Source organism: Martelella sp. FLE1502 (assembly GCF_053484255.1).
This window is the reverse complement of the sequence record NZ_JBAKFQ010000010.1, coordinates 1-56286: the sequence shown is the minus strand read 5'-3', so window position 1 is coordinate 56286 and position 56286 is coordinate 1. Positions and strand designations below refer to the sequence as shown.

Here is a 56286-nt window from a genome sequence, read left to right as displayed (position 1 = left end):
ACACATGATGGTCAAAGCTTGGTGCTTTGTCAGCAGGGAGGTGGCCGTCGTCACCTGTCTTCAGAGTGAAAGATCGAACAGGCCGCCGCCGAACAGCCGCTCGCGCGAGTGCTCGATATGGGCGCGCATGGCGGCGCGGGCGGCGTCCGGCGCGCGTTCCCTGATGGCGGTGTAGATGGCCTTGTGTTCGGCCAGCACCTCCTCCAGCGCCCAGGCGCCATCGGACATCAGCGTCTCGCCGTGCAGCTTCATGCCGACATAGATGTGGTCGCGCAGCGCCTTCAGCGTTTCGCCGTAATACTGGTTGTTGGTGGCCTGGGCGACCGACTGATGAAAGGCGAAATCGGCATCCTCGCGGTGAAGCTGCTGGCCGGTCGCATCCGACAGGAGATGCAGCGCCCGTTCCATTTCGGCAAGCGCCGCCTCATTGCGCCTGAGCGCGGCAAGGGCGGCGGCATCGGTCTCGACGGTCAGGCGGAACTCGTAGCAGCGCTGGATATCGGCGATGGTTTCGACGGGGGTGTAGCCGAGCGCCGTCTCGCGCTTGATCCGCACGAAATTGCCGGCGCCCTGGCGCGAATAGATCAGCCGCTCGTCGCGCAGCCGCTCCAGCGCCACGCGCAGCACCGGGCGCGATACGCCGAATTTGACCGACAAATCCTTTTCCGCCGGCAGTTTTTCATTGGCGCCGTAATCGCCGCGCATGATCCGCCCGCGCAGCGCCTCATAGACCTTGTCCGACAGCGAGGTGCGCCGTTGCGCGGCGCCGCGATCCGTGTCCTGGTTCAGATTGTCGGTCATCGCATGTCCTCTTCGTCATCGCCGCTCTCCGCCTCGGCAAAAATCTCGGCGAGAAGCGACGGCGTACCAAAACCGCCCGATTTTGTCACGAGTTGTAAATTTCCCCAAGGCGCCACGGCATGGCTGACCGGCAGGCCGGGCCGCAATTCGGCGGCCACTTGTAAACTTCGGATGCCGAGGCGGTCGAGAATGCCGTTGCAGCTTTCGCCGCCCGCGACCAGTAGCGACCGTGGCATGAGTGCGCTGAGCAAGCGGCTCGCGCCATCGCAATAGCGGACGCCGGCCGCGTCACCGGAAAGGCCGCCGCCGCCATCGCTGATCGACAGAACGAGCGGCAGTTCGGCCCCTGCCATCGCCGGAACCGCGCCATCGGGCGCTTCGACCACCGGCGTCAGCGCCCGCAGGTGCTCGACCTGCACCACCGTGATCGGGTCGCGCGAACCGTTGATAATCACCAACGGAGGCGTGAGCCGGAAAGGCTGCGGTTCGGGACGTCCGGCGGCGCGCGCCAGCGCGAAGGCGAGGCCGCGCGCCCCCACCCACAGCACATCGGAACCGGCGTCGGCGACCAGTTCGTCCATGTCACGTTCGTTCGCGGTATCCGGTATCGCGGCAGAGACCCCGATGCGGGGTGCCACGACGATCGGCGCGGCAATGCCGTCGCCAGTCAGCATTCCGCTCGTTACGCGACGGCCCATCGACGGGATCGCCGGGGTCGCGATGATGCGGCGCGCGCCGAGCGCTGCCTGCAGCACGGGCAATTCAGCAGCGATATTGCCCTTGAGCCGCGAGTCGACCTTCTTCATGACGATCGGAATATCGGCCACCGGCAGGCGGGCGAGCGCCGTCGCCATGCGCTGCGCCGCTTCCTCCGCGTCGCATTCCCGGCTTGCCGTATTGACCGCGAGCACATCCGGCGATTGGCTTAGAATCTCGGGAATAGCATCCGGATTGCGCGCCACCAGCACGGATCGCCCCGGTCCCGCAAAGGCGACGCTCGAATCAAGCGCGCCCGTCAGGTCATCGGCTATGATCAGAACGTCCGGCGGCACTATCATCTCCCGAGGTTGTCATTATTGTTACCTTCCGATCTTGCGATAAAAAGCGGATAAATTTCAAGGTGAAATGACGTTTCACATTAATTTATGCGCCGGTTATTGAAACCTGTTTACCTATAAGTTAAAAGCTGAGCGACGCGTCGTTCTCGGGAGGCCTTCATGAAACAGTCAATCGTCATCACCATGGGGGATCCGTCCGGGGTGGGCGCGGAGGTGACCGTGAAGGCGCTGGCCGCGCGTGATACCGCCCTGCGTCGTCAGGTTCGCGTCATCGGGGACCGGTCCACGGTCGCCCGCGCCGCAGCGGTGTGCGGCATCGATCTGCCGGTTGTCGCGCCGGATGAGGCCGGCGACGGTATTCGGGTCGACCATGTCGCCGTCGATGGATTGCCGCAGAAATTCGGCGTTTTGAGTCCGGCCTGCGGAGAGGCCTCCTACCGCTATATCGCCCGCGCGGTGGATCTGGCCATGGGCGGCGAGGCCGCCAGCATCGTCACCGCGCCGATCAACAAGGAAGCGCTGAATGCGGCGGGGCATCACTATGATGGCCATACCGGCATGCTGGCGCATCTGACGGGATCGACGTCGTCATGGATGCTGCTCGCCTCCGAGCGGCTCAACGTCGTGCATGTCTCGACCCATGTATCGCTCAGGGATGCGATCGGGCGGGCCACGATGGAGCGTGTGCTCGAAACCATCCGTACCGGCCACAAACACATGAAGCGCATGGGGCTCGAAGCGCCACGCATCGCGGTGGCGGGCATCAATCCGCATTGCGGCGAGAACGGGCTTTTCGGCCGTGAGGATGACGAGGCGATCGCGCCCGCCGTGGCGGCGGCGAAGGCCGAGGGCATCAATGTGGAAGGGCCGATCTCGGCCGATACCGTCTATCATCGCGCCTATAACGGCGCCTTCGACCTGGTCGTCGCCCAGTATCACGATCAGGGCCATATCCCGATCAAGCTCGTCGCCTTCGATACCGCCGTCAACGTCTCGCTCGGCCTGTCGATCGATCGCTGCTCGGTCGATCACGGCACGGCCTTCGATATCGCCGGCACGGGCAAGGCCAATCACGTCAATATGCTCGCGGCACTCGATTATGCCGCGAAAATGGCCGCCGCCGCGCGCGGCTGAGGGGGAAGAATGACCGACAAGAAGGAAGCATTCGTCGCGCTGGTGACCTGTTTCGACGACGACGAAACCATCAATTACGCGGCGACGCGCGCGCAGGTGCGCCGCCAGGTCTCGGCCGGCAACAACATCATGTGCGCCGGCACCAATGGCGATTTCTCGGCGCTGACCTTCGAGGAGAAGGTGCGGCTTTGCGGCGAGGTGGTCGATGAGGTCGCCGGTCGCGCCCGCGTCATCGTCAATGCCGGTATGCCCGCGACCTTCGAGACGGTGAAGCTGGCGCGCGAATTCGACCGCATCGGCGTCGATGGTATTGCCGTGATCACGCCGTTCTTCATCGCCTGCACCCAGGATGGTCTTGAGCGCCATTTCACCACGGTCGCCGATGCCGTCGAAACGCCGATCTATCTCTACGACATTCCGGCGCGCACCCAGAACCATATCGAGCCCGAAACCGCCCGCAGGCTGGCCGCCCACGGCAATATTGCCGGCATCAAGGATTCCGGCGGCGCGCAGGACACGCTGGAAGCCTATATGGAGGTCGGCCGTTCGGTCGCGGGTTTCGATGTCTATTCCGGCCCCGACCAGTTGGTTCACTGGGCGCTGACCAACGGCGCCAAGGGCTGCATCTCCGGCCTCGGCAACGTCATGCCCGACGTGCTGGCCAGGATCGTTTCATGCGTCAACGCAGGCGACGAGGAGGGCGCGGCGAAGGCGCAGGAAACCTACGCCGCCTTCCGCACCGATCTCTACAAGCTCGGCTACCCGCCGGCCCTGGTGAAGCGGGCGCTCTACCTGCGCGACCCCTCCGTCGGCCTCTCCCGCCAGCCGGCCCTTCTGCCGGATCCGGAACAGGACCGGGAGATCGAGGCGATACTTGAGCGCTACGGCCTGTAGCACGACGCCGCGGCCTTCCGGCCATCAGTCCGGTGTCTTTGATTTTCAACCGCCAGTGAAAAGAGGCGGGCCGTAGCGTGAAATCACAATCGAAACCTGCCCGGTTGATTAAATCAGCTCTCAAAGCCTGCCTGTGATAAAACCGGAATGAGATACCCTACGAATCACCGGGTCAGGAGCGAGGCTGCTGACAGAGTCCCTCTTCCGCTTCCTCCGTCATGCCGGCCGTGAGCCGGCATCCAGGCCGCTTGCGGTGAAGGCTACAAAAGTCCTTGCACGCAAGGATTTGGCTTGCTGGATCACGCCTCCAGACCGGGATGACGGCTGAGAGTGAGACGGGCGCCTGATTGCGTACGAGGTTTGTCAACACGTTGCCCTCTGAACCAATATGTCAGGGGCTGTTCTTTCCGCGCATAAAGGGGCAGTCGTATATTCTTCCGTATGCTCATTCGGTGCAAACCCGGCAGGCTTGGGGCTCGCAACGCCCGTTGCGGTCTTGGCAGCCGCTGCGTCGCGCAAGAGACGATCTATTCCTCTCGCAATTGCCCCCGCCTGTCTTCGCACGGACCGTGCTGCCCTGATCAATAGCAGGAATCCCGGCGCCGCAGGCCGGGTGCAAGTGCGCTCAGCCCATTGCGCTGATCGTGCCGTTTCTCGGACCATCTTTGTCAGCGGAAGAATTGCAGCAAGTCAATGCGGCGGCTTCTGCGTTAGCGCGTTGACAGAGGCAAAATTGTAATACAAGTTTATAATATGAATATATGATGATTTTCGAGAAGCCTGCCGCGAAAGCCAACAGTCGCGAATACGGGACCCTTTCACGCGCATCTTTCATGGTTGAACTCTGAAGGAGTTTTGTTTTGTCCCAGTCAGCATTCTACGTGTCTTGCCCCCGGGCCGGGGAATGGTCTCATGGCTGATGTCGGCTTATCCGGATCCCGCCGGGAGTGGCAGATTGGGAAGGCGGGAAAGGGGCTGGTCGGGGCGCTGGCGCTCGTGGCCTTCTGGGAAATGCTCCGGCTGAGCGGGGTGGTCGACCCGCGCGATCTGCCGTCGGTTGTCGCCATTCTGCGCTCCTTCGTCGTGCAGGTTGCCAACGGCACGCTCATTCTCGCGGCGCTTCAGACCCTGTTGTCGTGGGCGATCGGCATGGCCGTCGCCCTGGTGCTCGGGACCGCGCTCGGCATTCTTCTAGCGCTCGTTCCCTGGCTGGAACGGGCGAGCCGGCCGACGCTGGAGTTCCTGCGCCCGATCCCTTCCGTCGCGCTCATCCCGGTGGCCCTGATGGCGCTCGGGATTGGTGTCGCGATGCAGGTCTCGCTGATTACCTTTGCCAGTATCTGGCCGATCCTGTTCGCCGCGCGCCAGGGCGTGGAGGCGATCGATCCGCGCTATTTCGATGTCGGCCGGGTCTGGGGCCTCGGGCAGGCGGGCCGGATCGCGCGCATCGTGCTTCCCGCGGCATTGCCGTCGATTGCGACCGGCACCCGGATCGCCGCCTCCGTGGCGCTGGCGCTGTCGATCACCGTGGAGCTTTTGACCGGGCGGCCGGGGCTGGGCGCGGTGCTGCAGGCCGCGCGGCTGTCGGGGCAGACCGCTGAAATGTGGGCGGTGGTGTTTTGCGCCGGGATCATGGGGCAGGGGATCAACATGGTCTTCCTGCGCATCGAACGCGCCTTGTTTCCCTGGAGTGGAGAGCACCTTGCCTGATCGCCAAAAACTGACGATCCTGTTCGTCCAGGGGCTGTTCATCGCGCTCCTCGTGACTGTTTGGCAATGGGCCGCGATCGCCCATCCCGCGCCCTATCTGCCGCGAATCGGCCCGATCATCGAGGCATGGCTTTCCTATTTCCAGACGCCTCTTTTACACCAGGCGACCTGGCCCAGCCTTTACCGCCTGCTTGCCGGCTTCGGGATCGGCGCGGGGCTCGGCGTGGCGTTCGGGCTGGCGCTGGGACAGGCGCGCGGCCTCATCGACTGGACACGGCCGACGCTTGAATTCCTGCGCTTCATTCCCGCGGTCGCCATTCTTCCGGGCGCGCTCGTGATCCTCGGGCCGACCGACGGCATGCGGATTTTCATCATCGCCTTCGGGTCGTTCTTTCCCGTGCTGCTTGCCACGCTTGATGGCACAAGGCGGATCGAGCCGCTTCTGCTCGATGTGGCGAAGATCGAGGGGTTGAAGCCGGTGACGGTTTCGTGCCGCGTGATCCTGCCCGCGACCCTGCCGGCGATCTTCGCCGGCCTGCGCATCGCGCTCGGAATGGCGCTGATCATGATGATCATCTCCGAACTCATGGCCGCGACCAACGGGATCGGCGTGGCGATGCTGCGCGCACAACGCCTGTTCCAGAGCGCGAAAGTCTATGGCGGCGTTCTGGCCATCGGCACGATCAGCATCGTTCTCACACTGGCGCTTCTGGCTGTGGAACGCCGGGTGCTGCGCTGGCACGTCGGATGGAGGGAGGGCGCGAAATGACACCTGCAACACGCATTGAGGCGGAAACGATGATGGGCACTGAACTCCTGAAAGCCGAGAACCTGACCAAGGCCTATGCGAACAACCCGGTCCCGGTGCTGGGCGGGGTCGACTTTGCCCAGACCGAGGGCGAGTTCCTTTCGGTCGTTGGCCCCTCGGGCTGCGGCAAAACCACGCTTCTGCGGTGTCTTTCCGGCTTGATGCGGCCCGATTCAGGCGGCGTTTCGCATCGCGGCGAGGCGTTCACCCGACCGCCGGAATGGCTGTCGATCGTGTTCCAGGACTATAATCGCAGCCTGTTTCCCTGGCTCACCGTGCGCGGCAATGTCGGCTTCGGCCTTTCCGAACGCGACCGGGCGAAGAAGGCGGCGATGGTGGACGACGCGATTGAAGCCGTCGGCCTTTCCCATGCCGCCGATCTTCACCCCTGGCAGATTTCGGGCGGGATGCAGCAACGCTGCGCGTTGGCGCGTTCGCTGGTGTCCTCGCCGGGGCTGCTGCTGCTCGACGAGCCCTTTGCCTCGGTGGATGCCCAGACCCGGATCGACCTTCAGGACCTGTTGATGAGGCTGGTTGCCGAACGCGGCATCTCGGCGCTTCTGGTGACCCATGACATCGACGAGGCCGTGTTCATGGGCGATCGCGTCGTGGTTCTGTCAACCCGGCCTGCCCGCGTGGTGGAGGAGGTGATTGTCGATCTTCCCAAACCGCGTGATCAGCTCGAAACCAAGGAGAGCCCCCGTTTCCTCGAACTGCGTCACCATGTCTACACATCGGTGCGCCGGCAAGCCGGGGCGGCCGTCTGAGCCGCCCCCAACAACAAAAAGAAGATCAGCAAAACTTCACCAGAGAGAGAACAAATCGATGTACAAAACCCTGAAAGCACTGATCGTTTCGGCCGCGATGGCCGTGACCACGATGTCGGCCCTGCCACAGCCTGCCGTAGCGCAGGACCTGACCAAGGTCCGCGTCGGCTATATTCCCGTCGGCGTCTATGCCTATCTATGGCGGGCCCGCGATGCCGGCTATTTCGCCGATGCCGGTCTTGAGGTCGAACTCGTGACCATGGCAGGCGGCGGCGAGATCATTCCGGCGCTGCAATCCGGCAGCCTGCAATTTGGCATCTCGGATGCGCTCGGCGTGCTCAACGCCCGCAATGCCGGCATCCCGGCGACCTATGTGTCGTTCAATTTCGCACAAACCGAGGATAGTCCGGTCCACGCGGCGCTGACCTTCGATCCCGAAATCAAGGGTCCCGCCGATCTTGCGGGCAAGTCGGTGGCGACCAATCTCAGCTACAATACCGACTGGACCATGATGCGGGCGTGGCTGCGCGATGCGGGAGTCGATCTCGACACCGTCCAGTTCCAGGAAATTCCCTTTCCCGAAATGGTCGCCTCCGCCCGCTCCGGTTCGGTGACGGTGGTGGGGGCCGTGGAGCCCTTCGTGACGCTTGCCAAAGCGGAGGGCGCCACGGTTCTCGGACATTTCTTCACCGAGGTGAAGTCGCCCGCAGTCCTGTCCGGCGTGGTGGCGATGACGCCGTGGATCGAGGAAAACGAGGAACTCACCGTGGCCTTCGTCGAGGCGATCGACAAGGCGATCGACGATTTCAACAGCGATCCGCAGATCGCGCGTGACACCATCGCCGCCAATACCAAGATCCCGCCGGCAGTGGTGGAGACCATGGAACTCGGCGCGTGGGATACCGATGTCGATCCGAGCGAGATGCAGTTCTGGGTCGACGCCGCCTCTGCCGAGGGCATGCTGGGCGCGGAAACGAACCTGGAAGATCTGGTCTGGACGCCGGCCAATTGATGAATGCTGCGAGGCGGGCGCGCTGCCCGCCTCCCAAAAACTAAAAAGGCACTACGATCTGTGTCGCAATGGCCGGGCGGTGAAAACCCCCGGCCCTTTTTATATGAACCTCTCCCGCCGTGACCGCCAATGGCAGGGCGGTGGCAAGTAACGCCTGATCGTGCAAACCCGAAACAAAAGCCCCGAGCACGGCTTGCATGCTCGGGGCAGGGAACGGTCGGTTCCTTGAGTCAGGCGTTTTACTCGGCCTTTGAGGCCTCGACCAGGGCGTGGAGCCGCTCATATTCTGCCTTCACTTCCGGCTGGCCTTCCAGCAGTTCGGATGCAAGCGCGGCAAAGCCCTCTTCCATCTCGGCCTGTTCTTCTGGCGGAAGCTGGGTGATCACGCCGCCATTTTCGGTCCAGGTGGCATAGGAGCGGTCGACGTTTTCGACGCCCCAGGGGTAGACCGCTTCTTCGGCGGCGCGGCCGGCGGCGATGATGGCGGCCTTGGTGTCTTCGCTCTGCATCTGGAACCAGTCCTCGTTGACGACAGTCACGGAGACCACTTCGGCGAAGTGCAGGTCGAGGATGTATTTGCCGACGTCATAATATTTGAACGCGGTGAGGATCGGCACGCCGACCAGCATGCCGTCGAGGCCGCCGGACTGGAGCTGCGGGATCACCTCGGACAGCGCCAGCGGCAGCGGGATCGCACCGAGCTGCTCCATCGGCTTGATCTGCAGCGGCGAGGCGAAGGTGCGGATCTTCAGGCCCTTGACGTCTTCAAGCGTCTTGGCGTCTTCCATGGTGAAGAGCACGGTCGGCGAGTTGTAGATCGCGCCGATCACCCGCAGCCCCTTGTCCAGGAACATGGTTTCTAGATGATCGCGATATTCCGGGTCGTGAAGCGCTGCATGCACATCTTCCGGCGAGGTGAAAAGGCCCGGCACGTCGAAGGCCTGGAAGCGCGGATCGACGTTCGACATGAAGGATGTCGGCGTGGTGAAGGCTTCGATCGTGCCGAGAAGCACGCCCTCCGACATGCGCGGGATCGCGCCGAGCTGCGAGGCCGGGTAGATCTCGGTCGTCACCGCACCGGGCGCGCGCTCGGCCAGTTCGTCGGCGAAGACCTTGATCCATTCATGCTGTACGTCGTTGATGGTCGCGGTCGCGAGCTTCATCGTGCTCTGTGCCTGGGCGGTGAGGAATGTGCTCACCGTGAGAGCGGTGGCGAAGGCCGCGGTCTTGAGGAGGTTGGAGATCATGGCAAGTGTCCTTTTCAGTGAGGTTGGGCAAGCGACAGGGATAGAGCGGGAACATAGGTGATCGCGATGAGGGCGATGACGAGCACCACGACGAAGGGGGCGACGCCCCGGTAGAGCGTGTGCGCGGGCAGGCCGGTCACCTGCTGGGCAACGAAGATGTTCAGGCCGAAGGGCGGCGTGAACATGCCGATCGCGAGATTGACGGTCATGATGATGCCGAAATGGATCGGGTCGATGCCCAGCGATATCGCGATCGGCACCAGAAGCGGCGCGAAGACGAGGATCGCGGAGGTCGGATCGAGGAAGGCGCCGATCGCCAGAAGCAAGAGGTTGACCGCCAGCAGGAAGGCGAAGGCGGAAAGCTCCATCGCATTGATCCAGGCGATGATGGCCTGCGGCACGCCCTGTGTCGTCACGATCCAGGTGATGACGCTTGCCGCGGCGACGAGGATCAGGATCTGGCCGGAAAGCATCGCGGCGCTGCCGGCCGCGTTGACGATATCGCGCAGCGTCATGGAGCGGTAGACGAAGAGCCCGATCACGATGGCATAGAAGCAGGCAAAGCCACCCGCCTCCGAAGGCGAAAACACGCCGAGATAGATGCCGCCGAGCACAAAAACCGGCATCAGGATCGCCCAAAAGGCATCCTTCGTGGCTTTGGCGGCGGCCTTGAAGGAGAACGCGTGATCTGAAGGGATGCCGCGGCGCATCGCATCAACAACCACGAACAGCGACAGAAGCGCCGCCATGAGGATGGCCGGCAGGATGCCAGCGATGAACAGCCGGGGAATCGATTGTTCGGCTGCCATGCCATAGAGAATCATGGCAATACTGGGCGGGATCACGATGTCGATCGCGCCGGACGACGCCAGCAGGCCGCCCGCGCGGCGCTGGCCGTAGCCCGCAGCAATAAGCTTCGGGTAAAGCGTCTGGCCGAGCGCTGCGACGGCGGCGACCGACGACCCGGAGATCGCGCCGAGAGCGGTGGAGGCCGCGACGGTGGAAACGCCTAGGCTGCCCGGAACCCGTCCCACCATGGCCATGGCCCAGGCGATCAACCGGTTGGCGATGCCGCTGGAGCTCATGAGCTGTCCCGCGAAAACGAAGAATGGAATGGCCAGAAGGGCGAAATTGTCCAGCCCGCCGAACATCACCTGCTGCAGCGCCACGGGTGGTATGTTCAGGAAGAACAGCATGGCGACGGCGACCACCGTGAGGAAGACGAGGAAGATCGGCGTGCCGATGGCGACCAGCAGAATGGGCAGGACGATATAGGCGAAGATCATGGGCGGGTCTCCGAGGCTTCGGCCTTTTGCAGCAGCGCCTTGATGTCGAAGACGAGCTTGACGGCGCCCGCCACGGTCAACCCCGCGAAACCGAAGAGGAGGGCTGCATGCGGTATCGTCATGGGAATGCCGAGCCCCATGCTGTTCACGCCGATGCGATTGATCTTCACAATGAAAAGCCAGGACGCATGGGTCGCGAAGGCGCAAGCGAAGATGGCGATGAGATCGTGAAGGATATACCAGAAATACCGGGCGCGTTTCGTAGTATAGAGCGGCAGAAGGTCCACGCTGATATGGCTGCGGGCGAAGAACGACAGCACTGCGGCAATCATCGTGATCCAGATGATCAGGTAGATCATCGTCTCGTCGGCGCCGACAGGGGAGATGCCGAAGAGATAGCGACTGCCGGCGTTGAGCACATTGATGGCGACCACGACCAGCAGCGCGATGCCGAGGCCGGTGTGGAGCGCGCGGGTGACGATGTTGCCCGCACTTTTCGGTTTTTCGGGGGCCTTGCCTTCCTCGCTCATGAGCGCTCCTCCAGTATGCGGCGGATCGCGACCAGTTTCTGGGCGCGGCTCTTCTGCAGTTCGGCGATCTCCTCGGGCGTATAATCATAGATGCCGCTGCCCGATTTCAGGCCCAGCGTACCGGCCGCAATCTTCGCCTTGACCAGTTCTGGCACGTCCTTGCGGTCGGCCAGATCGGCGTTGAGGAAGCTCGATACCGAGTTGTAGATGTCGAGCCCGGCCATATCCAGCAGCGCCATGGGGCCGATCACGGCGAGCTTGTAGCCGATCCCCCAGGATACGCAGGTGTCGATATCCTCCGGGTCGACCACGCCCTGTTCGACGAGGTCGATCACTTCGCGCAGAAGCGCGTAAAGCACGCGGTTTTCGACAAAGCCCGGCACATCCTTCTTGACCGTCACCGGCAGGAGACCGAGCGAACGGATCAGCGTCTTGATCGCCTCGCTCGTCTCCGGCGCGGTCTGCGCCCCGGCGATCACCTCGATCATCGGAATGATATGCGGCGGGTTCGACCAGTGCATGCCGACCATGCGGGCGGGGTTGGAGATGTGCTCCTGAAGGCTGGTGATCGGAATGCCGGAGGTATCGGAAGCGACGATCACGTCGGGGCCGATCAGGGCATCAATCTGGCGATAGACGCCGGCCTTGATCTCGGCCTTTTCCGGAACGTTCTCGATCACCAGATCGGCGCCGGCGACCGCTTCGGCAAGGTCGCTCGTCAGCTTGACCGGGTTATCGCCCATGGCCGCAATGCCGAGCGTATCGAGCACCTTCTCGGCGGTCGCGATCATGGTGGAGGCGCGTTCCAGCGCTGCCGGCGCGATGTCGTAAGCGGTGACGTCCAGACCGCCGCGCGCAAGCCGCGCCGCCATGCCCGGTCCCATGGTTCCCAACCCGATGATTGCAATTTTCTTCATGGTTTTTCTCTTTCCTGGTTGAGTGTTCAGGGCCGGATCGACCGGTCCTGTTGTCTGGGGGTGGACCCAAACCGATGAGGCGGGAGCCTTGCGGGCCCGGCGGCAGACGCAATGGCGGCAGGGACGCCACGCGGGGGCCAGGACATCAGGCAGATCATGGCATCAGGGTACAAGCAGCCCGGCATCGGCGGCGTCAGCATCGACGTCACGCCAAAGCGGAGGATGGATGAATGCTTGGATTGCGGGCAAGAGCGGCAGCGCATGCCGCAAGCAGCACGCCGGCTGCGAAAGTTCTGAATTTCATTTTGTTCACCTCTGTGTTTTGCGACCGGACCGGCGTTTTCGCTTCTTGTCCCATGGTCGTTGGTTCTAGCGGGTCATGTCTGGCTGGCCTTGATGAGGTCTGCCGCCTTTTCGGCGATCATGATGACGGCGGCGTTGATGTTGCCGCAGGGAAGATCCGGCATCACCGATGCGTCGATGACGCGAAGACCGGTGACGCCGCGAACCTTCAGTTCCGGGTCGACGACGGACGCCTCATCCGCGCCCATGCGGCAGGTGCCGGCGGGGTGATGCACTGTGATCGAGGTCTTGCGGATATGCTCGTCGATCTCCTCGTCGCTCTGGCATTTGGCGCCGGGGAAGAACTCGGTTTCGATATAGTCGGCCATCGCCGGCTGGGCGGCGAGCGTGCGTCCGACGCGGAAGCCCGCGCGCAGCGACTTCCAGTCATTCTCGGCGGCCAGGAAGTTCTGGTGGATGAGCGGGGCGGCGAGGGGATCGGCGGAGGCGAGCCTGACCGATCCCCGGCTTTCGGGCTGCACCGCGACGATGCGGGTGGCAAAGCCATCACGAAACGGCTGCTTGAACGGCTTGAACCACGGCCAAGCCGCCAGCGGTGCCGCGGTGAACAGAAGCTGGATATCGGGGAGCGGCCGACTTTCATCGCTCTTCAGGAAAGCCACCACGCCGCCGGGCACGTCGCCGGAAAATCCCTTGCCCGTCAGATAGGTTTTTGCGAAATCGACCATGATCCTGTCGGCGCGCATCTTGTGCAGGAAGGGGCCGGGCGTCTTGCGGTGATGCATGATCAGCACCGAGACATGATCCTGAAGGTTCTTGCCGACGGCGGGACTATTGACCCTGGTCTCGATCCCCAGCGCCTGCAGTTCGTCGCCCGCGCCGATGCCCGAAAGCATCATCAGTTGCGGTGTGTTGATGACGCCGCCGGAAAGCAGCACTTCGCGGTTGGCCGTCACGCGGCGTTCGCTGCCATTGTGGTCGAAGACGAGGCCGGTGGCGCGGTTGCCGTCGAAGGTGATGGTTTTGGCCATGGCGTGGGTCAGAACGGTGAGGTTCTTCCGCTTCATCGCCGGCCTGAGATAGGCGCTGGCGGTGGAGGCGCGACGGCCATTGCCGATGGTCATCTGCAGGCGGCTGAAGCCTTCCTGGGTCTCGCCATTGTAATCATCGGTCTGGGCGTAGCCGGCCTGTCGGCTGGCTTCGGCCACGGCATCCGTCAGCGGGTCTTGGTAGCGGCAGCGCTGGGTCGAGACCGGGCCGGATCCGCCGCGAAACGCCGTTTCGCCACCCTCCCAGTGTTCGGTCTTCTTGAAATAGGGCAGGGTCCTTTCATAGGACCATTCGGTCAGCCCCGATGCCGCCCAGCGGTCGTAATCGCCTCGATTGCCGCGGACATAGGCCATGGCATTGGTGGAGGAGGAGCCGCCGATCACCTTGCCGCGGGCGCATTCCACGGCGCGGCCGCCGACATTGTCTTCCGGCTCGCAAAAATACATCCAGTCATGGCGCCGTTCGGTGAGGATCTTGCCCCAGCCGAGCGGGATATGGATCATCGGATCGCGATCCCAGCCGCCGGCTTCGAGCAGCAGGACGGTCACGGAGGGGTCTTCGGTCAGGCGATTGGCCAGCACGCAGCCCGCGGAGCCGGCTCCGACGATGACGTAGTCATAGGTTTCAGCGTGCGACATGGCGTTTTCCTTGCGATCGGCGCGATCCGTCTAGCGTATGTTGAGGAGTGGAAGGCGCAGGGGCTCAAAGCCCGCGCCTTCCACCGGTGTTTCTCAGTCGAGGTCTTCGGCAAGGCCCTTGTGGCGGACGGCTGCCGACCAGTGGTCCCAGCCGCGATTGATCTGCGCGCCGACGAGGTTGCCCGCAGCCTCGAGCTCGCCATCGGTCATGAACTTGATCTTCCCGATCTGAAGGCCGAGCGTATAGGCCTTGGCTTCCTGTTCGAGATAGAAGGCGCGGAAGGTCGTCTGCCGGATCGAGTTGCCGACGTTCACCACGCCATGGCGGGCCATGATCACGGCGGCCGATTGGCCGAGGCTTTCGGCGATTTCGGCGCAGACTTCGGGGCTGCCGCCGAACAGGTCGGTGTTTTCGCCCTGCTTGTCGCGGATTTCGTACACCGGCACGGATTCGCCGAGGAAGGCGCCCATATGGGTGACCGGACGCAGCGGCGTATCGATGAAGCTGAAGGGCAGAACGGCTGGCGAATGCGTGTGAAGAACGCACATCACATCCGGCCGGGCCTTGTAGATCTCGCTGTGGATATAGCGCTCCAGATAGGAGGGACGGTTATCCGTCGTCTCGCCATCGAGCGTCAGGGTCTGGATGTCGGAGGTCGTGATCGTGTTGGGCGCAAGCTTTTGCGGCAGCAGGAACTGGTTCGGGTTTTCCGGATCGCGGGCGCTGATATGACCGAAGACATCCATGATGCCCTCGTTCACCAGAATGCGGGTGGCCATCACCAGTTCCTGGATCGCGGTTTCGCGTGCTGTTCTCGTATCAGACATTGTTCAGGTTTCCTCTGGAGGGGCGGTCCCGGTGTGAGCCTGAAGGGAATCACGCCGGGAGAACATCGGTTAGTTGGAGTAGAGACCGACGATCCGGTTCTGCTCAATGATATTGTCCGCATATTTGTCGAGAAACTCTTCGCGCGTGGGCGTGCCCTCGACGTTTGTATCCAGGGCATAGACCCAGAAGTAATAGTGATGGTCGCCGTGGCCGGCAGGCGGCTGCGGACCATAATACTGCATGTGACCGGCGCCATTGGGGCCAACGCGATACTTCTCCTGCGCATCCGAAAGGTCGGTGGCCTTGGGGTCGATGGCATAGACCGTCCAGTGGGTGAAGCCATGCGCCAGCGGTGCGTCCGGATCATGGCAGATCACGGCCAGTTCCTTGGTGCCTTCCGGCACGCCGCTGACCGTCAGTTTCGGCAGCACATTGCCCTTGTCGCCGGCATGGTGGTCGGCGAGGCGCGAAAGCGGCGCGAAGTCGGAGGAGGTGATTTTCAGGTCTTTGATGTTCAGAGGCATGTCGTCTCTCCTTGGTGTTCGTTTGTTTCAGGCCGTTGCCTTGAGGTCGGCAACGCTCTTTCCGCCCACGCGCTGATGCACGCGACCGCCGGTGGCCACCGCAACACATATCAGGATTTCGTCAGGACGCGGGCCGTCCGGCACAACGAAGGTGAAGGCGTCGTAATGGGAGCGGATATAGAGCTCGTCCTTGTGGGCAAGCGGGATATCGATGGCGGTGCCGGCCGAGGCCACCTTGCTGGCGGAAGAGATCCATGCGTCTCCGCCGCCGATCGCTTCACGCAGCGGATCGCCGAAGGTGGTGGTGACGCAGGCCACCACATGCTCCTGCTCGCCGGCGACGCCTGCAATGCCGCCCTTGCCGTAGCTTTCGACCGGGCGGCCGCCAAGCAGGGCAACCGCGCGTTCGCCCAGCGCATAGCCGATGGCGGCCGATGGACCGGTGAGCGCCGAAAGGTCTGCCACGAACTTGCCGGCAAAGGGGTTCTTGATGATGACGCCGGCCGCGGCCTTGATCAGAGGGGCTGTTGCGTCGCCGCCATCGTGCAGCACTTCCTGCGTCGCACCGTACCAGCCGCGGACCTGATAGTCCTTTTCGACCTGGCTAGAGTAATTCATGAATGTCTCCTGTAGAGATGAAAGGGAATAGTGCTTATTGCGGCCACGAATAGACGCGGTTGATCGGGTCGAAGCGGGCGGCGGTCAGCGCTTCCGGGGTGAAGCCGTTGCCATAGGACATGGTGCGGTTGGCGGCGTGGTCGGCGGAGAGCTTCTGGGTGAGGTCGGTGATCGGACGCACCGATTTTTCCCAGTCGGCGAGCGCGTCTTCGAGCGATGCGCCCTTCTCGACGTCCTGCGCCAGCGTGAAGGCGTTCACCATGCCGCAGCCGGCACCCTGCGCCAGCGCCGGGCACATGGCGTGGGCCGCATCGCCGACAAGCGCGACCTTGCCGCGCGACCAGGTGTTGAGCTTGGTGGTCTGATAGGTGTCGTAACGCGCGTCCTCGATCTTGGCGGCATCGACCAGGCAGGGTTCGAGGAAGGGGAACATTTCCATCCAGACTTCGAGGTCGAGCGGCACCTTGGAACCGCGCGGATCGGCGGATGGCGCCATCAGGCCGAGATAGAGTTCCCTGTCATTGCAGGGTGAATAGAGAATGCGCTGCACCCGCGGCCAGTGGTTCCACATGTCGATGGTGTTGTCCCATTCGCCATAGCCGAGCTTGTCCTTATGGCGCGGGACGATGAGGCGAATGATGCCGTCGGTCGCGCCCCAGCGCTCCTGCTCGAAGCCGAGCGAATCGCGCACCTTGGAGCCGACGCCATCCGCGCCGACGATCAGATCGCCTTCAACAACCTCGCCGGAGGCCAGTTTCAACGTGCCGGAGGCCTCCGCGCCGACGGCTTCGGAATTCGTGCGGATTTCAACGCCGACTTCACGGGCGCGGTTGGCGAGCGCGTCGTGCAGATGAGCGCGGGTCATGATGCGCCAGGGAAGGCCGTTGAACGTCTCCTTCGACACGGTCTTGTTGTGCATCCAGGTCTCATAGGCCGGCGGCGTGAAGGAATCCTCGAGCACTTCGTTCAGGCAGCCGATGCCTTCGAGCACCCGGAGGCCATTGTGCCAGAGATAGATGCCGGCGCCGAAAGCGCGCAACTCGGGGCTCTTTTCGTGGAGGACGACGTCCCAGCCGTTCTGGCGGAGCGCGATAGCGGCCGTAAGGCCGGAAAACCCGCCGCCCGCAACCTGTGCAACCCGTGTCTTGTCCGAGGTTTTATTGATGCTGACCATTTCTCTGTTCCTGTTGGTTTTTATTGGGGACGCCGGCCGCTCAGCCGTCGATGAAATTGCGGATCGCGCCGATCGTGACGTCGGGATTGGTCTCGTTCACGTAGTGATCGGCGCCCGGCACGACGACGATCGGCAGATCCGGACGCAGATCGTGGGTCTTTTCAAGCGCTGCGGCGGAGACCAGCTTGCTGTCGGCGCCGCGCATGATCAGAACCGGGCGGGTCACCGCACGGTAGGCGGGGGCCAGATCGGCGCGCAGGCCTTCGGCCGTCTGGGCCATGGCGGAAGGCGAGGCGAGGGGGCGCAGGCCGTCCGTAGCCGGGGCGTAGCCGCTTTCCGCGCGGATGCGGATCGCGGGAGCCGGAATATTCGGATAGCGATTGGCGAGATAGGCGATAACGGCCTCGGTATCGGCGAAGGCCTGGTCGCCCGCATTCACTCTGGCGGAGAGCGAAGCGAAGACCTCATCCTCGATATAGGGGGTGAAGTCGATGGCGACGACCGAGCGGACAAGTTCGGGATGACGGGCTGCGGCGGTGACGGAATTGCGCGATCCGAGCGAATGCCCGACCAGGATGGCGGGCCCCATATCGAGCGTCTTGATGAGCGCCGCGATGTCGTCTGCAAAGTCTGCGGCTTCGTAGCCGGTTTCGGGCTTGTCGGAGCGACCGTGGCCGCGCTGGTCCACCGCCACCGTTGTGAACCGGTCGGAAAAGGCGTCCATGAGCGGGCCGAAAACGGCGGAGTTCGCGGTGATCCCGTGGTAGAACAGCATGAGCGGGCCATTGCCCCCGATGCGCACGTTCAAAGTGATGCGGCCGGTATCGATCCTTCGTTCCTCATACCGGTCGTGGTTGGGGCTGTCCGCCATGTCGAGGTTCCCTTGACGTTTTTACTTTTTTCTATGTCGGCAGGGAACCACGACCGTTATTAGCTGTCAATAAGATTGTAAGACATTCTTGCGTTAATTATTGCAGACAGCATGCGGCCTCATGCTATCCTCCGCGCGCCCGTTCGTGTAGAAAAGCCATGAATATATAATTGGAAGAGCCTTAAGGAAACGCCATGAACCCTGGTCTGGACCTCCGGATCACGCCGAGAACCGTGCAGCAGCAGACAATTGAAAAGCTGAGGCTTGCCATCATCGCCGGGGTGTTCCCGCCGGGCAGCCGTCTGGTCGAGAGCCAGCTCTGCGCCCAGCTCGGCGTCAGCCGCCCGTCGCTCCGCGAGGCGTTGCGCAGCCTGCAGGCCGAGCGGCTGATCGAGATCATCCCGAACCGGGGTCCTTTCGTTCCCAAGCTTTCCTGGGAGGAGGCGACCGAAATCTACGACGTACGCGAACTCCTGGAGGTCGCTGCGGTGGGGCGTTGCGCCGCACGGATCACGCCCGAACAGGTCAAGGAGCTTGAAAGGGCGCTGAAGGCTTTCGAACGCGCCCAGAAAAGCGCGGACAGCCTGGAACTGGTGACCACGGCGGCTGAGTTCTACGCGATCATACTGGCCAATTGCGGCAACGCCATTCTCGAGGAAGTCCATCGCGGGCTCGTGGCCCGGATCAGCTTTTTCCGCGGCCGGTCCATGTCGCTTGAAGGGCGCGCCGAGGACAGCCTTCAGGAGATGCGCGACATCTACGATGCGATTGCTGCGGGCGATGAGGAACGCGCGCGCAAGGCGGCGCAGCGCCATCTCGATCAGGCCAAGGCGGCGGCCAAGCACGCGATGGAAAACGAGGTCTGATTGCGTCAGCCCGCCCGGGGCGTGGTGCGAAAACGCGCGATTTGCCCGGTTTGCAGGCACAGGCCGCTCAAAGTCACGCCTTCGGCTTACTGTTCCTCCAGAACCTTGCGCGCGGAGCGGAAGCATTCAAGCGCCTGCGGCACGCCGCAATAGATCGCGACGACGTGGATGATGGCGCGGATTTCCTCCTTGGATACGCCATTGTTGATCGCGCCCTGACAATGCAGTTCCCATTCGTGCATCTTGCCGAGCGCCCCGATCATGGCGAGGTTCATCATCGAGCGCGTCTTTGGCGGGATGACGTCGTCACCCCAGCCAAATCCCCAGCACCACGCCGTCATCGCCTCCTGAAACGGCCGGGTGAAATCATCGGCCGCCGCAAGGTTTTGCTCGACATAATCCGCGCCGAGCGTTCTCTTGCGCTGTTCGAGGCCCTTCAGAAACAAATCTTCGTCGAAAACGCTCATGTCATGTCCTTCTCTTTGTCAGTCGCCGGCGATCATCGTGCGGGCAAAGCTCTCGGCAATGGCCAGAACGGCGGCGTGAATCGGGCCCGCCGTCAGGCTGGGCATGACGGAAGCGTCCACCACATGGAGATTGTCGAGCGATTTGAACCTGAGGTCCGGATCGACAACCGCATCGTCGTCCTTGCCCATCCTTAAGGTGCCAGAGGGGTGGTGATGGGTGATCGCTGCCTTGGCGATGAAGTCGTCGATCTCCGCCTTGCTGCCGAGAGGACCGGGGGCGAGCTCGCGATCGCGCCATTCGGCAAGCCCGTCCGCATGTCCGATCGTGCGGGCGGCCTCCAGCGCGTTTCGGAACATGGCGCGGTCATGCTCGGTCTCAAGGTAGGCCGGGTCGATGATCAGCCGGTCATCAAGGTCTGGCCCGCTGATGCGCAGGCTGCCGCGGCTCGTCGGGTTGGTGACGCCGAACAGGAGTGAATAGGCCGTGCCCGGTTCGGGCGGGTCAAAGCAATCGGAGACGATCGGCGCCACGCCGCAGCCGACCACGATCTCGGGCCGCCCGGTGGCGGTGAAGTCGCCGGCGCGCATGTAGGCCATCGATTCGGAGTGCTGAAGGCGCGATGGCGGCAGATGTTTGCGGGTCGCATAGAGATTGCCGGCGCCCAGCAGATGGTCTTGCAGATTGCGGCCGATCCCCGGCATGTCGATCAGGCAGTCGACGGATGCCGCCTTAAGCACGTCGCGTGGTCCGATGCCCGAGCGCATCAGAAGGGTCGGGCTTTCCAGCGCGCCTGCGCATAGCACAACCTGATCAGCAAGAATTTCGACCGGGCCCTGTGGACCAACGCTCTCGATCCGGTTCACCCGGTTGCCATCCATGGCCAGCCTTTGCACCCTTGTGCCGGTGACAATCCGGAGGTTTTCACGCGCGCGAACCTCCGGCGTCAGCCAGGCCTCGGCCACCGTCACGCGGCGACCGTCGCGGATGTTGAGCGCATTGGGCGTGACGCCGACCATCCGGCCGTCATTGTGGTCCGAAAGGCGCGGCAGGCCGAGCGATACGCCGGTCTCGATGAAGGCGCGGGTGAGGGGGCTGACCTCTTCATCGGGCATGTAGACGGGCATCGGGCCGCCGCCTTTGCCGTCCGGGCGGCCCTCGATCGCGTCGAAGACGGGCAGAAGCGCTTCCCAGCTCCAGCGGGTATCGCCGGTGGCATCGACCCAGGCCTGATAGTCCTCGGGGTGGCCGCGCATGTAGCCCATGGCATGCAGGCAGCTCGATCCGCCCATCAGCCGGCCCCGCGCCCAATGGTGAACCCGGCCATGGGTTCCCGCCTGCGGCTCCGTCAGGTAATCCCAGTCGTAAGCGCGGCCCTGAAGCGCCGGCCATGCGGCGGGCGTCCAGATATCGGGGTCGGAAGGCTCCTCGCCGGCTTCGATCAGCAGGACTCTGCGCGCCGGGTCTTCGCTCAGCCGCGCGGCGAGCAGGCTGCCGGCCGAACCGCCGCCGACAATGACCACGTCGGCAGTCGCCTGTTGCGCGGCGCCGGTCACTGGCAGATCTCCATGGCGGATGAGGGCGTGAGATTACGGCCCCCACGCTGTGTAAATCGAAATGTCATGAGGTTCCCCTTTTTTTGGCCGGAGCAATGGCCCTTGCGGCGGGTATATTTCCGGCGGAAGCCGGATCATGCTCCTGCTGATTGTTGTTCTTGCATCCGGGCTGAAGGCCGGAATTCATTTTTTCCGAAAGCAGGCGTCAGCTTCCGCAGTCGATGGATCTTTTCGTCGCCGCCATCGCCTCTAGAATGTGCTTTCGGGAGGCTTTCCGGGCGGCTTTCTCGTCGCCTGCGGCGATCGCCTCATAAATTTCCGTCATCTCCGCCAGACTGCTCGCGGCGCGCCCTTCCAGCGACATCGAGCGCGAGCGAAAAAGGCTGATCCGGGCGACCAGACCCCGGTGGATTTCCTCCAGGATCGGATTTCCGCAATTGGCGAGGATGACTGAGTAAAACTCCGCGGCTGTGGTGACCCGCGCCAGACTGTCCTTGCTTGAGGCGGCCTTTCCGAAGGCATGAAGCGTGTTCTCAAGCGCTTGCAGTTGCTCAGCGGAGATCATCTGCGAACAGCGCCCGGCGGCCTCAACTTCCAGCAGTTCGCGCACCTCGTAGATGGCGGTGACCTCTTCCCATGTAAGGGTAGGGATCGAAGGACCGCGGTTCGGCACGATGTCGATGAGCCGTTCGGCCGCCAGGCTGCGCAATGCCTCGCGGAGCGACGGGCGGCTGATGCCAAGCTGCACGCAGAGCTGACTCTCGATCAGGCGGCTTCCCGGTTCGAAAACGCCGGAGAAAATCGCAAGCCGCAGCTTCTCGACCGTTTCCTGCTGCACCGTGCGCGGAAGTACCCGTAAGTTCAGGTCTGGCGGCATTGTTCTAAACCTCGTGAGCCCGGCGGCAGCCAGAAGCGATAAGGGGAATTGCAAGCAAATTTGATCGCGTGAATGCCTTCTTGTCAACTCATAAGAATGAAAGAATGACAGACAATCTGCTTGACGTGGATTTGGTTTGTGTCATCCTTCCCTCCAAAGAAAGACACCAAGGCAGAGGGCTTGGGACCAATGGCGGCAAACGCCTCTATCGCAGAATTGAATATGCGCCGTGTCGCGACGGCACGCGTCGTCGCGTCCGCCGGCGGTTGCGCGGCGGCTACCCGCGCCCGGGGCAATCCGGGGCGCGAAGCGCTTCTTCGGAAACTATCGGGACTAGTGGCTCGCGGTAACGCAGCTCAGCCCGCCCCCGTCCTTGCAGGAAAAATGCAGGCTGGCTGCTGGCTTGCCCGCCGTCATCGGCAGATCGAGGCGCGCGCGGGCGGTATCGCTGGCGCACCAGATCGCCTCGACAGGCATACGGTCATCGGTGGCGTTCATCAGGTTGAGAACGCCGGTCTCGTCATCGTGCCACAACGTCAGCGTCAGCTGCTCGTCGGGCTCGATGCGACCCAGTTCATCGGAATACCAGTGGGCCAGCGCCGCGTGGCAATCAAGCGGGGTGTCGGTCTCATTGGAAACTGAGATTTCCACGGCATTGGCGCCTTTGGTGCCATGGATAATGCCCGAATAGGGCACATAAGCTTCACTTTCGGCCTTGGCCGGAGATGAGAAAACCCAAGCAGACAGGGCAAGAACAATAACAAGTCTGCCAATCGCTTCCGTCTTGTGACGGGAAACTGACAACCAATTAGGGAACAGCATGATGAAAAACCTACTTGCTTCTGTTGCGCTCAGCGTGGTGCTGGGGACCCCGGCGGCCTTCGCCGCGGAGGTTGATACCATAGCCATCCTCACTCCGGAACAAGGGAGTGACTATGGCTGGAACCAGCAGGGCGTCGACGCGGCCAAGGCCGCTGCCGAGGCAACCGGCGTCGAAATCATTGTCGCCGAGGGCCTGGGTTATGGCGATGTCCGCGCGCCGATGCGGGAACTCGCGGCCGACGGCGCCGACCTGATGATCGCCCATGCCAGCGGCTACAACACCGCCGGTCCGGAAATCGCCGAGGAAACCGGCGTGCCGGTTGCCATCGTCGACACCCCCAACGGTTTGGTCGAAGGCCTTGTCGCCGACTACACGCTTTCCGGTCATGAAGGCGCCTATCTTGCCGGTCGTCTGGCTGCCAAGATGACCTCCACCGGCACTGTCGGCATCGTCGTTTCCGGCGAGCCGCCCTCATGGAACTCGCAGTCGGCAGGCTTTGCCGAAGGCGTTCATGCCGAAAACCCGGACGTCAAGATCCTCTACTCGGTCATCGGTCCTGCAGCCTATTCCGATGCCGCGGGCGGCAACCGCGTGACCACCTCGGTCATCGCCGCCGGCGCCGACATCATCTTCGGTCAGGGCAATGGCTCGAGCTTCGGCATGATCCAGGCCGTCGAATCCAACAAGGCTGTCGATGGTTCCGACGTGCTCTTCATCGACGTGATCGGCGACAAGTCCGAGCTCGACAAGGGTCATCTGCTGACTTCGGTTCTGTGGGACATGACCCCCGTCTACACCGCCATGATCGAAGACCTGAAGGCCGACCAGTTCGGCACCCACGGTTACGCGATCAGCCTGGCGGACGATTCCGTCAAGCTCGTCAAGACGCCGCAGGTCGACGAGGCCGCCTGGACCGAGGTGATGGCGTTGCGCGACCAGATCATCGCGGGCGACATCACGGTCGAGCCGAAGTTCGATGCGGAAGATGTCCGCGCTCTGGTCACCGTTACCGAGTGAGCGTATCTGTGGCAAATGCAGCGGCAACCCCGACAAACCTGTCCCCGGAAACGGGGGCAGGCGTCATTGGCGTACACGGCGTAACCAAGCGCTTTCCCGGCGTGATCGCGGTCAACAACGTGTCGCTCACATTTCATCCCGGCGAGGTTCATGTCCTTCTGGGCGAGAACGGCGCCGGCAAATCGACGCTGGTCGGCATTCTCTCCGGGCTGCAGTTGCCGGATGAGGGTTACCTCTCGCTCAATGGCGAGAAAGCCCGGTTGGCGAGCCCCTCGGCCAGCCTCGATGCCGGCATCAGCACGGTCTTCCAGCATTCGATGCTGGTGCCGACGCTGACGGTTCTGGAGAACCTGACGCTCGGCGCGCCCTGGTATCAGCGTCCGCCCCGGGCCCGAATCGCGGCGCGCATGGAGGAACTGAAGCGGCAATTCGCGCTTTCCCTCCCGCTCGACGCCATCACCGGCGAGCTTTCGCTCGGCCAGCAGCAGCAGATCGAGATCGCCCGCGCGCTTTTGCGCGACAGCAAGGTGCTGATCCTCGATGAAGCGACATCCATGCTGACGCCGCAAGGCGCGCAGGAGCTTGGCGAGCGGATGCAGCAGTTGGTCAAGAGCGGGCTGGCGGTGATCTTCATCACCCACAAGCTTGCCGAGGCCTATCGCTACGGCAACCGTATTTCCGTGCTGAAACAGGGCGCGCTTGCCGGCGAGATGGGGCCGGAACAGCTCAAATCCATGTCCGAGGACGAGGCGGTGGACGAGATTGTCCGTCTGATGTTCGGCCGCGAGGCCGGGGCCACGTCCACCGAGCACCGCAAGAGCACGGCCCGCGACACTATCGCTCTCAGGGTCGAGAAGCTTTCGACCGAGGGCGATGCCGATGTCATGGCGCTTCAGGACATTTCGCTGAGCCTCAGAGCCGGCGAGATCGTCGGTGTGGCCGGGATCGACGGAAACGGCCAGAAGCAGTTAGCCGAGGCCATGGCGGGCCAGCGGCCGCTCAAATCCGGGCGCGTCGAACTCGACGGCGAGGACATTACCCGCGCCTCCATTGCCCAGCGCCGCCGCAAGGGGCTGCGTTACCTGACGGATGACCGTCTGTCCGAAGGCTCGGTTGCCGCCTTTCCGATTTCGGAGAACACCGTCCTCAAGGATATCGGCCAACCGCCCTTCTGGGTGAATGGCGTGGAGCGCCCCCACCGCATCGCGGAGCACGCGCGCGACCTCATAGCACGGTTTTCGGTGAGCACGCCGAGCGAGGTCACGCCGATCGGGCGGCTTTCGGGCGGCAATATCCAGAAGGTGTTGCTGGGGCGCGAACTCTCCGGAGAAGCCCGCGTCGTGGTGTTCAACAAACCCACCTACGGGCTGGACCTCCAGAACATCGATACATCGCGCCAGCGCATCGCCGACATCGCCGAACGTGGGCTTGGCGTGCTGTTGATCTCGACCGACCTCGACGAGCTGATGGCGCTGTCGGACCGGATCGCGGTGATGGAAGGCGGCCGCATCCGCGGCATCGTCGAAAATGACGGCAGCGGCGAGGCCCTGCGCCTGCGCATTGGCCGGATGATGGCCGGCGAGGAAGAAGTGAAACAGGCGACGGCATGACCATGCAAGACCAAATCAACACGGCGGATACGCCAACCGATACCGCGGGAGCCACGCGACCGGCCAATGAGCGCAATGCGTTCCAGCGCATTCTGACGCTCACCGTCGGCCCGATCATCGCGGCCTTCCTGCTGTCGGCGATCATTCTGGTGCTGGTGGGCGTCAACCCGCTGACCTATTACGGCTACATCCTCGAGCGCTCGCTGTTTTCCTCATTGGGCCTGCAGCAGACGGCGACCCGCATGGCGCCGCTGCTGTTTCTTGCCGCCGGGCTGATCGTCGCGTTCCGCGCGGGGATCTGGAACCTCGGCACGGACGGGCAGTTCCTGCTCGGCGCTGTTGCCGCTGCCGCGACCGCGCCGCTTCTGGTCGGCATCCTGCCCGGTTGGGCGGTGTTGCTGGTCGGTTTCCTGCTGGCCGCCCTCGTCGGCGCGCTGTGGTCGGTCATACCGGCGCTGCTCAAGGCCTATCAGGGCGTGAACGAGATCATCACCACCTTGATGATGTCGTTTCTCGGCGTGCTGCTGGCCGCGACGCTGGTCAAGCTCATCTTCAGGGATCCGGCAACCACGGTGCCGCAGACCCGCACCCTGCCGGTGGACGACCGCCTGCCGCGGCTGTTTGACACCTCGATTTCCAGCGGGCTGATCTGGGGGCTGATCGCCGTTCTGGCCGTCCATCTGATGATGACCCGCACATCCTTCGGCTTGCGGCTGCGGATGGTGGGGGCCAACCCCGTCGCCGCGACCCATGCGGGCCTCTCGGTGCCGCTCCTGACTATGGCGACGTTCGGGCTTTCGGCCGGGCTTGCCGGGCTCGCCGGCGCTTCCGAAATCCTCGGCGTTGCCGGCAATGTGCCGGCCAACTGGAACCCCGCCTATGGGTTGATGGTCATTCCGCTGGTGTTTCTCGCCCGCTTCAACGGCTTCGGCGCGATCGTGCTGGTCTTCTTCTATTCGGCGCTGATGATCGGCAGCGAAAGTGCCGCGCGTCGTCTCGGCGTGCCACAGAACTTCACCCTCGTGCTGGTCGCAAGCCTCCTGATCTGCCTCGGGCTCGGCGAATATATCGATCAGCACAAACGCAAGAAGGAGCGTTGAGATGGGCGGATTGCTAACCGAGGCGTTCCTGTCGTCTCTTCTCACCGGTGCGATCGTCGCCGCGATCCCGATGCTTCTGGCCGGTCTTGGTGAGCAGATGTCGGAAAAGGCGGGCGTGCTCAATATCGGCATCGAAGGCATGATGCTGATGGGGGCCTATATGGGCTTTCTCGTGGCCTTCAAGACCGAGTCCCTGTGGCTGGGCTTTCTGGGTGGCATCCTTGGCGGCGTTCTGGTCGCCATCGTCATGGCCGTGCTCTGCGTGCGTCTGGGCCTGAACCAGATCGTGATCGGCATCGGCCTGACGCTTGGTGTGGAGGGGCTGACCGCACTGCTCCATCATTTCCAGTTCTCGCGCACCTATCCGCGCCTGCCGGCGCCGGAGCGGCTCAACATTCCGGGGCTGACGGACTTGCCGGTGATCGGGCCATCGCTCTTTGGCCGTCATCTGATCGTCTACTTCGCGCTTGTCGCGGTCGCGGTGCTGGCGTTTCTCTATCGGCGCACCAATCTCGGCATGACGCTCCGCGCCGCCGGCGAGCGGCCGGCGGCACTCGACGTGGCAGGCGGCAATGTGCTCGGCATCCGCGTCTTCGCGGTGCTGTTTACCGGCGCCATGGCGGGGCTCGGCGGCGCCTATCTCGCCAATATCGGCGCGGGACTGTTCCTGCCCTTCATGACCGGCGGTGCGGGCTTCATCGGCATCGTGCTTGCCATGCTGGCGCGGGGGCGGCCGCTCTGGGTGCTGATCGGCTCGCTCATCTTCGGCGCGGCGCTTTCGCTGACCACGGCCCTGCAGGTCGCGGGCTCGACCATTCCCACCGACGTCATCCAGATGCTGCCTTTCGCAGCGGTGATGCTGGTCCTCGTGCTTTTCGGCCGCCGGGCGAAACTGCCTGCAGCACTCGGCGCTGCTTACGAACGCGGCGCCCGCTGAAGGGCGTCATCCACCCATTGCGGGTCCGGGAGAGACCCTGAAAACCTATAGGAGAAGTGACATGGCTGACACCAAGGTATTCCTGCTCGATGGCGGTTCGCTGGTGCTCGACGGTTTCCATATCTGGTGGAACAAGGGGCCGGGCGGCGAGGTTCGCTTTCCCGTCTATTCCGTGCTCGTCGATCACCCCAAGGGCAAGTTCCTGATCGATACCGGCTATGATTTCGACCACGTGCAGAAGGTATTGCCGTTCGAAAAGCCGCAGCAGACCAAGGATCAGACCATTCCAGGCGCGCTCAAGCTTCTGGGACTGGAGCCGAAGGACATCGACGTCCTGTTCAACTCGCATTTCCACTTCGACCATGTCGGCGGAAACAAGTTCTTCCCCGATGCCAAGAAGATCTGCCACAAGGACGAACTCCCCCAGGCCGCCAAATGCCAGCCGTTCGAGGTGCTGGGCTATTCCGACCTCGCCTTCTCCACCGATGTGGCGGAAGCGCGCGGGATGAGCGATCAGCTCGGCGCCGGGCAGACGGCGGCCAACACCAAGTTCGAGCTGATCGAGGGCGATGTCGAGCTCGCGCCGGGCGTGACGCTGATCTACACGCCGGGCCACACGATCGGGCACTATTCGCTGCTGGTGGAATTCGACACCCGCCGTCCGCTGCTGCTCACGCTTGACGCCGCCTATACCCGCAAGAACTACGACAATGACATCAATGCGGGCTTCCACATTGATCCCGTGGCCGGCGTCAATTCCATGCGCCGCCTGAAGGAGATCGAGAAAGCGAAGAACGCCGAGGTTCTGTTCAGCCACGACCCGGAGAGCTTCAAGGACTACAAGACCGGCGTCAATTTCTACGGCTGAGGAGGAGCAGATGAAATATCCTGAAACCAAACCGCCGGTCTTCACCCTGACGGCCGGCCCCGTGGACGCCTACCCGGAAGTGCTGCGCGCGCTCGGCACCACGGTGCTCTACGATTACGACCCGGCCTTCCAGGCCTTTTTTGAGGATCTCACCTTGAAGGCGCAGAAGGCGCTTAGCTGCGACCTGCCGCCGCTGATCCTGCAGGGCGAGCCGGTGCTGGCGCTGGAAGGCGCGGCCGCCTCGCTGATCGCGAAGGATGACGTGGTCCTGAACCTCGCCTCCGGCGTCTATGGCAAGGGCTTCGGCTACTGGGCCGCGCGCTATGCCAAGAAGGTCGAGGAAATCGAGGTGCCCTACAATACCGCGATCGACCCCGAACAGGTCCGCGCCTTCCTCAAGGCGCATCCCGAGGTCAAGATCGTCTGCGTCTGCAACCACGATACGCCGTCGGGCACGCTGAACGATATCGATGCGATCGGGGCGGTTGTCGCCGAGGCCGGCGCGCTTCTGTTGGTCGACGCGGTTTCCTCCTGGGCCGGCATGCCCACGAGCCCGACGTCGAGCCAGGCAGCGATTTACGTCACCGGCCCGAACAAGTGCCTGGGCTGCCCGCCCTCGCTCTCGCTGGTCGCCGTATCCGAAGCGGCATGGGCCAAGATCGAGGCCAATCCCGACGCGCCGTTTGCCTCGATGCTGAGCTTTACCGACTGGAAGAACGCCTGGAAGAAGACCGAACCCTTCCCCTTCACGCCGTCGGTGGCCGAACTCAACGGTCTGAGCGCAGCGCTCGACCGCTATCTCGAAGAGGGGCCGGAAGCCGTGTGGAAGCGCCACGCGGTGACGGCGAGGGTCTGCCGGGAAGGCATCAAGGCCATGGGTGTCGACCTCTGGCCGGTCTCAGAGGAGATCGCCTCGCCAACCGCCACGGCAGTGAAGATGCCCGATGGCATCGATGCCGGGCCGGTGCTGGCGGAGGCGCGGGCGCGATACGGCATCTCCATGTCAGCCGGCCGGGCGGAAACGCTCGGCAAGCTGATCCGCATCGGCCATATGGGCCCGACGGCTCAGCCGGCCTACGCGCTTCTGGCCGTCGCAGCCATGGGCGGGGCGCTGAAGGCATTGGGCGCCAAGGTGGATGTGGCGGCGGGACTTGCCGCGGCACAGGCCACCTGGGACGCAGCAATCGACGCATAAAGCCGGGAACGGCGATAATGAAAGGAAAGAGGGAATGAGTACCAGTCTTGAAGGCCGCAAGGCCGTTGTCACCGGAGCCGCGCAGGGCATTGGCAAGGCCATCGCCAGGGCGCTCGCCGAAGCCGGCGCGAAGGTCGTGATCTCCGATATCAACGGCGAGGGCGCAAAGGCCGCCGCCGCAGAGATCGGCCACGGCGCGGTTGGCGTCGCCTGCGATTCCACCAAGGTGGACGAGGTCAATAAAATGCTGGAAGACGCCGCCGAAAACGGCGCCATCGACATCCTCGTCAACAACGCCTCCATCGTCCCCTATATTGCCTGGGACGATGTGGATCTGGCCCACTGGCAGAAGATCATCGACACCAACCTGACCAGCGTGTTCATCGCCAGCCGCAAGGCGACCGACATGATGCGCGCCGCCGGCCGCAAGGGCACGGTGCTCAACATCGCCTCGAACGCGTTCTATGCCGGTACGCCGAACATGTCGGCCTATGTGGCGGCCAAGGGCGGCGTGGTCGGCTTCACCCGGGCGCTGGCGACGGAAGTCGGCAAATACGGCATCCGCGTCAACGCGGTCACGCCGGGCCTGATCGAGTCCGACGGCGTGAAGGGTAGCCCGCATGCCGAAAGCTTCGGCTTCGTGGAGATGCTGCAGGCCATGCCCGGCAAGGGCCAGCCGTCGGACATCGCCAAGATCGTGGCCTTCCTGGTCTCCGACGACGCCGGCTGGATGACCGGCCAGTGCGTCAACGTCGACGCCGGCATGATCCGGCTGTAGAGCGTTTGGCGATCTGAGGGATTACTCGGAACCAGTCGCCCATCGTGCTATCGCCATGATCCAAGCCATGCATGTCGTGGCCGGCATCTTGTGCGGCGATGCTTCTCACGGCGAAGGGCACGGTCACGGTGCCGGCCTTTTCGAAGGTCAGTTCGGCGGCGGCAGCACGAGCCAGAACGTGACCGGACGACTGAACGTGCGGTTCTGAAAACGCAATACCCCCGGCGCTGGCAACGACCGGGTTGTATGTCCGGTCATGTTGTGATCCGGCCCGTTGTGGAGCGCCGATCTGATCCATTCAGATCGGCGCTCTATCCATTTGTATTAGCCGAATAATCTTGTCGCTTATCGCCTCGATCGGATTATGCTCCAGATTCCTTTTGTCGTGTTAGCGGCAAGCCGAATTCCACTTTTTCGCCCGACGCGTTACCGGCGAGCTTGCACGATCAGCGTCACCGGCATAGGCAGGCCGCTTCGAGAAACGCGCTCTTTTGCTGAATGAAACTATTGAAGAAGTCCCGAATTAATTTCTCTCCGGTCGCCCGAAAATAAGTAATAAATAAATAAAATTACTATATTAGAATACTAGTAAATTAATTGTTATATTTTTACAATAGTAAGAAAAATACGAACACGTATAAAAATTTATGTATTTAAATATAAACTTAAAGGTGTACCCATACATTTGGTATCTAATGCATAAGAATTTAGTGATTCTAGATGTGTGGCGACATGTTCTTATGGAGGGTGAAATGTTGTTGAATTGCGGATGGGCTGAAGGTGCGAAGACGCTCATTTCCTTGAAGGATGCCCGCAGCTGCGTTCATCTGGCACAGCACAGGAGCCTCCTCTCCGGCACTGCAGTGGCCGGCCTTCTGGCGCTTGGGTTGTGCGCAGCCGGGGCTGATCCCGCCGGGGCCCAAACCTATGTCTGGAACCCGGATGGCGCGAGTGTTCCGGCCGGCGGCACGACCCTGGCCGATTCGGGAACATGGTCCACTTCCGTTGCGGCATGGACGCTGCAGTCATCCGGAGGCCCCGCGACGGTCGCCTGGCCATCGAGCACACACGGGCTCATCGCGCTCATCGGTGACTACACGGGCATTTTCGGGCCGGTTGCGCCAGACGTCTTTATGGTCACCGTCGATGGCACGATCATGTTTGACACGCTGACCCATGCGGAACCGAGTTTCGGGCAGCAAGGTCCCACCATTCTCTTCTCCGGCGGCAAGTTGGAGTTCGCGCCCGGCGGAGCCACGGATCATGCCACCTTCGGCGGCGGCGTTGGGTCTAGCGGCGGCACGCCGATTTACGCCTTCGACAGCGTCCTTGCGGACGGAACGAACGGAAACGGCGACCCCGTGACGGATCTCGTGATAACCTCCGGTGCCGTGTTTCTGAAGAACCCGACCTATTCGGGCAAAACCACGCTTGAGGAGGAAGCCTTCCTGCAGCTCGGCGCGAATTCGGGAGGCAATAATTACAACAATATTCCTGCCGATACGTCGGTCAATGGCGAAATTATCCTCAAGAATAACGCAATTCTTTCCTATGCCGCGGCAACCGCAACGGATTATGCCATCGGCGCAATCTCTTCCGCCAGTGCAGGGGATACCGGCGCAATCGTCCTCATCACCGGCGCCATGACCGGCGTAAGCTATCGCTACAATCAGGACAATTCCGGTTTCATCGGGACGACGATCCTGCGCAGAACGCTCAACGCGAGCACCGGCAAGGTCGGCGGAGTGTTCTCGATCGAAGCCAACGGCATCTACAATGGCGAGCAGGGGACGACATTCACGACCAATTCGCTTTCGTTCCAGAGTTATTCGCCGGGCGGAACCATCAACGCGTACTTCACTTCGAATACCGGCGGTGCGGCATTGCTCCAGACCGGCACTCTCGACACCACATACGGTGTGCTGAACGTCAATCTCGACGCCACGATCTCCGACCTCGCCGGCGTCTACAACATCATCGCGTTCAGCGGCGCCGCGACCATGGTGCCGAACACGCTGTTTTCGTCCGCGCCCGGCTTCACGGGCCAGACGCCTGGAATCTATTATTTCGAGACGACAGCGACAAGCGACGGCATCCTCCGCCTGATCGTGCTCGACGCGCAAGATGAGCTGGCGCAATACTGGAACGGCGGCGGCAGTACCGGAACCTTCACCGGCGGCAGCGGCACCTGGAACGCCGCCAATGCCAACTGGGCCTCGGATCCCTCCGCCACAGGCCAGTCCGCGTGGGCCAAATCCGTCGGCGTCTTCCAGGGGACCGGTGATACGGTCACCGTCAGCGGGGCGCTTTCCTTCGATCGCCTCGATTTCGAGGCCGACGGCTACAGCCTCACAGGCGGCCCCTCGGATTCCCTGGCCCTGTCGCCCTATTCCGCCTCCAACAGCGCGATCACAGTTGGCGCAGGCTTCAACGCCACCATCGACGTCGATATCTTGGACGGGAGCAAAATCAATGGCGGCGGCACCGTCAACACGCTCAATAAGCTCGGCGACGGCAATCTCGTCTTCACCGGCACCAAGAGCTATACGGGTCTCACGACCGTAGAGGAAGGAACCCTCACGCTCGGCGACGGCGTAAGCGTCGGGAGGCTGACGGGAGGCGTCACGGTGAAGGCCGGTGCCTATTTCGGCGGCGCAGGCTCGGCGGCGAAAGATGTGACCATGGAGCTCGGCTCGACCCTTACTGGATATCAGGGAGGGACGCTCAATATTCTGGGAGAACTTGACCTCGCGACCGACACGTACATAAACGTCGCTCTGAGCGCGCCCTCAAGCACGGCGATGTTTATTGCACAAAATTTGAGCACGGCCGGCGCGGGCGCAACATCCGTCGATGTGACCGGAGTTGGCTTGGCGCCCGGTCGCTACGCCTTGCTCAACTATTTCGCAGCCGCTGCAGGAGATCCTTCGCTTGACATCGTGATCGGATCCGGGGCGCCGTCGGGCAGCTATATCGAGAATTCGCCGGTCGGCAATGTCTATGTGGTTATAGGCGGCGGATCGGTGGTCAGTTTCAGATACTGGGATGGCCCGACGACAAGCGGCGCCGGCGCGATCGGCGGCGGCACGGGCATTTGGAACACGGCGGGCACAAACTGGGGCGACGCCGATCCTGCCACGGCGCACGGCGCCTGGAACCAGGGCGATATCGCGATCTTCGAGGCGGGCGCGGGAACGGTGACAGTCGACACCGCGGGTGGCGCCAATCCAATCGAAGCCTCCGGTCTGCATTTTGCCTCTGACAATTATTCGATCGTCGGAGACGAACTGACGCTGACCGCGTCAAACCCCGACAACCTCGCGGAAATCGCCGTTGGGCCAGACGCATCCTATGTCGCAACCATCGACGCCAAACTGGGCGGCACGGCCGGGATCAACAAGACCGCGGGCGGCACGGTCGTTCTGACCGCCGACAACACCTATACCGGCGGCACGCAGATTTCCATCGGCACTGTCTCTGTTTCGAAAGACTCGAATCTTGGCGATAGCGCCGGTGATCTGACCCTTGCCGGCGGCACGCTTCTGGCGACCTCGGGGTTCACCTCGGGGCGCGATGTCGCGATAGACCAGCACGGCGGAACGATCAATGTTGCCGATGTCACCGCGCCCCTGACACTGTCCGGCACGGTTGCCGATGCTGGCGGCCATGCCGGCATGCTTACCAAAACGGGAGCGGGAACGCTCGTGCTCTCGGGCAACAACAGCTATTCCGGCGGCACTGCGGTATTGGCGGGCGCGGTTTCCGTCGGAGCGGATGCCAATCTGGGCGCGGCGTCGGGCGGTGTCATGCTCAACGGCGGTACGCTCATGGCAACCGCCGGATTTTCCACCGGCCGCAGCGTCACGCTTGGCAATAGCGGCGGCACGATCGACGTGCAGGGAGGCGGCGCAACGCTTACGGCCGCGGGCACATTCGTCAACGCGGCCAGCCAGGTCGGCAGTCTCACCAAGACGGGGGCCGGTACGCTGGTCATGGTTGCCGACAATACCTATTCGGGGCCAACCACGATTTCGGAGGGTATACGCTTCAGGTCGGCAACAGCGGGAATACCGGGTCTCTTAAGGGAGACGTCGCGGTCGCCGGAGGCGCCAATTTCAACGTAATGCGCAATGCCGACTGGACGTTCGGCGGCACCCTTTCCGGTGACGGCAACTTCAATCAGACAGGAACCGGCACAACGACGCTGACCGCCGACAGTTCCGGTTTCAAGGGCGCAAGCGCAGTCACTGCCGGCGGTCTTTCCGTCACGGGCAAGCTCGGCGGCGTTCTTTCCGTAAGCGGCAATGGCACCCTGACCGGCACGGGCGTTCTCGGCAATGTTTCGGTGCGATCCGGCGGTACGATATCGCCGGGATCGACCGCAAGCATCGGATCGCTTTCCACTGGCGACCTCGATTTCGCTCCGGGTTCGACCTATGTCGTCAACCTTGACGGTTCCGGCAATCATGACGAGCTGCTCGTGGACGGAACGGCGACGATATCGGGCGGGACAGTGAACCTTTCATCCGGAAACGCCACAGTAACCGACGGCGAAACGGTGACAATCATTTCGGCGACAACCTCTGTGGTGACAACGGACGGCGATGGTGACGGCACCAGCGGCTTCAATCCGAAGCTCAATCACTCGGCCTATGTCGACGCCGATATAGGCTATACGCCGACGACCGTCTTCCTGACGCTGAAGGATCTGACCAATGGCGGCACAACGCTTTGCCTGCCCGGCATGACCGCCAACCAGTGCAGCACGGCCGGCGGCATCAACAGTCTCGGGCCGAACAGCTCATTGCCGGGCATTATCCGCGGCCTTCCTGCCGACAAGTTGGGACCGGCTCTGGATCAACTCTCGGGCTCGTCGCTGGCATCCTTGTACAGCGCCATGGCCCAAAACAGCCGGTTCGTCCGTGAAGCGACGGACAGACATTTGCGCCAGACCTTTAACGGCGTAGCCACCGGGGCGCCGATAGCCACGGCCAGCAATTATGCCGAGGAGACGCCGACTGATTCCGTGTTCTCGGGCTTTGTGGAAGACAATTCCGGCATCGATCTATGGGCCACGGGCTATGGGGACTGGAGCCGCACGAAGGGCGACAACCTCGGTGAACTGAAGGGATCTGTCGGAGGCCTCTTCGTGGGCGCCGACATTCCGGCCTTCGACACAATGCGCTTCGGCGCTATGGCCGGCTACGGGGCGACAAGCTACAAGAATGACTCGCCGGCTTCTTCGGCCACAAGCCAGGATTTCACCCTTGGTCTTTATGGCGGCGGCGTCTGGGATGCGGTCAGTGCCACCTTCGGCACGGCCTATACCTGGCAGGATATCACCTCCAAGCGGGACATCAGCATACCGGGCCTGCAAGAGCAGGAGCGCAGCGAATTCGAGGCGGGTACCTATCAGATCTATGGTGACCTGAGTTATACGTACGAAGCCGGAGAGAACCTGCAGGTATCGCCCTTCCTCAGCGCCGCCTACGTCAATACGAGTTCGGGTTCGTTTGGCGAATCCGGCGGTTCGGCTGCGCTGCAGGCCGGCTCGAGCAGTTTCAATACTGCCTTTACGACGCTCGGCGTGCGCATGGCTCAACCCTTCATGATCGGCGAGTCCCAGCACGAAATTTCGGGCTCGGTCGGCTGGCGCCACGCCTATGGCGATGTCGATCCCTCGATCTCCGTCAACTTTGTCGGCGGCACGCCCTTCGGCGTCACCGGCATACCGCTCAGCGAGGATCAGGCCGTCGTAACAGTCGGCTGGCAAACCAGTCTAAAGGACAATCTCGACTTCGGACTGGACTATACCGGTCTTTTCGGGGACGGCTATACAAGTCAAAACGTCACCGGGCGCGTGAATATAAGGTTCTAGATGTGATCTTTCAGGAGGTTGTCCATTCGGAGCAGTCCGAGGAGACTGGAGTTACCACGCTTCAGCACTCACCGGAGGCCCCGAATGAACATTCACAAGAATGCCCGACTGACACCGCTGCGTCGAGAGGAGATGGCTGTTGCCGTGCTCGACGGTACACTCACGAAGGCGCAAGCTGCTAGAGCGCCGGATTGAAAATAGGAATCGATGGATTCCCATTTTCATTGAATGATGATTCACTTGGTCAGAAGGTGCTTCATGGCCAAGACTTATTCTTCCGACCTTCGTTCGCGGGTTGTCGCCTATGTCGAGGCTGGTCATTCGCGTCGTGCCGCTGCCCGTCACTTTGGGATCAGCGAAAGCTTTGCGGTAAAGCTTTTGCAGCGTGTTGCCAATATGGCTCGCCTGCCTCAAGTCGTCGTGGGCGACCATGCGGCGACCGGCTTGTTTTCTTCGAACGGTTCCTGATCAACGCGGTCGAGACGCAGCCCGACATCACCATGCCGGAATTGGCGAAGCAGCTGTTTGAAACCCATCAGATGAAAGCTGATCCGGCCGAACTCTCCCGGTTTCTGTGCCGTTGCGGCTTCTCCTATAAAAAAACGCTGCTGGCATCGGAATGCGCACGCGCTGACATCGCCGAAGCCCGGCGAATATGGCGGCAGTCGCGTCAGCCGCTGATGCGCGAACAACCGGGCCGTCTTGTTTTCATCGATGGTGAGAGAGACGAGTGGCTCTCGAACGCCGTCACCACCAAAATGACGCGCCTACGTGGGCGAAGTCGAAAGGGCGAGCGTCTCAAGACGCATGCGCCGTTTGGCCATTGGGGGACGCAGACCTTCATCGCCGCACTGCGCTGCGACGGCTTGAGCGCGCCCTGGATCATCGACAAGGCCATGAACCGCGCCGCCTTCGATACCTATATCGAGACCCAGCTCGCGCCGACGCTGTCCAGAGGCGACATCTTCATTCTCGACAATCTGGCTGTTCACAAGAGCGCAAAGGCGGCCGAATGCCTTCGCCAGAAAGGGGCGTGGTTTCTCTTCCTGCCGCCCTACAGCTCCGATCTCAACCCGATCGAAATGGCTTTTGCAAAGCTCAAGGCCCATTTGAGAACCGCAGCCGCAAGAACCTTCGAGGACCTGTGGAGGGCGATCGGCAATATCTGCGATCTCTTCAGCAAAGACGAATGCTGGAACTTCCTCAAAGAGGCTGGGTATGCGTACAATTAAATATCCGGCGTTCTAGCTTTCGGTTTCAGGTCGGCGGGGAGCATGGCCTGCGCGCAGGTATTCGACGGGCGTCACCGGCTTGCGGCCAAGGAGTTTATCCAGGTCGCCGCTCTCGCCGTCCCATTCGCCGGCGTTGACGCCCTGCACCCATCTCAACATGAAACCGGCAGCCGGTTCGGGCAGCCCCAGTGACACGAGTTGGGCGATGTAATCACGGTCCGACATGGCGTTGAACGGCACGGCCTTGCCGCTGATCTCGGAGAGAATCTGCGCAATGTCGGCGAACGACACAGCCGGACCGCCATAGAGCGCGTAGTCCTTGAATTCATGCCCGGCTTCGCTCAGCACCACGGCATGCGCTTCTGCCAGATCTTCACGGCTGGCGTAAGCCGCCTTGCCGGTCCCGGCCGGCGCCAGCACGCCTTTCTCCAGCGGATGTCCGCCTGCATAGTTTTCAATATTCTCGAGAAATGGCGGATGGCGCACCAGCGTGTAGACCAACCCGGACGCCTTCAGGCGCTCCTCGACGAAGCGATCTTCGTCGGTGACCTGCGGCATGTGGAAGTCGGAACCCGCCTTTCGGATGATCGGCATGAAGACGATATGCCCGACGCCGGCCTGCTTTGCCGCGTTGATGACGTTGTCATGCTGGGTATTGCGATCGGTAAAGGCTGTGGCGGACACGAGCATGACCTTGCCGATGCCCGCGAAGGCGCCCACCAGCCCCTCGTGATCGAAGTAGTCGCCCTGGCGAATCTCGATCCCCTTGGCGGCAAGATCCGCCGCCTTGGACGGGTCGCGGGCAAGGCCGACCAGATCGCTGGCGGGCACGCGTTTCAGAAGATGTTGCAGGGTCATGCGGCCGATATTACCGGTCGCGCCGGTGACGAGGATCCTGGTCATGGATTTTCCTTTCGGTTTATGCGGTCGGTGCGGCGCGGAGCGTCGACATCGTCGTCCAACCCAGTTAAGACGAGGCAGACTTTCGTTCCAGTACCCACTATTTTGTAAGTATCGAATTTAGGAGATCACAATGAGCGAGACGCATTTCCAATGTGGCCTGGAAGCGGTGCTGGCCATCCTCGGCGGAAAGTGGAAGCCGCTTATTGTCTATCATCTCGCTTTCGGCCCGAAGCGCACCGGGCAACTGCGCCGGCTGGTCAACAATGTGAGCGAAAAGATGCTGATCCAGCATCTGAAGGAGCTGACCGATGACGGCGTCGTTCACCGCATCGATTTCCAAAAAGTGCCGCCGCATGTCGAGTATGAATTGACCGACTTTGGCCGAAGCCTAGCCCAGCTTCTCGCGCCGCTCTGCGAATGGGGAACGCACCACAACGCGGAAATCGCAAGGATCGTAGAAAACCGCGATCAAGGAGCGAAGGTGGTTTAGCTGCCTCAGGCCGCCCGCACTCAGAAAAAGCGGTGCCGCGCGAACTGGCGCGACGCCGTCTTGGGTTCCGGGCGCTATTCCCCATGAACGCGCAGGCGATCGCAATCGCGTTCACCTGCGCGTCGGTTTCGGGCGAATGTCGCATCAGTCGTAATCGGCCGACCGGGCGATTTCCTGCTGCAACTGATCGATCTTTGCGCCGGCCCACTGCCGGGCGTCTTCGCCGAACACGAACCGCGCCGGCGGCTCGTCCTGTAAAGCAAGCACCACGATCCGCGCTGCGAGCAGCTTCGGATCGCCCGGCTGGTTGCCGTTCGCGCCATCGACGAACGCGCGATATTGCGCAATCGCCTCGGCATAATCCGGAATGTCGATGCTGCCGAAACGTGCAGACTTGCCGTCCATGAAGTCGGTGCGCAGCATGCCCGGCTCGATCAGCAGCGAGCGAACACCGAGCGGCGCCAGTTCCTGCGCAAAACCTTCCATCCACCCCTCGACCGCGAATTTCGACGCCGAATAGACCGCGCCACCGCCATTGGAGACCAGCCCGCTGACCGAGGAAATAGTGATGATGAGGCCGGCGCGACGCCGACGCATGTAAGGGGCGATCGCGCGCGCCACGTTCATCGTGCCGAACAGGTTGACCTCGAGCTGCCGCCGCACCGCTTCATCGGTAAAGGTCTCGAAGAAACCCAGCTCGGCATAGCCGGCATTGTTGACCAGCACGTCGATCGCGCCGAACCGCTCGGCGGTCTCGGCGGCCGCCGCATTGGCGGCCTCGGCATCGGTGATATCGAGCGCAAGCGCGTGCAGGCGATCGTGGTCCCCTAAGGCCGTGCGCACCGCTTCGGCGGAGCGCGCCGTCGCCACCACCGTTTCGCCCGCTTCGAGCGCCGCGCGCGCGATCTCGCGTCCAAGTCCCCGGCTTGCGCCGGTCACCAACCAAATCTTTGACATCGTCGTCTCCTTGCTCTTGTGCAGTTGCCGACTATGTAGCTAGGCTAATGGATGAGTATAACCGCCTAATGAGTAATAGGCCCCAGTAGCAGGAGTCATCAATGCGTCCGGATCAGTTCGGCGACCTCGCCATCTTCGCGGCAATTGCCTCCGAGCGCAGCTTCACCCGTGCCGCGCAGCGGCTCGGCGTCACCCAGTCTGCATTGAGCCAGACCATGAAGCGACTGGAGGACCAGCTTGGCTTTCGCCTGCTCACCCGCACGACGCGCAGCGTCGCTCCCACCGCTGCCGGCGAGCGTCTGCTTGCCACCCTCGCGCCGGCACTGGCGGGGCTGGATGACGAACTCGAGGCGCTCTCCCATGCCCGCGGGGCCGCGATCGGCACGGTTCGGATCACGGCGGGCAAACACGCGGCGGACACGGTGCTGTGGCCGATGCTCCCAGCCTTCATGCGCCGCCACCCGGGCATCGAGGTGGCGGTGAGCGTGGAGGACGATATGACCGATGTCGTGGCGGGCCGCTATGATGCGGGCATCCGGCTCGGGGAGCGGCTGGAGAAGGACATGATCGCGCTTACGGTCGGGCCGCCGCTGCGCGTCGCGGTGGTGGCCGCACCCGGCTATCTGCGCGAGCATTCCACGCCGGTGGAGCCGGCCGATCTCACCGCCCATCGCTGCATCGCCTATGCCGACGCGCAAGGCAGGCTGTCGCCCTGGTCATTCGAGCGCGACGGCCGCGCGGTGACGGTCAAGCCAGGCCGGGGACCGGTCTTCAACGACGGCGATCTCCTGGTCGCCGCCGCCCTGGAAGGTTTCGGCATCCTCTACATCCTGGAGGACCTAGTGGCGGCGCCGATAGCCGATGGCCGCCTCACCCGCCTGCTGGAGCCCTGGTGCGAGCCGTTTTCCGGCTACCACCTCTATTACCCCGATCGGCACGGCACGACCGCTTTCGAACTGTTCAAGGAAGCGCTTCGCGCAGAAAAGGCAGCGCGCTTCGTGTTTCAGGAGTGAGTTGGTCGTGTCGCGATGTGTGCAGCCCGAAGACATAGGTAACAGAATGTACCTACGACATGGGTGACAACCCGGTGCAGAACGGGTTGTCGATGGTCTGCATTGTTCTCTGTTCCAATCGATATATCCGAGATCGTAGCGCACGAAGCTGATCAGCCAAATGCTGTCGACGATCTCCTTGATGCTGAGTTTCTGACCGGCAAGCACGGTCGAGGCATTGTTTTTTTGCGCCATGCAGGTTCGACCGCATGCCGTGACGATGATATCGCGGTCGTGGAAGGGTAGCCGTCGAGTTTAGCAGGGTCGTGCAGCGCAAGGGTCCTGTTCTCACGGCGTGCGATCGACTTTGCCTGTCTGACGGCAGCATCCACATCGGCAGCGGTCATGACGATCGCAGCACGCGCCAGGTCATCGATATCGCCCGCTGGCCATGGGCGTCTGTGTCGTAGCGGCTGCCGGCGACGTCGACCTCATCGAAGAACAGGATTGATGACTTCTTTGCAATCGCCCCGGCGAACAACCTGCGCATAGCCGCCAGCATGTCACCGAGATGACCGGTGGATTGCCACTCGGCAAAGCTTGCTTGCACGCAGTCGACACCAGCGCTTGCCGCCATGGGGCGGGCAAGCCATGTTGATTTCCACTGAGAGCTGTTCCAGCTTGTCTACGAGAGTTGGCTCTGACTCACATTTGCTGCTGTTGGACGGCAAGCTTTTGCTGATTCAGTGGAGGATCAGCATATGCGCCATCGAATTCCGCGCGCGGGCCTGGCGCCCCGAGGCAACTGGACGGAGAGGCCCGCCATGAAGGTCGGGCGCGCGAGCGTGATGCCTGTGCTGACGCAAAGCCCGCACCACGACAATCAGATCACGTTCGCTGAGTGCTCGCTGATGGGTTTGCAATCGCCTCACGGGACTGCTGGGCCGCCAAGAAGAGGCGCTACGGCATTGAAAATGCGCATGGCGGGCAAGGAGCAAGCAATGCCCTGCGGATTGGAGGGCAGAACCTCGGCGTCGCCGCAATCGCCCGAAGGAATGTCGCTGTTGGTTTGTATGGCCACGGTCGTATCGGTTTGTGTATTGTAATAGACGACGGTGGTGTATCCCGGCAGTTCACCGGTATGTCCGACCCAGCCGTCGGTGCAACGCAACGCCAAGCCATAGTCTGCGGGCCCCTGGAAAGAGCGCAGCCGCTGTTCCTGCGATTTTGCGTCAAGAAGGCCGTGACCGGTTGCCAGAGCCCTGCCATAGGTGAGCAGGTCATCGACATCTGAAATGATTTCGCCAGCGGTCCAGAGCGATGCCGGATTCCAGTTGGTGGCGTCCAGCGGGGCTTCGGGGGTCGCGTCATAACCTTGCAGCGAGATACCGCGCGCGTAAGGTGCGGGGATTGCGGTCTGCCTGCCTGGCCAGATCGTGTTCTCCAGACCGAGCGGTTCGAAGATCATTGTGTTGAGTGCCGTCTCGACCGGTTGGCCGGTGACCTTCTCTATCACCATTCCAAGCAGGATCGTGTTGGTGTTGGAATAGTCATATTCAGAACCGGGTTCGAACAGGGGAGAGTTCTCGACAGCGTAGGCGACCAGATCCTCCGGTGAGAAAAACATGTTCGGGTCTTCAAGGTACAAGCTCACAAACCGCTCCGAGGCGGTGTAGCTGGCAATACCGCTCGTCATGTTTGCCAGCTGTCGCAGCGTGATTTCATCGCCGTTCGGAATGCCCGAGACATAGGCGCCAATCGTGTCATCCAGCGAAAGAAGGCCGTCTTCGGCCAGTTGCAGAATAACGGTTCCCGTGAAGGTCTTCGTGACCGAACCGATGCGTGTATGCATGCCCGGCGCCATCTGCGCGCCAGTGCGGGGATCGGCAATGCCAAAACCCTCAACCCATGAGCCTTCGGGCATGCGCACGCCGACAATCGCGCCGGGCGCTGCAGTCTGGTGCAGCGCCTTTGTCACGGCAGCGTCGAGCCTTGACGCAAGCGCTTCGGAGAGGCGCTTGGTACTTGCCGCCTGAGCAGCCGACATCGACAGGACGCGGTCGACATCCTGCACGCACGCATCTGCAGCGACGGCGGTTTCGATACCGCCAGAGGTTAGCAGAAGCAGTGCCAGGAGCGGCAGCCTTCTTCGTTTCAGAAGGTCGCATGAGACGGATGCTGGCATTTCAAGAATCCCTTTGATGATGTTGCGAGCGATTGTGCATGTCCGGCCCATGCTGCCTTACCGATCTAGAAGCGAAGGTCGAAACGCATGCTGAAATTGTGATCCTGCACCCCTTCGGCAAGCTGCCCGTCATAGCCAAGCGAAAGGCTGGCTTCGTTGCCGAGGTCGAAGGACAGGCCGACCCCGAGCAGGGCTGCGTCCCGGGCCGTCGGAACACCGGATATCCCGAAATCGCTGCCGCCGTTGAACGCCATCATCGAGGTTCCATTCAGATCGCCATATGCATGCTGCCAGCCGGCGTGTCCGGAAAGGCGCGCCGCCGTTTCGCCGAGCATGATGTCGCGGCTGGCGCGAAGACCAAGCGTCGTGGTCCAAAGATCCTGGGTTTGCGATGCCGCGTGGAGCGCCGCCATGCCACCGGTCTCGGAAAACCCGTCGGTCTTCAGGTTGACATAGGATGCCGCCGCGAAAGGCTGCAGATATCCGGCCTCGTCGCCGAACCGCCAGCCCGTTTCGGCAAAGGCCTGCAGCGTCCGGGCATCATAGTCGGCGTTCAGCTGTTCGCTCAGCCCGACAAAGGACACGGTCCGCCTGGTGGAGATTGCGTGGTGGCCGTAGGAGCCGCCGAAGCTGAGGCTGAACGGACCTGTCTGCATGCTGCCATACCCACCGACATAGTAGCTGTCGGTATCCGCTGAGGCCGTGAACCCCTTCTCGTCAATCGAGGCATTCGTGTAGCCTGCGGCAAGGCCGAACAGCCAGTCCTGACCGACACGGGCATCGCCGCCGAACAGGGCTCCGCCGCCGGAGGTGTCTACAGTATGGGCATTGCCATCGCCCTGATAGCGCCCGCGCCCGCCCAGAGCATCGAACCAGACCGATACCGGGTCGGTTGCCAGGGTTTCGCCGTTTGGCGCAGCGCCCTCAGCCCCGTCCGTGGCAAAGGCGGCATGGATGCGCGAGAGAATTGCCCTTTCGACCTGCCTCGGCTCGCCACGCAAAACGGTATTGGCAGAGGCATGGATTTCGCCGGACAGCGCATCGAATATTTCCGGCGCCTCATTTTCATAAAGCCCGAGGATCGTCCGATAGAGCGCCGTGTCGGGCGACAGGCTGTCCAAGCCTGCAGCCGTTGCCTTCTGGTTTGGCGTTCTTGCTTCGTCAACGAAATCGACATCGTTTCGCTGAAGCGTCAGATAGACGTTTCTGGCGTCATAGCCGAGATAGGAGTCGAGAAAGGCAAAATTGTCGCTCACGCTGCCGAAACCACCCGTGACGCCGCCTTCGGCCGTCACCACGGTATAGACATTGATTGGATCATAGCCGGCGCCGGTATCGCCGGACCCCGCCAGGACGACGAGATCGGCGCCCTTGTCTATCGTTGCCGCGCCCGCGACCTTGATCAGGTCGTTGTTGGTTCCCGCTTCTGTGCCCGCGTCATTGACCTCGACCTGGTAGACCGCGCCGGCGCCAAGGCCAAGATCGCCGGCGACATGCATTGTCCCGATGGAATTGCCCGGCGCGACCATGCCGGAAACCACCGTATCCCCGACCGTTCCGGAGCCGGCAAGCATGGCGGCGGAGGCGACATTGACCGCGCCGATAACGCCATTGACCACGAGCTTGCCGCCGAACACGTCCGTGCCTCCGGTATAGCTGCTGTTGCCGGTGAGAATGGTTGTGCCGGAATAGACTTCGACGCCCCCTGCGCCTGTGATAGCAGGCGCAAAGGTGTAGTCCGGGTTGGTATGGTTGAAGACGATCTTGCCGCTGCGCGTGCCGAAGTCGATCAGCGTGGTGTCGACAACGCCCGCCGAGACAGCCGTCTCGCCTGCCGCGGCACCAATGTTCAGCCTTCCCTGTGTCCCGATGGTGAACGCGTCCGTGGCGCGAACCGTGCCGCCATCGGCTACCGTCAGAACCCCGGTGGCGCCTGCATTTCCGACTTTCATCGTGCCTGTCGTCCAGAGCGAGCCGGTTCCGCTGACCGTCGCCATGCCTCTCGTCCATGCGGACTGCCCGAGCGTGGCCGTTCCGCTGGTAACGGCGCCGCCATTTTCGACCGCAAGCCTGCTGCCGGCAATCGACCCGATGGCCAGCGATCGGCCAGCGCCGGTGGAGAGCCGCGATCCGCTTCCGATCACCAGGACCTCGCCGGTGGGCAATGACAGCGATGCGGTGCCGACAGCAATCTTGCCCGAGGCGTTGACGCCGCCGCCGTCGCTGATCACCAGCGCGCCGGCCCCAAGGCGACCGACATTAAGATCGCCGCTCAGCGTCCACAAAGCCGCCGCGCCGTTGACTTCGACGCGGCCATCCTCGCCGGCGACGGTTCCGATGAAGCCGGAACCGCTTGCAAGCACATTGTTTATCTCAAGCGTGCCGGAGCCAACGCGCACCTCGCCGCTATAGGCGCTGGTCGCCCCTGTCAGCCGAAGCCGTGCGGGTCCGAAGAACGCCAGCGTGCCGGAGCCGGCGAAGCTGCCGCCAAACACCGTATCGGCATTCTGGCTGACCGACAGCCTGGCTGTTCCGAGGTCGACTGTGCCACCAGTTCCCGAAAGCCCATGCATCATCAGATCATTGTCGTTGAGGTCGAGCACGCCGCCATTGACCGTGTAGACCCCGCCTTGTGCGAAGGCGAGCAGCGAGCCAGCCCGCAGAACGCCGCCCTCGACCGTGGTTTCGCCGGTATAGATGTTATTGCCGAACAGCGTGGTCGTGCCGGAATAGGCTTCGATGCCGCCTGCGCCCTTGAGATCGGGGAAAAACGTGTAATCCGTGTCGGTGTGATTGAAGACGATGCTGCCGTCACCCGCGCCGAAGACGATTGCACCGGTCTGAAGCGCGCCGGCAGCCGTGGCTGTCTCTCCCGCCGCGGCCCCGATATTGAGGGCGCCGCTAGAACCGCCTGCCGCAGCGATCTCAACGCGATCGTTTGCGATGACGGTTGCGCTATCAGCCAATGTCAGAACGCCGCTTCCGCGATCGCCGACGACCAGCACGCCGCCGGCGCTTGTCCACGTCGTGCCCGCACCGGAAACAATGGCCGAGCCCGAACCGCCTGCAACAGCCCCGATGACGCCGCTTGCCGCCTCTGCCATTCCGCCGCCCGACAGGATCAGCATACCGGTGCCCTTGCTACCCACGGTCAATGCACCGGTGAGCGCCAGTCTGGAGCCGGAACCGGACAAATTTACTGTCCCCTGCGCAATATCGTTTGCGCCGAGAACCATGTCCTTTCCGCTCATCGCACCGCTGTCCGTGATGGCCAGCACGCCTTCGGCGTTCCAGCCCACGCGCGAAATAACGAAGTCATGCCAGAGCGATCCGGCGCCGGTAATCGTTGCCGTGCCGTATTCATTGGTGCCGATATTGGCGATGGGAGCGGTTACGGTGCCCCCTCTGGAAATCGTCAGCGAGGCTGGGGCCTTCACCCCCACCGAAACAAAGTCAGGCTCTGAAATAGCTGTCCCGTACTCCCCGCCATCGATACCATCGACGGTAACATCTTTATCGATCCAGAGGCCGGCGAGCGCCGGTCCCGAAAGTGCGAGAAAAGCGGTGGAAGCCAGCAATGCCAATTTGGGAGCTGCTTGGAACGCACGTGTGGCCGCTTTCATTGGGCGCTTGTGGAGACGCACTGATGTGCAAACTGTCGTCGTCTTTTGGCCTTGCCGCATGGTTGTTCCCCTAAAATCATCTTCTGGAACCATGCTCTCGAAGCGGCTTCGACAATCGGGAAACCGTGCCGACCTGCTTACGAAGTAAAGCTCCGTCGGCGCTTATTGGTCAGCAACCCAATGATTGGAATCCCCTGATCAGGGGTTTTGACGCGAAGGTCCGCAGGCCATAGACGGTTTCGCATCGGGCATTTGACGCCACAGCTTTATCGCTGCGTTGACGACCGCGAGATATCGCACGCATCGGGGACAAAAGGCTCGGGCTATATCAATCCGGCAGGTTACTGCTGCTGCGCTTCAAACGAATGAGTATGAACATGGGTGTTTCATGATGACCTCAACCACAGTCGGCTCCTGTTTGTGTGGTGACGTCAGGTTTGAAATCTCAGGCGAGCTTGAGAATTTCTTTCTGTGTCACTGCAAGCGCTGTCGAAAGGACACAGGGTCGGCCCATTCGGCCAATCTGTTTTCGTCGACAGCGAAACTATCATGGATTTCCGGCCTTGAGAACGTCCAGACCTACAAGGTGCCTGGGACCCGGCACGAAAAAAGCTTCTGCAACAAATGCGGATCAGCACTTCCAAGCGTCCAGTTGGAGGGGACTTTGGTCGTCGTCCCAGCCGGGAGCCTTGATAACGCGATTGAGATCCGGCCGAGTGCTCATATCTGCTTTGCAAGCCGAGCGGAGTGGGAGGCGCGTTTGGAAGACATCCAGAAATTCAACGGTCTCCCAGGCTAGGTTCAGTACCGAAAGACGGTCTCCGGACAGTCCGGAAGGCGCACCCAATCCTGTCGTTCATGGCGCGATCTGTCGGTCTCGGAAGCCGACATACCGCCGACTTGATGCCTTGCCGCGGCCGATCAGGTCAGATCGACAACCGGTTTGTAGCCGGATATGCCGGCCCGCTGGGCGTCGACGGCGGGCTGGAACGCCTCAAGGCCCCGGCCAACCACTTTGGGGGCGGGGGCTGCGATGTATTTCTCCTCAGCCAGTGCGGCGGGCAGGAAATCCTGATAGATCATCGGTCCGACCGCGTCCTCGCGCAGGCTCGTGCCGGCGATGGCGGCGGCTTCGATCGTTTCGGGTGGCGCGGACTCAAGCGGAAGGGTCACGGTCACAAGCCGGCGGCCTTCGCTGCGACGCATTACGGCATAGGTGTCTGCAAGGTTGCCGGTGGCATGGAACGCGCCGACCAGCTTCTTGCCCTCCAGCGCGGCTACGAGCTTTTCAACCACGTTGTCATCGCCGTGATCGAACACCTCCGCGGCGCCGAGCTTTCGAACCAGGTCGTGGTTGCGGGGCGAAGCCGTGGCAATCACCGCGTAGCCCGAGGCGATCGCAAGCTGCACCGCATTGCAGCCGACGCTCGACGATGCGCCCCAGACAAGCAGCGTCTCGCGGCTAGGTGTCGGGTCGAGCGAAGGAGGACGCAGCCCAAGATTTTGCGGTTGGTAGAGCCCGCAGGCCGCCGTGCCGATGCCGAGCGGCAGGACCGCGGCGGTCGTCGCCGCCATCGTGTCCGGAATGGGCGCGGCCATGTGGGCGAGCATCACGGTATGCTCCTGGAAAGCGCCTTGCGACGGGCGGTTGACGGTCGTGCCGACGGCCTGACCGAGCACGCGATCGCCAACGAAAAAGCGCGCCACGCCTTCGCCCACGGCAACCACCGTGCCGGCGACGTCGCTTCCGGCGATCACCGGATAGTCGAGCCAGGGCAGCACCGCCGCGTCCTGGAGAAGATAGTCCAGCGGATTGATCGCGACCGCCTCGTTTCGCACGAGTATCTCGCCCGGCGCGAGCGCCGGCACCTCTGCCGTCTCGATGCGAAGCGGTTCGCCCGGTTGACGCTGCCAAGCTGCCAGATTGTCCATGATTCTCTGCCTTTCCTAAGCCTGTATCCAGTTCGGCTCGTTCGCCGATGTGTCGCCTGAAGATACGGAGCGATCGGTTGTTCACAAGATGGAACAATGGCAATGTGCTGTTGCAGCAGGAGCAATAATGTGAACGGCAAAGAATATCAGGAACTGATGGTTTTCATGGCGATTGCGCGCGAACTGAGCTTTCGCGGCGCGGCCCGCCGCCTTGGCATGACACCCTCGGCGGTGAGCCGGGCGACGGCGCAGCTTGAGGCCCGGCTTGGCGTACGCCTTCTCAACCGCACGACCCGAAGCGTCGCCCTGACGCCTGCGGGAGAGGCGCTGTCCGCCCGGCTGCCGGCGCTCGTTACCGCGATGGACACCGCCGTGGAGAACGTGGTGGCGCTTAGCGAGACGCCGAGCGGCGTGGTGCGGCTCAACCTGCCGCGGGTGGCGGCGGAACTACTGCTCGCGCCGCTTATCGCCCCCTTTGCCGAGGCCTTTCCCGCCATCAAGCTGGATCTCTCGATCGATGACAGGCTGAGCGATATCGTCGCCAAGTGCAATGACGCCGGAATCCGGAGCGGCGGGCGTCTCGCGCTGGATATGGCGGCCGTCCGCCTGACCCCGGACTTTCCGCTGCAGTCGTCGGATCGCCCGACTATTTCAGCGCCCGTGCGCGTCCCGAACATCCGCGCGACCTGTTGCAGCATGCCCGCCTGAACTATCGCTGGCAGCAGACGCAAGACGTCTATCGATGGCGTTTCGAGGAGGATGGGCGCGCCCTCGATGTCGCGGTCGAGGCCGGACTGACGGTCGACGACACCGGCATTCTGCGCGAGGCGGTGCTTTGCGGCATGGGTCTCGCCTGCCTGCCCGACAGGCTCGTCGCGCCGCTGGTGGAGGCGGGCCGCCTCGTGCGGGTGCTTGAGGAATTCTGCCCCGCCCAACCCGGCTTTTTTCTGTACTACCCTCTGAACGGGCACCCATCGGCCGCACTCAAGGCCTTTATCGGCTTCGTCAGAGCCGCCGGCGTGCGCCAATAACGCGGGCTGTGGCCGAACCCGGTGCTAGTTTTCTGTAACAACGGGTGACCGTCGCTAGACGTTTTCGACATAGCGCGCGAGCTCTTCGGGCGCGCCTTCCGGAAAAGCCGCTCGCAGATGATCGAGAAAGGCGGAGACGCGGGCGCTCAGAAGCCGGCGGCTGGGATAGAGCGCGACCGCCCAAACTCGCTACAATAGCCGAAGGGGTGTCCGGATCGATCATTGCCAACGTCCCTTTAAGCGCGTGGCAAATCTTTGACCGATCAGCAGGTGAGCCTTTGCCTCCGGATGCAATTGATCCGGCAGGGGCAACATGGAATGATCGTGCTCCCCATAAAGCGCGAGACCATCCAGATAGTGGATATTCCGGTCGCTCATGCGACGCTGTTCCACAATGGCTTTCAGATGCTCCCGAATGACGGACAAGGTCAGTTTCCCGGCATTTACGTCATCGGGGCGACCCGTTGCCTCAAATCTGATCTCCCCCTTTTGCAGCGCTTTCAGATCGAATGTGCCAGGACCAGGGGTGTTTTCGTGTATGGGGCAGCATATCGGAGAGATGACAAGAAGCGGCGTTTCCGGATGACCGTCGCGTATCGTATCCAGAAAGCCATGAACCGCGGGCACGAAAGCTCTCAGACGCATCAGATCCGCATTGACGAGATTGATGCCGATCTTGACGCTGACAAGATCGGCGGATGTATCTCTCATTGCGCGCGCAACGAAGGGGTCGAGCAGGGCATTGCCGCCGAAGCCCAGATTGACGAGATCGAAATTTTCCATACGCGAAGCAACCACCGGCCAGATCCCGGTCGGAGAAGCCGCGTTCGAACCCTGGCTGATCGAGCTGCCATGGTGGAGCCAGACCGGCTGACCGGCGTCGGTATCCGGCTTGATGGGAGCATCCGATCGCATGGTCGCGAGTTCCACGATCTCATTATGGGGAAGCCAGATCTCGAACAGCTTTTCGCCGTCGGGCAGGTTTGCAAAGGGCAATGTTTCCGCAATTCCCGGCTCGCGACGCGTTATGCCGGTGGAAAGGTCTGTGCGCAAAAGCGTGGCGCTCTCCGCCGATTGCTGTGATTGCAATTGCCCGTCGATGCAAAGGTCAAACACGCCTTTCGGTCGGGGCGGCACCCCGACAAGCTCCCTTCGGGTCGGAAGAACATCGAGCTCGATCGCGGTTGCGCTGCTGCGAAACCGCAGGCGGACACCGGAGGTTTCGGCTTCGACGAATCCAAGCTGAGGGTCTGGATATTGGGCGCGCGCCCATGCCGGCAGGCGGTGCGGGAGCAGGCCGAACTCCGTCTCCTCCAGGTCCATGAAGCCCTTGAGCAGGGATGCGGTGATGGGGGTGGTGACTGCGAGATTTTTCATTTGTTTTGCCGGGTATTGCTTGAAATTCTATTGTTCAGTCTTTGCTCCAGCTTCGAATGAAAGCGTCGATAGCATCTATGCCGCGCTCCCACGGAAGCTCAGGCGGAGGTGGTCTGTGTGCAAAGCTTCCTGCCGTTTCGAGCAGGGAGAAGCCCAGCACGAACGAACCGAAAAGGCGGATGGCGTGGACGCTCTCATCCTCCGGCAGGCCGTAGCCGCGAAGCATTGCGAGGCTCACCCTGGCCAAGCGCGTGCCGCCGTTTCCGGGAGCGCTTTTGGGATCAAGCGGATAGCGGGTAGCGTGAAACAAGCCCGGATGCTGGCACGCAAATTCACGATGCACATTTGCCAGTGCCTGCAATGCATCTTTCCCGGACCGTCCCGCGACGGCATCTTCCGCCCGCTCCGCCCGCTGTTCCAGCGTCCGCAATGCCACACCCTTTTTCAAATCTTCGGAATTGGCAACGTGACCGTAAAGGCTCGGCAAGCGAACCTGAAAATGCTGGGCCACAGCTGTGAGTGCGTGCTGACAACCGTGCGGGTGATCAGGCTACTTGCCTCGTGCCTGCGCAGGCATTGCGTGAGCGCTTTCTGACTCACCCCTTTATTGAGGCGCTTGAGCGCATTGAAACGCGCGGACCCATTGCACAGGGCATTCAGAACCAGCAGGCTCCATTTGCCGGTCAGTTCGTCAAGGGCGGATCGGATATGTTCCAGCTCTTCGGACGATTGGACGGGCATGTGGGATACTCCGGGTTACCTGGTCGCTTTCAGGTGCGTAATTGATTTCAGGTATATCCTGTATACCTTGATGCGACCACCATCAAGGAGAGCCCAGATGCCAAGCGACATGTACAAGCACGATCAGACGCAGACCAAGGAAACCGTGCTCGTCTTCGGCGCCACCGGCAAACAGGGCGGAGCGGTCGCCGCGGCGTTGCGCGCCAAAGGCTGGGCTGTCCGCGCCCTCGTCCGCAATACCGCGCGCGAAGAGGTCAAACGTCTTGGCGCGGCCGGAATTGCCATATTCGAGGGCGCGTTCGCGGACATGGCCTCGGTCGAGAACGCCATGGAAGGGGTCGATGCGGTCTTCAGCGTGCAGCCCAATTCGGGAAGCGCGGGATCGGGCATCACCGACGCCGAGGAAGTGCGCATCGGCAAAAGCATTGCCGACATTGCGATGCGCAGCGGGGTCAGGCATCTGGTATACAGCTCGGCGGGCATCATCAGCAGGGGCCGGACCGGCCTGCCCAACCTCGACACCAAGATCGAGATCGAGGAGCATATCCGCAGCCTGGACCTGCCGAGCACGATCCTACGGCCCGCCACCTTCACCGACCTCTTCACGCTACCCGGTTTCGGGCTCGATCAGGGGACGTTCTCATTCTTCGTGCATCCGGATCAGCCCTTTCAGGCCATAGCTGTCGATGATATCGGCAAGATCGGCGCGCAGATCATCGAACATCCAAGGGCGTACGCCGGTCGAACGATCGAGATCGCCGGCGATGAACTGACCGGATTGGAGCTGGCAGACGCCCTGAGCCATGCGGCCGAGCGCAAGATTACCTACCACCGCTTCCCCGATGCAGTGCTGAACGGCAATGAATTCCTGCGGCGCAACGCAAAACTGTTCGAGGAAGGCCGGGCGGCCGGGAACGCGGATATTGCCGCCCTGAAGAAGGAATTCGGGCCGCTTTGGAGCGTGTGGGATTGGCTGGCAGGTCCCGGCAAGGCAGCGCTGCAAGCCGCGCTCGCAAGCGGTGAAGGGCCTCTATCGCTCAGATAAAGCGGCGCCGCGCGAATTGGCGCGACGCCATTGTGAATTCTCGGGCGCCATGCTCTACGGCAGCGGATCGCCCGAGTGTCGCATCAGTCGTAATCGGCTGACCGGGCGATTTCCTGCTGCAACTGATCGACCTTTGCGTCGGCCCACTGCCGGGCGTCGTCGCCGAACACGAACCGCGCCGGCGTTTCGTCCTGCGCGGCAAGCGCTACGATCAGGCTTCGCGCATGATCCTTGCGAAGCCTTCGAAAGCGCGAAGGAACATCCGGTCATCGAAGCCTTTGTACGGCTTTTCAAGGACCGCGGCGGCGATCATGAGCGACAACGGTTTGCCTTTTGCCAGTCCCAATGGTCGATACAACCTGTCAAAGCTCTCGGTCTTCTGGCTCAGGCTCAGGCTCGGTATCGCCATTGAGCGCATCAAGCCGGGCAACCCGCAGCAGAACGGACGCCACGAGCGCATGCACCGGACCCTGAAGCAGGAGACGGCCCGCCCGCCCGGCATGAACGCCCTCCAGCAGCAGGCCAGGTTCGACGACTTCATCAGCGAATTCAATGAAGAACGGCCCCACGAGGCGCTCCACATGAGGACCCCGACCGAACTCTATGCGCCTTCCTCAATACCTTATGAGGGCCTGCCGGATGTGGAATACCCCTTCCACGACCGCGACATCATCGTCACGGCATGCGGTCGTATCTGCATGGCGCGGAAGAAGATCAATATCTCGACCGTGCTCGCCGGTCAGAAACTCGGCATCAAGGAGGTCGACGATGGCATTTGGCTGATCAGCTTCATGCGCTATGATCTCGGACATGTCGATTGGAACAGAGAACAATGCAGACCATCGATAACCCGTTCGGCACCGGGTTGTCACCCATGTCTTAGGTACATTCTGTTACCTATGTCTTCGGGCTGCACACAAATTCAAGGGTGGTGGGCCTGGAGGGACTCGAACCCCCAACCAAGCGGTTATGAGCCGCCGGCTCTAACCATTGAGCTACAGGCCCCCTGTCCGAAGCCGAGATGGGCTGGAACGGGCCGCGCTGGCAATGGCTCCTTGCGCGGACCCTCCGACTACTCCAAATTCATGGGCATCGCAAGTTCCCGCCGCATTGGCTTCACAATTGCCGGCCAAGAGGAAGGGACATCATTTCAAGGAGGGATATCCATGGCCAAATTACCCGTTCGTCTCGCTGCTGCGGGCCTGCTTTTCGCGCTCCCGCTTGCCGGCACGGCAGCGCTTGCAGACGGCGCCGAGCCGCCGGCCGTCATCAGTGTTTCGGCCGATGGCGATGCCACTCTGGTGCCGGACATGGCCACCGTCTCGCTTTCGGTCGTCAGCCAGGCCGATGATACGGCGACTGCGCTTTCGGACAATTCGGCCGCCATGCAAAAGGTCATCGACGCCCTCAAGCAGAACGGCATCGCCGACAAGGACGTCCAGACCAGCAATTTCTCGGTGAGCCCGCGCTATCAGCAGGTCAAGGCCGATGACGGAACGATGACCAGCGAGATCGTCGGCTACGAGGTCCAGAACGGCCTCAATGTCCGGGTGCGCGATCTTTCGAAGCTCTCTGCTGTGCTCGATCAGGCAGTCAAGCTCGGTGTCAATTCCGGCGGCGGGATATCATTCTCCAACAGCGATCCTTCCGCGGCGGAAGACGAGGCCCGGCGCGAGGCCGTCGCCAATGCGCTGGCCAAGGCCGAAACGCTGGCCGAGGCCGCCGGGGTCACGCTCGGCAAGGTGATGTCGATCTCCGAGCAGAGCTCGATGCCGCAGCCAATGATGATGCGCGCCGACGTGATGATGGCAAAAGCCGAGGGCGCCCCGCCGATCGCGGCCGGCGAAAACACCTACAACATCACCGTCAACATGACGCTGGCGATCGAGCAGTAAGGCGGCTTGTCCTGTCCGGTTGTTTCCTGTCGGGCAGGGCACGACGACGTGTTTTGCGCAGAGACGTCGCCTCTGGCCTTCCTGTTTGCGCTTTATACCATCAGAACGGCTTTTCGCAGGCCTATGTCGAATGGCGGTGGGTTCCCGCTTCGGAAGATGACACGAAAAATCTACGCCCGGAAATCAAGAAGGCGCAGGCTTCAGTACTCCGCGCTCCAGCGCGTCTACGTAAGTTCGGGCGACCTCCGCAAGGTGAGCAAGCTCCTCCTGTGACAGCCCCTTTTTCTTTCGGGCTCGCCTTAGAGTCTGTTCAAGAAAGCGGATATCAAGCGAGCCGCCTTGTTATGAGCTTGATCATAGCGATCTGAATGAAGGCGAGGCTTGTTGCTGAGAAGCGCTCGAAATCCTTTGCCAAACGGCGGTTTATCCCGAGCCACGCCAACGTTCGTTCGACAATCCAGCGCTTCGGCAGAAGCTGAAAGCCTGCTTGATTGCGCTTGACGATCTCCATCGGTCTCGGGCTTGTCTCTTCGACCCTTTGGCCTTGATCGCCGCCGTCACCGCAGATTTTTTCGGTGAAGTGAAAGCGGTTGGAGATTTTGTCGAAAACCAGCGCTGCTCCGTCGCGATCCTGAATGCCTGTCGAGGGGCTGCAATGGGCTCGGTTTATAGAAAAATTATTGCACTGAAGAAAAACAATCTAAGGTGGTGAACAAGAGAGGCAATGTAAGATTGTTTCCTGAAAATTTCCGCCGCGAGATACGTCTCGATGTGGAACCAGAGATGCAGGGCAATCGGCGGCCAATGTTTTTTGTGGGAGTTCCCATCAACTTCGACGACGGCCAGAGCCTTGTCGGCCGGCTTGGGCTGGGGCTGGAAAAGCTGAGCCAGTGGCAGGATGCGGCCGGCAAGACGCGCGCGGCAAGGCTCTACGGCACGGCCAGCATCAACCACGATTTCCTCGGCGATACCACTGCGGTGCTCGACGCCATCTACGACCTCGACTCCTCGCCGGACGCATGGTCCGGCGAGATCGCCTTCGGCGGCTCGTATGACTTCGCCACCGGCAAGACCCGCATCGGCCTCTACGCCGAACTCACCGCCACAACCGGCTTCGACACCGGCTCCTACGGCTATTGAACCGCACCGGGTTTGCCGGAGGCTCCAACTCTTGAGTAAGATGGAGCATTATGAGCAAAACAACGAACAAGTATTCCCCTGAAGTCCGTGAGCGGGCGGTGCGGATGGTTCTCGACAATGCCGGTCAGCATGGATCGCGCTGGCAGGCTGTTGTCTCGATTGCCGCGAAGATCGGCTGTTCAGCGAATACGTTGCATGAATGGGTCAAAAAGGCCGAGGTCGACAGCGGCCAACGTGCCGGCATCCCGAGTGATATGGCTGAGCGAATGAAGGCGCTGGAACGGGAGAACCGCGAACTGCGCCAGGCGAATGAGATCCTGCGCAAGGCGTCAGCGTATTTTGCGATGGCGGAGCTCGACCGCCGGTCGAAGTAATGGTCGCGTTTATCGACGAACAGCGTGGGAGCCATGGGGTCGAGCCGATCTGCAAGACATTGCCGATCGCCCCATCCACCTATTACGCCCATCTGGCCAAGCGGGCCGATCCGACCTTGTTGTCGGATCGCGCCCGGCGCGATGCCGGGCTGAAGCCCCAGATCCAACGTGTGTTCGAAGAGAACTGGGAGGTCTATGGGGCGCGCAAGATCTGGCGGCAACTGGGCC

General features: G+C 62.2%; 53 protein-coding genes, 1 tRNA gene, 6 pseudogenes and 1 other annotated feature. Of the genes and pseudogenes, 29 read left to right on the top strand and 31 right to left on the bottom strand.

The genetic code is table 11. The annotated features are described in order from the left end of the window. Positions 1-60: 60 nt before the first annotated feature. Both V6767_RS10720 and V6767_RS10715 read right to left on the bottom strand, forming a co-directional pair. The gene (locus V6767_RS10720; protein WP_448473482.1) at positions 61-801 is read right to left on the bottom strand and encodes a FadR/GntR family transcriptional regulator; all 741 of its coding nucleotides are present in this window, start codon (positions 799-801) and stop codon (positions 61-63) included. Then, positions 798-1853, bottom strand: a complete 1056-nt coding sequence (locus V6767_RS10715; RefSeq protein WP_448473481.1) for a four-carbon acid sugar kinase family protein — start codon at positions 1851-1853, stop codon at positions 798-800. The genes V6767_RS10720 and V6767_RS10715 overlap by 4 nt, the downstream gene beginning before the upstream one ends. Before the next feature lie 165 nt (positions 1854-2018). On the opposite strand from V6767_RS10715, the gene pdxA reads away from it, so the two are divergent. The 6 genes from pdxA (at position 2019) to V6767_RS10685 (ending at position 8184) form a co-directional block, all read left to right on the top strand. Continuing rightward, complete coding sequence (gene pdxA, locus V6767_RS10710) at positions 2019-2993, top strand: 4-hydroxythreonine-4-phosphate dehydrogenase PdxA (protein WP_448473480.1); 975 nt, start codon at positions 2019-2021, stop codon at positions 2991-2993. Between the two features lie 9 nt (positions 2994-3002). Continuing rightward, positions 3003-3887 (top strand): dihydrodipicolinate synthase family protein, encoded by an 885-nt coding sequence (locus tag V6767_RS10705; RefSeq protein WP_448473479.1) that lies wholly within the window; start codon positions 3003-3005, stop codon positions 3885-3887. Positions 3888-4799: 912 nt separating this feature from the next. Continuing rightward, entirely contained in the window at positions 4800-5597 is a 798-nt protein-coding gene (locus V6767_RS10700; RefSeq protein WP_448473478.1) for an ABC transporter permease, read from the top strand. Continuing rightward, positions 5590-6366, top strand: coding sequence for an ABC transporter permease (locus V6767_RS10695; RefSeq protein ID WP_448473477.1), 777 nt, complete (start codon positions 5590-5592; stop codon positions 6364-6366). Before V6767_RS10700 ends, V6767_RS10695 begins: the two co-directional genes overlap by 8 nt. Next, positions 6363-7172 carry an ABC transporter ATP-binding protein gene (locus V6767_RS10690; protein WP_448473476.1) on the top strand — a complete coding sequence of 270 codons (810 nt, stop codon included), beginning with the start codon at positions 6363-6365 and terminating at the stop codon, positions 7170-7172. The genes V6767_RS10695 and V6767_RS10690 overlap by 4 nt, the downstream gene beginning before the upstream one ends. 58 nt (positions 7173-7230) lie before the next feature. Then, a complete protein-coding gene (locus tag V6767_RS10685) occupies positions 7231-8184 on the top strand; it encodes an ABC transporter substrate-binding protein (RefSeq protein ID WP_448473475.1) in 954 nt (317 codons plus the stop codon). A 239-nt stretch (positions 8185-8423) separates the two neighbouring features. On the opposite strand, the gene V6767_RS10680 is transcribed toward V6767_RS10685, so the two are convergent. From V6767_RS10680 to V6767_RS10635, 10 genes are all read right to left on the bottom strand, one after another. Then, a complete protein-coding gene (locus tag V6767_RS10680) occupies positions 8424-9431 on the bottom strand; it encodes a TRAP transporter substrate-binding protein (protein ID WP_448473474.1) in 1008 nt (335 codons plus the stop codon). Positions 9432-9445: 14 nt separating this feature from the next. After that, positions 9446-10717 carry a TRAP transporter large permease gene (locus V6767_RS10675; RefSeq protein ID WP_448473473.1) on the bottom strand — a complete coding sequence of 424 codons (1272 nt, stop codon included), beginning with the start codon at positions 10715-10717 and terminating at the stop codon, positions 9446-9448. Next, positions 10714-11247 carry a TRAP transporter small permease gene (locus V6767_RS10670; protein ID WP_448473472.1) on the bottom strand — a complete coding sequence of 178 codons (534 nt, stop codon included), beginning with the start codon at positions 11245-11247 and terminating at the stop codon, positions 10714-10716. Before V6767_RS10670 ends, V6767_RS10675 begins: the two co-directional genes overlap by 4 nt. Next, a complete protein-coding gene (fhmpcd1, locus tag V6767_RS10665) occupies positions 11244-12164 on the bottom strand; it encodes a 5-formyl-3-hydroxy-2-methylpyridine 4-carboxylate 5-dehydrogenase (protein WP_448473471.1) in 921 nt (306 codons plus the stop codon). Before fhmpcd1 ends, V6767_RS10670 begins: the two co-directional genes overlap by 4 nt. A 377-nt stretch (positions 12165-12541) precedes the next feature. Beyond that, entirely contained in the window at positions 12542-14155 is a 1614-nt protein-coding gene (locus V6767_RS10660) for a GMC family oxidoreductase (RefSeq protein ID WP_448473470.1), read from the bottom strand. 93 nt (positions 14156-14248) lie between these two features. Beyond that, positions 14249-14983, bottom strand: coding sequence for a class II aldolase/adducin family protein (locus V6767_RS10655; protein ID WP_448473469.1), 735 nt, complete (start codon positions 14981-14983; stop codon positions 14249-14251). 69 nt (positions 14984-15052) lie between these two features. Beyond that, positions 15053-15508 carry a YbhB/YbcL family Raf kinase inhibitor-like protein gene (locus tag V6767_RS10650; protein ID WP_448473468.1) on the bottom strand — a complete coding sequence of 152 codons (456 nt, stop codon included), beginning with the start codon at positions 15506-15508 and terminating at the stop codon, positions 15053-15055. A gap of 27 nt (positions 15509-15535) precedes the next feature. Continuing rightward, the gene (locus tag V6767_RS10645; RefSeq protein ID WP_448473467.1) at positions 15536-16126 is read right to left on the bottom strand and encodes an amino acid synthesis family protein; all 591 of its coding nucleotides are present in this window, start codon (positions 16124-16126) and stop codon (positions 15536-15538) included. Between the two features lie 34 nt (positions 16127-16160). After that, positions 16161-17300, bottom strand: a complete 1140-nt coding sequence (locus tag V6767_RS10640; RefSeq protein WP_448473466.1) for an FAD-dependent oxidoreductase — start codon at positions 17298-17300, stop codon at positions 16161-16163. 40 nt (positions 17301-17340) lie between these two features. Then, the gene (locus V6767_RS10635) at positions 17341-18171 is read right to left on the bottom strand and encodes an alpha/beta fold hydrolase (RefSeq protein ID WP_448473465.1); all 831 of its coding nucleotides are present in this window, start codon (positions 18169-18171) and stop codon (positions 17341-17343) included. A gap of 194 nt (positions 18172-18365) precedes the next feature. On the opposite strand from V6767_RS10635, the gene V6767_RS10630 reads away from it, so the two are divergent. Next, positions 18366-19037, top strand: a complete 672-nt coding sequence (locus V6767_RS10630; protein ID WP_448473464.1) for a GntR family transcriptional regulator — start codon at positions 18366-18368, stop codon at positions 19035-19037. An 86-nt stretch (positions 19038-19123) separates the two neighbouring features. Here V6767_RS10630 and V6767_RS10625 read toward each other — a convergent pair whose 3' ends face one another. The 4 genes from V6767_RS10625 to V6767_RS10610 all read right to left on the bottom strand — a co-directional run bounded on the left by V6767_RS10625 (position 19124) and on the right by V6767_RS10610 (position 22586). Beyond that, the gene (locus V6767_RS10625) at positions 19124-19504 is read right to left on the bottom strand and encodes a carboxymuconolactone decarboxylase family protein (protein ID WP_448473463.1); all 381 of its coding nucleotides are present in this window, start codon (positions 19502-19504) and stop codon (positions 19124-19126) included. Positions 19505-19522: 18 nt separating this feature from the next. After that, the gene (locus tag V6767_RS10620) at positions 19523-21058 is read right to left on the bottom strand and encodes a GMC family oxidoreductase (RefSeq protein ID WP_448473462.1); all 1536 of its coding nucleotides are present in this window, start codon (positions 21056-21058) and stop codon (positions 19523-19525) included. Positions 21059-21263: 205 nt separating this feature from the next. Next, entirely contained in the window at positions 21264-21935 is a 672-nt protein-coding gene (locus V6767_RS10615) for a GntR family transcriptional regulator (RefSeq protein ID WP_448473461.1), read from the bottom strand. A gap of 333 nt (positions 21936-22268) precedes the next feature. Next, positions 22269-22586, bottom strand: coding sequence for a hypothetical protein (locus tag V6767_RS10610; RefSeq protein WP_448473460.1), 318 nt, complete (start codon positions 22584-22586; stop codon positions 22269-22271). Positions 22587-22758: 172 nt separating this feature from the next. Here V6767_RS10610 and V6767_RS10605 point away from each other — a divergent pair, with 172 nt between their 5' ends. The 7 genes from V6767_RS10605 to pldH all read left to right on the top strand — a co-directional run bounded on the left by V6767_RS10605 (position 22759) and on the right by pldH (position 30263). Next, positions 22759-23775 carry a putative B6 ABC transporter substrate-binding protein gene (locus V6767_RS10605; RefSeq protein WP_448473459.1) on the top strand — a complete coding sequence of 339 codons (1017 nt, stop codon included), beginning with the start codon at positions 22759-22761 and terminating at the stop codon, positions 23773-23775. Between the two features lie 8 nt (positions 23776-23783). After that, entirely contained in the window at positions 23784-25385 is a 1602-nt protein-coding gene (locus V6767_RS10600) for a putative B6 ABC transporter ATP-binding protein (RefSeq protein ID WP_448473458.1), read from the top strand. Beyond that, positions 25382-26485 carry a putative B6 ABC transporter permease subunit 2 gene (locus V6767_RS10595; RefSeq protein WP_448473457.1) on the top strand — a complete coding sequence of 368 codons (1104 nt, stop codon included), beginning with the start codon at positions 25382-25384 and terminating at the stop codon, positions 26483-26485. Before V6767_RS10600 ends, V6767_RS10595 begins: the two co-directional genes overlap by 4 nt. Before the next feature lies 1 nt (position 26486). After that, complete coding sequence (locus V6767_RS10590) at positions 26487-27422, top strand: putative B6 ABC transporter permease subunit 1 (protein WP_448473456.1); 936 nt, start codon at positions 26487-26489, stop codon at positions 27420-27422. Between the two features lie 61 nt (positions 27423-27483). Further along, the gene (gene pldA / locus V6767_RS10585) at positions 27484-28290 is read left to right on the top strand and encodes a 4-pyridoxolactonase (RefSeq protein ID WP_448473455.1); all 807 of its coding nucleotides are present in this window, start codon (positions 27484-27486) and stop codon (positions 28288-28290) included. Positions 28291-28300: 10 nt separating this feature from the next. Further along, positions 28301-29485 (top strand): pyridoxamine--pyruvate transaminase, encoded by a 1185-nt coding sequence (gene ppaT / locus V6767_RS10580; protein ID WP_448473454.1) that lies wholly within the window; start codon positions 28301-28303, stop codon positions 29483-29485. A 34-nt stretch (positions 29486-29519) separates the two neighbouring features. After that, complete coding sequence (gene pldH / locus V6767_RS10575) at positions 29520-30263, top strand: pyridoxal 4-dehydrogenase, SDR-type (RefSeq protein ID WP_448473453.1); 744 nt, start codon at positions 29520-29522, stop codon at positions 30261-30263. Here the strand turns inward: pldH and V6767_RS10570 are convergent. After that, positions 30232-30561 (bottom strand): hypothetical protein, encoded by a 330-nt coding sequence (locus V6767_RS10570; protein WP_448473452.1) that lies wholly within the window; start codon positions 30559-30561, stop codon positions 30232-30234. The genes pldH and V6767_RS10570 overlap by 32 nt on opposite strands. Positions 30562-31063: 502 nt before the next feature. Here V6767_RS10570 and V6767_RS10565 point away from each other — a divergent pair. The 4 genes and pseudogenes from V6767_RS10565 to V6767_RS10550 all read left to right on the top strand — a co-directional run bounded on the left by V6767_RS10565 (position 31064) and on the right by V6767_RS10550 (position 37373). After that, positions 31064-34387 (top strand): autotransporter-associated beta strand repeat-containing protein, encoded by a 3324-nt coding sequence (locus V6767_RS10565; protein WP_448473451.1) that lies wholly within the window; start codon positions 31064-31066, stop codon positions 34385-34387. Beyond that, complete coding sequence (locus V6767_RS10560; RefSeq protein ID WP_448473450.1) at positions 34387-36141, top strand: autotransporter outer membrane beta-barrel domain-containing protein; 1755 nt, start codon at positions 34387-34389, stop codon at positions 36139-36141. The genes V6767_RS10565 and V6767_RS10560 overlap by 1 nt, the downstream gene beginning before the upstream one ends. Positions 36142-36225: 84 nt before the next feature. Beyond that, positions 36226-36324 (top strand): annotated as a pseudogene (locus V6767_RS10555) (IS481 family transposase); the annotation flags it as partial. A 75-nt stretch (positions 36325-36399) separates the two neighbouring features. After that, positions 36400-37373 (top strand): IS630 family transposase gene (locus V6767_RS10550; protein WP_448473449.1). Its coding sequence is split into 2 segments (ribosomal slippage): positions 36400-36535 and positions 36535-37373, totalling 975 coding nucleotides; the frame shifts between segments, so codons are not numbered across the junction. Positions 37374-37385: 12 nt separating this feature from the next. On the opposite strand, the gene V6767_RS10545 is transcribed toward V6767_RS10550, so the two are convergent. Beyond that, positions 37386-38276: an SDR family oxidoreductase gene (locus tag V6767_RS10545; RefSeq protein ID WP_448473448.1), complete on the bottom strand. Its 891-nt coding sequence runs from the start codon at positions 38274-38276 to the stop codon at positions 37386-37388. 130 nt (positions 38277-38406) lie between these two features. Here V6767_RS10545 and V6767_RS10540 point away from each other — a divergent pair, with 130 nt between their 5' ends. Next, positions 38407-38766, top strand: a complete 360-nt coding sequence (locus tag V6767_RS10540; RefSeq protein ID WP_448473447.1) for a winged helix-turn-helix transcriptional regulator — start codon at positions 38407-38409, stop codon at positions 38764-38766. A gap of 144 nt (positions 38767-38910) precedes the next feature. On the opposite strand, the gene V6767_RS10535 is transcribed toward V6767_RS10540, so the two are convergent. Beyond that, entirely contained in the window at positions 38911-39723 is an 813-nt protein-coding gene (locus V6767_RS10535; RefSeq protein WP_448473446.1) for an SDR family NAD(P)-dependent oxidoreductase, read from the bottom strand. Between the two features lie 101 nt (positions 39724-39824). Here V6767_RS10535 and V6767_RS10530 point away from each other — a divergent pair, with 101 nt between their 5' ends. After that, positions 39825-40736, top strand: a complete 912-nt coding sequence (locus tag V6767_RS10530; protein WP_448473445.1) for a LysR family transcriptional regulator — start codon at positions 39825-39827, stop codon at positions 40734-40736. A 52-nt stretch (positions 40737-40788) separates the two neighbouring features. Here V6767_RS10530 and V6767_RS10525 read toward each other — a convergent pair. From V6767_RS10525 to V6767_RS10510, 4 genes and pseudogenes are all read right to left on the bottom strand, one after another. Beyond that, positions 40789-41018: pseudogene (locus tag V6767_RS10525) on the bottom strand (hypothetical protein); the annotation flags it as partial. 100 nt (positions 41019-41118) lie between these two features. Next, positions 41119-41358, bottom strand: a pseudogene (locus tag V6767_RS10520) (AAA family ATPase); the annotation flags it as partial. Between the two features lie 285 nt (positions 41359-41643). Next, a complete protein-coding gene (locus tag V6767_RS10515) occupies positions 41644-42951 on the bottom strand; it encodes a serine hydrolase domain-containing protein (protein ID WP_448473444.1) in 1308 nt (435 codons plus the stop codon). A gap of 14 nt (positions 42952-42965) precedes the next feature. Beyond that, positions 42966-46484 carry an autotransporter domain-containing protein gene (locus V6767_RS10510; RefSeq protein ID WP_448473443.1) on the bottom strand — a complete coding sequence of 1173 codons (3519 nt, stop codon included), beginning with the start codon at positions 46482-46484 and terminating at the stop codon, positions 42966-42968. Positions 46485-46911: 427 nt separating this feature from the next. On the opposite strand from V6767_RS10510, the gene V6767_RS10505 reads away from it, so the two are divergent. Next, positions 46912-47322 (top strand): GFA family protein, encoded by a 411-nt coding sequence (locus V6767_RS10505; RefSeq protein ID WP_448473442.1) that lies wholly within the window; start codon positions 46912-46914, stop codon positions 47320-47322. 122 nt (positions 47323-47444) lie between these two features. On the opposite strand, the gene V6767_RS10500 is transcribed toward V6767_RS10505, so the two are convergent. After that, positions 47445-48455 (bottom strand): zinc-binding alcohol dehydrogenase family protein, encoded by a 1011-nt coding sequence (locus V6767_RS10500; protein ID WP_448473441.1) that lies wholly within the window; start codon positions 48453-48455, stop codon positions 47445-47447. Between the two features lie 129 nt (positions 48456-48584). Here V6767_RS10500 and V6767_RS10495 point away from each other — a divergent pair, with 129 nt between their 5' ends. Together V6767_RS10495 and V6767_RS10490 are read left to right on the top strand one after the other, a co-directional pair. Continuing rightward, positions 48585-49163: a LysR family transcriptional regulator gene (locus tag V6767_RS10495; RefSeq protein WP_448473440.1), complete on the top strand. Its 579-nt coding sequence runs from the start codon at positions 48585-48587 to the stop codon at positions 49161-49163. Beyond that, a complete protein-coding gene (locus V6767_RS10490) occupies positions 49142-49486 on the top strand; it encodes a LysR substrate-binding domain-containing protein (RefSeq protein WP_448473575.1) in 345 nt (114 codons plus the stop codon). Before V6767_RS10495 ends, V6767_RS10490 begins: the two co-directional genes overlap by 22 nt. 54 nt (positions 49487-49540) lie before the next feature. Here V6767_RS10490 and V6767_RS10485 read toward each other — a convergent pair. The 4 genes and pseudogenes from V6767_RS10485 to V6767_RS10470 all read right to left on the bottom strand — a co-directional run. Further along, positions 49541-49660, bottom strand: a pseudogene (locus V6767_RS10485) (LysR family transcriptional regulator); the annotation flags it as partial. Positions 49661-49705: 45 nt separating this feature from the next. Continuing rightward, positions 49706-50863: an SGNH/GDSL hydrolase family protein gene (locus V6767_RS10480; protein WP_448473439.1), complete on the bottom strand. Its 1158-nt coding sequence runs from the start codon at positions 50861-50863 to the stop codon at positions 49706-49708. Positions 50864-50897: 34 nt separating this feature from the next. Next, the gene (locus V6767_RS10475; RefSeq protein WP_448473438.1) at positions 50898-51224 is read right to left on the bottom strand and encodes a TetR-like C-terminal domain-containing protein; all 327 of its coding nucleotides are present in this window, start codon (positions 51222-51224) and stop codon (positions 50898-50900) included. 83 nt (positions 51225-51307) lie between these two features. Continuing rightward, positions 51308-51604 carry a winged helix-turn-helix transcriptional regulator gene (locus tag V6767_RS10470; protein WP_448473437.1) on the bottom strand — a complete coding sequence of 99 codons (297 nt, stop codon included), beginning with the start codon at positions 51602-51604 and terminating at the stop codon, positions 51308-51310. Between V6767_RS10470 and V6767_RS10465 the strand changes: the two genes are divergently transcribed. Both V6767_RS10465 and V6767_RS10460 read left to right on the top strand, forming a co-directional pair. Beyond that, positions 51603-52649 carry an NmrA/HSCARG family protein gene (locus V6767_RS10465; RefSeq protein WP_448473436.1) on the top strand — a complete coding sequence of 349 codons (1047 nt, stop codon included), beginning with the start codon at positions 51603-51605 and terminating at the stop codon, positions 52647-52649. The two genes, V6767_RS10470 and V6767_RS10465, sit on opposite strands and share 2 nt — an antisense overlap. A gap of 232 nt (positions 52650-52881) precedes the next feature. Beyond that, a pseudogene (locus V6767_RS10460) lies at positions 52882-53532 on the top strand (integrase core domain-containing protein); the annotation flags it as partial. Positions 53533-53578: 46 nt separating this feature from the next. Here the strand turns inward: V6767_RS10460 and V6767_RS10455 are convergent. Then, positions 53579-53654: transfer RNA gene (locus V6767_RS10455), tRNA-Ile, on the bottom strand. Positions 53655-53815: 161 nt separating this feature from the next. Here V6767_RS10455 and V6767_RS10450 point away from each other — a divergent pair. Next, positions 53816-54544 (top strand): SIMPL domain-containing protein, encoded by a 729-nt coding sequence (locus tag V6767_RS10450; protein WP_448473435.1) that lies wholly within the window; start codon positions 53816-53818, stop codon positions 54542-54544. 183 nt (positions 54545-54727) lie between these two features. Here V6767_RS10450 and V6767_RS10445 read toward each other — a convergent pair whose 3' ends face one another. Both V6767_RS10445 and V6767_RS10440 read right to left on the bottom strand, forming a co-directional pair. Beyond that, on the bottom strand, positions 54728-54868 hold the full coding sequence (locus tag V6767_RS10445; protein ID WP_448473574.1) for a helix-turn-helix transcriptional regulator: 141 nt from the start codon (positions 54866-54868) through the stop codon (positions 54728-54730). Position 54869: 1 nt separating this feature from the next. Further along, complete coding sequence (locus V6767_RS10440) at positions 54870-55055, bottom strand: hypothetical protein (RefSeq protein ID WP_448473434.1); 186 nt, start codon at positions 55053-55055, stop codon at positions 54870-54872. A 33-nt stretch (positions 55056-55088) separates the two neighbouring features. Between V6767_RS10440 and V6767_RS10435 the strand changes: the two genes are divergently transcribed. The 3 genes and pseudogenes from V6767_RS10435 to V6767_RS10425 all read left to right on the top strand — a co-directional run. After that, positions 55089-55256, top strand: coding sequence for a hypothetical protein (locus tag V6767_RS10435; protein ID WP_448473433.1), 168 nt, complete (start codon positions 55089-55091; stop codon positions 55254-55256). 92 nt (positions 55257-55348) lie between these two features. Beyond that, positions 55349-55684: an autotransporter outer membrane beta-barrel domain-containing protein gene (locus tag V6767_RS10430; protein WP_448473432.1), complete on the top strand. Its 336-nt coding sequence runs from the start codon at positions 55349-55351 to the stop codon at positions 55682-55684. 50 nt (positions 55685-55734) lie between these two features. Continuing rightward, positions 55735-56286, top strand: a pseudogene (locus V6767_RS10425) (transposase); the annotation flags it as partial. After that, positions 56016-56132: a sequence feature (AL1L pseudoknot), on the top strand. (Overlaps the previous pseudogene by 117 nt.)

What these genes read in the sequence shown, in the direction of transcription:
- V6767_RS10720 (WP_448473482.1), bottom strand. Translation starts at nt 801, where the DNA reads ATGACCGACAATCTGAACCAGGACACGGATCGCGGCGCCGCGCAACGG.
- pdxA (WP_448473480.1), top strand. Translation starts at nt 2,019, where the DNA reads ATGAAACAGTCAATCGTCATCACCATGGGGGATCCGTCCGGGGTGGGC.
- V6767_RS10705 (WP_448473479.1), top strand. Translation starts at nt 3,003, where the DNA reads ATGACCGACAAGAAGGAAGCATTCGTCGCGCTGGTGACCTGTTTCGAC.
- V6767_RS10700 (WP_448473478.1), top strand. Translation starts at nt 4,800, where the DNA reads ATGGCTGATGTCGGCTTATCCGGATCCCGCCGGGAGTGGCAGATTGGG.
- V6767_RS10690 (WP_448473476.1), top strand. Translation starts at nt 6,363, where the DNA reads ATGACACCTGCAACACGCATTGAGGCGGAAACGATGATGGGCACTGAA.
- V6767_RS10685 (WP_448473475.1), top strand. Translation starts at nt 7,231, where the DNA reads ATGTACAAAACCCTGAAAGCACTGATCGTTTCGGCCGCGATGGCCGTG.
- V6767_RS10680 (WP_448473474.1), bottom strand. Translation starts at nt 9,431, where the DNA reads ATGATCTCCAACCTCCTCAAGACCGCGGCCTTCGCCACCGCTCTCACG.
- V6767_RS10675 (WP_448473473.1), bottom strand. Translation starts at nt 10,717, where the DNA reads ATGATCTTCGCCTATATCGTCCTGCCCATTCTGCTGGTCGCCATCGGC.
- V6767_RS10670 (WP_448473472.1), bottom strand. Translation starts at nt 11,247, where the DNA reads ATGAGCGAGGAAGGCAAGGCCCCCGAAAAACCGAAAAGTGCGGGCAAC.
- fhmpcd1 (WP_448473471.1), bottom strand. Translation starts at nt 12,164, where the DNA reads ATGAAGAAAATTGCAATCATCGGGTTGGGAACCATGGGACCGGGCATG.
- V6767_RS10660 (WP_448473470.1), bottom strand. Translation starts at nt 14,155, where the DNA reads ATGTCGCACGCTGAAACCTATGACTACGTCATCGTCGGAGCCGGCTCC.
- V6767_RS10655 (WP_448473469.1), bottom strand. Translation starts at nt 14,983, where the DNA reads ATGTCTGATACGAGAACAGCACGCGAAACCGCGATCCAGGAACTGGTG.
- V6767_RS10650 (WP_448473468.1), bottom strand. Translation starts at nt 15,508, where the DNA reads ATGCCTCTGAACATCAAAGACCTGAAAATCACCTCCTCCGACTTCGCG.
- V6767_RS10645 (WP_448473467.1), bottom strand. Translation starts at nt 16,126, where the DNA reads ATGAATTACTCTAGCCAGGTCGAAAAGGACTATCAGGTCCGCGGCTGG.
- V6767_RS10640 (WP_448473466.1), bottom strand. Translation starts at nt 17,300, where the DNA reads ATGGTCAGCATCAATAAAACCTCGGACAAGACACGGGTTGCACAGGTT.
- V6767_RS10635 (WP_448473465.1), bottom strand. Translation starts at nt 18,171, where the DNA reads ATGGCGGACAGCCCCAACCACGACCGGTATGAGGAACGAAGGATCGAT.
- V6767_RS10630 (WP_448473464.1), top strand. Translation starts at nt 18,366, where the DNA reads ATGAACCCTGGTCTGGACCTCCGGATCACGCCGAGAACCGTGCAGCAG.
- V6767_RS10625 (WP_448473463.1), bottom strand. Translation starts at nt 19,504, where the DNA reads ATGAGCGTTTTCGACGAAGATTTGTTTCTGAAGGGCCTCGAACAGCGC.
- V6767_RS10615 (WP_448473461.1), bottom strand. Translation starts at nt 21,935, where the DNA reads ATGCCGCCAGACCTGAACTTACGGGTACTTCCGCGCACGGTGCAGCAG.
- V6767_RS10605 (WP_448473459.1), top strand. Translation starts at nt 22,759, where the DNA reads ATGAAAAACCTACTTGCTTCTGTTGCGCTCAGCGTGGTGCTGGGGACC.
- V6767_RS10595 (WP_448473457.1), top strand. Translation starts at nt 25,382, where the DNA reads ATGACCATGCAAGACCAAATCAACACGGCGGATACGCCAACCGATACC.
- V6767_RS10590 (WP_448473456.1), top strand. Translation starts at nt 26,487, where the DNA reads ATGGGCGGATTGCTAACCGAGGCGTTCCTGTCGTCTCTTCTCACCGGT.
- pldA (WP_448473455.1), top strand. Translation starts at nt 27,484, where the DNA reads ATGGCTGACACCAAGGTATTCCTGCTCGATGGCGGTTCGCTGGTGCTC.
- ppaT (WP_448473454.1), top strand. Translation starts at nt 28,301, where the DNA reads ATGAAATATCCTGAAACCAAACCGCCGGTCTTCACCCTGACGGCCGGC.
- pldH (WP_448473453.1), top strand. Translation starts at nt 29,520, where the DNA reads ATGAGTACCAGTCTTGAAGGCCGCAAGGCCGTTGTCACCGGAGCCGCG.
- V6767_RS10570 (WP_448473452.1), bottom strand. Translation starts at nt 30,561, where the DNA reads ATGGATCAGATCGGCGCTCCACAACGGGCCGGATCACAACATGACCGG.
- V6767_RS10560 (WP_448473450.1), top strand. Translation starts at nt 34,387, where the DNA reads ATGCGCAATGCCGACTGGACGTTCGGCGGCACCCTTTCCGGTGACGGC.
- V6767_RS10545 (WP_448473448.1), bottom strand. Translation starts at nt 38,276, where the DNA reads ATGACCAGGATCCTCGTCACCGGCGCGACCGGTAATATCGGCCGCATG.
- V6767_RS10540 (WP_448473447.1), top strand. Translation starts at nt 38,407, where the DNA reads ATGAGCGAGACGCATTTCCAATGTGGCCTGGAAGCGGTGCTGGCCATC.
- V6767_RS10535 (WP_448473446.1), bottom strand. Translation starts at nt 39,723, where the DNA reads ATGTCAAAGATTTGGTTGGTGACCGGCGCAAGCCGGGGACTTGGACGC.
- V6767_RS10530 (WP_448473445.1), top strand. Translation starts at nt 39,825, where the DNA reads ATGCGTCCGGATCAGTTCGGCGACCTCGCCATCTTCGCGGCAATTGCC.
- V6767_RS10515 (WP_448473444.1), bottom strand. Translation starts at nt 42,951, where the DNA reads ATGGGCCGGACATGCACAATCGCTCGCAACATCATCAAAGGGATTCTT.
- V6767_RS10505 (WP_448473442.1), top strand. Translation starts at nt 46,912, where the DNA reads ATGATGACCTCAACCACAGTCGGCTCCTGTTTGTGTGGTGACGTCAGG.
- V6767_RS10500 (WP_448473441.1), bottom strand. Translation starts at nt 48,455, where the DNA reads ATGGACAATCTGGCAGCTTGGCAGCGTCAACCGGGCGAACCGCTTCGC.
- V6767_RS10480 (WP_448473439.1), bottom strand. Translation starts at nt 50,863, where the DNA reads ATGAAAAATCTCGCAGTCACCACCCCCATCACCGCATCCCTGCTCAAG.
- V6767_RS10465 (WP_448473436.1), top strand. Translation starts at nt 51,603, where the DNA reads ATGTGGGATACTCCGGGTTACCTGGTCGCTTTCAGGTGCGTAATTGAT.
- V6767_RS10470 (WP_448473437.1), bottom strand. Translation starts at nt 51,604, where the DNA reads ATGCCCGTCCAATCGTCCGAAGAGCTGGAACATATCCGATCCGCCCTT.
- V6767_RS10450 (WP_448473435.1), top strand. Translation starts at nt 53,816, where the DNA reads ATGGCCAAATTACCCGTTCGTCTCGCTGCTGCGGGCCTGCTTTTCGCG.
- V6767_RS10440 (WP_448473434.1), bottom strand. Translation starts at nt 55,055, where the DNA reads ATGGAGATCGTCAAGCGCAATCAAGCAGGCTTTCAGCTTCTGCCGAAG.
- V6767_RS10430 (WP_448473432.1), top strand. Translation starts at nt 55,349, where the DNA reads ATGTTTTTTGTGGGAGTTCCCATCAACTTCGACGACGGCCAGAGCCTT.